Here is a 57,671-nt window from a genome sequence, read left to right as displayed (position 1 = left end):
TAATCAGCTGTTTCATCTAGGCACCCCCGCTTCTGCAACAGGCTCCGCCACAGCTTCTGCCGTGTTATGACGATTTTTCTTAAGGGTCAGAAAGTAATAACCAACCACGAGCAGAATGGTGAACAGGAAGATCATTGTCGACAACGCATTGATCGATAGCGACACCCCTTGCCGGGCTCTAGAGTATATCTCAACCGATAACGTCGAATAACCGTTGCCTGTTACGAAGAACGTAACCGCAAAATCATCCAGTGAATACGTAAGCGCCATAAAAAATCCGCTGAAGATCCCTGGTTTAATAATCGGCAAAATTACTTTTGTCAGCACATCCTTACGGCTTGCCCCAAGATCACGGGCTGCATCCGTCAATGTAGGGCTCATTTCCTGTAGATGCGGCAAAATCATCAATACGGCAATCGGTACGCTGAATGCAACGTGTGAGAGCAGAACAGACGCGAAGCCCAGCTTGATGCCAGCAATGGTGAACAGGATAAGGAACGAAGCACCAATAATGACATCCGGACTGACGATCAGCACGTTATTCAGAGACAGCAAGGTGTTCTTAGCGCGGCGATTCTGCACACTTTTAATGGCCAGCGCACCAATAATAGCGATAAGGGTCGCAATAGCCGAGGATAGCAGCGCGATCACAAGCGTATTGATTACGATGATGATCAGGCGCTTATCTTGGACTACCTCACGGTAGTAATCCAGCGTAAAGCCCTCGAACTTATGCATCGTCCCCCCACTGTTGAACGAATAGTACATTAAATAGAAGATAGGTGCATACAGAACAATGAACACCAGAACTAGGTAGAGGTTAGAGAATCCATTTTTATTTCTCATTCCGCGCCCCTTTCCGCGATCCGCCTGTGATAATCATAAACAGCGCCATAATGGCAATCAGAAACACTGCAACTGTAGAACCCATGCCCCAGTCCTGAGTGACCAGGAAATGCTGCTCAATTGCGGTGCCCAGCGTAATGACCCTGTTGCCTGCAATCAGACGGGTGATCATAAATAGGGACAGCGCAGGTATGAATACTGCCATACAGCCTGAGCGTACTCCCGAAATGGTCAGCGGAAAAATAACACGTCTAAACGTGGTCCAGCCCGAAGCCCCCAAATCACGTGCCGCATCCAGCAAGGATAAATTCAAATCCTCCAAAGCGCTGTATATCGGCAGGATCATAAACGGAATAAAAATATAGACAGATACAAATACAAAGCTGAAGCCCGTAAACAGAATTTGCTGTTCTCCGATTCCAAGCAGATCAAAGAAATTATTGATCGGACCAAATGTACCGAATATCCCTATAAAAGCGTAGGTTTTTAGCAGCAAATTAATCCATGTCGGCAAAATAATCAGCAATAACCACAGCTGCTTATGTTTGGTTCTCGTCAGCAGATAAGCCGCCGGATAGGCAACCAGCAAAGAGAATGCTGTAATCAGAAACGCGTACCAGAACGAGGTCAGCGTCATTTTTAAATATACAGGGGTGAAGAAACTGACGTAATTATCCAGAGTAATATGGCCATCCAAATCAAATAACGAATAGTAGATGACAAGCACTACTGGTGCAATTACAAACAATGCGATCCAGAGGTAATAAGGGATGAGATAGTACGATTTGCCCTTATTCTTCATGACTCTCCACCTCGCCATAAGCTTCCAGACGTCTGTCGAATTCTTCCTCCGTTTCACCGAAACGCATAACATGAATCGCTTCCGGATCAAAATAAAGGCCAATTTCACTGCCTACAGTCGCCTTACGCGTAGAATGCACAAGCCATTCATGCCCGGATTCATCATAACAGCTGATTTCATAATGTACGCCCCGGAACAGCTGGGAATCAACCCGCACACGTAGTTTACCCTGTTCCAGCGTAGAAATTTCCAAATCCTCAGGACGAATAACAATCTCTACAGATTCATTCGGTTTCAGCCCGGCATCGAAACATTCGAAGCGGCGGCCGTTAAACTCCACCAGATAATCCTCGATCATAACTCCCGGCACAATGTTCGATTCGCCAATAAAATCCGCCACAAAACGGTTAATCGGCTCATCATAAATATCGTTAGGGGTGCCGCTTTGCTCGATTTTTCCTTTATTCATGACAAAAATCCAGTCGGACATCGCGAGTGCCTCTTCCTGGTCATGCGTTACAAAAATAAAGGTAATGCCTAACCGCTGCTGCATTTCCCGCAGTATGTACTGCATCTCCGTGCGCAGCTTGAGATCTAGCGCCGATAGAGGCTCGTCCAGCAATAGAACCTGTGGCTCATTCACAATCGCCCGGGCAATAGCAACCCGCTGGCGCTGACCGCCGGACATTTCGTTAATCGCACGCTGCTCATAACCCACAAGGTTAACGAAGCTTAGCGCTTCCTGTACCTTCTTTGTGATAACGTCCTTCTTAAGCTTCTTAATACGCAGTCCGAAAGCCACATTCTCGAATACGTTCAGGTGTGGGAACAATGCGTAATCCTGAAATACCGTATTGACCTGCCGCTCATTGGCGGGAATGTGGTTAATTACTTTTCCATTTAAATAGATAGAACCGCTCGTTGGCTCAGCGAACCCGGCGATCAATCGAAGAATAGTCGTTTTACCACAGCCAGATGGACCAAGTAGTGTATAGAATTGGCCGCGCTCTATCTCAAAGCTGACTCCTTTTAACACCGGATCTTCGTCGTCATATTGCTTAGTAACTTCTTCAAATGAAATGATGGTACCTTCCTGAATAGCTATAGCTAACAACCTCCCTTACCTTAGTAATACAATACTATTTTACCCGCATCTTGCGGAGAACAATCGAAATGGGCATGCTCAGTGCTAATAAGCGACAATTTCCCCTCTCCTTCGACGCTCCAATAGATATAGCATATTAGATTGTACCATTATATGCGATAGCTTACATTGTTAAATGCTAAGCATAAACTTAACAAGTTTGTAAAAAGTCCAGTCTTCCCTGCCCTTTTTGAGGTGCTATAATGAAAACGAACTGAAAAGCCAGTGTGGTTTTCTTATTTTTGCGAAAGAAGATGAATGATAATGAACGAGGGGTTATTAGACCGCCTTGAAAAATATGGATTCTCGCTTTACATGATACGAATTACGCTTGCCGCATCACTATCCTGGGTAGCCGTACACAGTTTATATGGTGACCAATATTTATACTTTGCACCGCTTGCAGCCATTCTTATTACTCAAGCCAGTGTGAAGGCTTCACTTGAAAAAGGAATCTACCGCCTGATCGGCATTATTATCGGCGGAATCGTCAGCCTGATTGTAGGCCAATTCTTCGATGTAGGTGCATTTTCCATTCTGCTAATTCTGCTCATCGGGATCGGAATTGCCACGGCCTGTCGGATGAATATCCAAGCGGTTTCGCAGGTTGGGGTGACCTCGGTTCTGGCCCTTACCTTTTATCATAATGATTACGTGCTGTGGAGAGTCGCCGAAACCTTTATTGGTGTGCTCATTGCCTTGATCATCAATATGATTATCGTTCCACCAAACAGGTTCGTCAAGGTAAAAGCATTGGCACTCGATGGAAGCCTTCTACTTTCGGATGCTTTAAAAGGTCTCGTAGGCTTAAGAAGAGATTCATCTAAGGATGATAATATGCTGGAGCAAGCAGGTAAACTGCTGTCTGCCAGCAATCAACAACAGAAGGAAATGTTCTATACCATTGCTCACTATCAGTGTCGTGGTGATCTAAAGGGACTAATACAAGCCACGGCACATCTAAAGACCATTCATTCCTATGTTAAAGAAATTGCCGACGATATTTGCTTGCTGCCAGCACATCATGCCAATTCTGACTGGATGCTGGAAGTGCTGGAGGCAACAGCCGATTGTATAGCTGTTTATGGTACCAAGACCTTATCCAAGGCTGAATGCCAACGTTCACTCACAGATTGTCTGCATCGTGCCCGCGACTTGCAGGCGGCCAGCTTCTCTGAACTGCAAGGACGGTGCTCACTGTCATCCGTTCGTGATCTAGGAGCGCTCTTCAGTCACTTAAACCGGGTACTCGAAGAAGTGGAACGTGCTAGTTCTGCTACTTACGTAGTTGCAGCTCGGCCTTCAACAGCTGAAATCACACGCGCTATACGCTTAATTAAAAAAGGACTCTCCCAGAAGCTCTAAGCTTGGGAGTGTCCTTTTTTTATGTTCAATCCTAATAGACAGAATGCCCTTTTGCACGATTGGTTACTATAACCAACAAATTTAACTAGACTGATTGTTTGGCGGCTCGCCCTATCTTCACATTTACCAGAACGATACTGCTAACAATCAGTAATAATCCGATCACAAGATTTATGGTAATCTGCTCTTTCAAAAAAACTACGCTGGTTGCTATCGAGATCAGGGGGATCAAGAAGGTGAATGAACCTACTTTTCCTGCTTCTCCTTCGTTAATCAGCTTGAAATAAATTAGCCAACCCAGAGCAATAACAAAGATTGCGATAAACAAGGTATCCATAATAAAGGTTCCACTCCAGGTGATATCCGACCATTTCTCCGTAGCTGATCCCGAAAGTAGCAGAATAATGCCACCAATCGTGATTTGCATAGCCGTCATCCACAGCATATCCACACGTACAGCATTCCGTTTCATATATATTGTTCCTAATGCCCAGCTTAAGGCACTGGCTAAAGCCAACACAATTCCCCATATGGAGATACTCCCGTTAATTCCGCCGATACTAAGAGAGGCTACCCCGAGAAAACCAAGCAGCAAACCAGCCATTTTAAGCCCGTACATGCTCTCACCTAACCACAGCCAAGAAAAAACACCTAGCAATACAGGCTGCAAAAATACAATCGATGAGAACAATCCCGCCGGAACATACTGCAAGCCAATCGTCTGAAACCCATAATAGAACACAATACTAAGGACCGCCGAGATCAGATAGATCGGCCAGAGCTGCTTGAAGCGAAGCTCCTTCACCTTAGGCAGTGCAATTAGAATCAGAATAATACCGCCTACGACGGTTCGAATACCTGCAAATAATAAAGGTGGAGCATAGTCTAAGGCGATTTTGGATATAGGCCAATTAATGCCCCATACAATCACCAAAAAAATAAGAAGGATCATACTTTTCTTCTGCTGATTCATTTGTTCACTTCCTTGGTGTAGATTCATCACAAATGATACAATAAACAAGAGCATAAATGAAATGAATAATAATCATAAGGGGCATATCATATTTGTTATGAACAATACTCAAATTCGTTTATTCGTCAAAATTGCCGAAAGCGGCAGCTTTACTAAAGCTGGTGTAGAACTGAATATGACCCAGCCTGCGGTCAGCCGGGCGATCTCGTCCCTCGAAGCCGAATTAGACGTGAAGCTCTTGCTTCGAGACCGGCGTAATGGCCTGATGCTTACGGATATCGGCAAACGTATTCTTGTTATTTTCCGTGAAATTCTAATGGGCTTTGATAAGGTCAATCAGGAGATTTACGCGGAGAGAGGTCTTGAAAAAGGAAGTATCCGCATTGGAGCTTTCCCTGTGGCATCGGCTCATTTTCTACCGAAGATTATTAGCTCTATCACTAAAAGATATCCAAACATTACAATTAGCTTACAGGAGGGTTCTATCGCTGAAGTCAGAGAATGGTTGGATTCAAAAGAAATTGATGTTGGCTTATTGCTCGCTCCCAGTGCAGAATTCGAAACCATTCCATTATATAGAGAGAAATTGTTTGCCGTTTTTAAAGATGACCACCCCCTGCAAAAGCGATCCATTGTATGTGTGCAGGAATTAGCGAACGAGCCCATGTTGATTTGCAAAGCAGGATATGAACCGCCTGTAGTAGAGCTATTTCACAGAAGTAATAGCCATCTGAATGTAAAATATGTGGTTAATAACTTTGCAACAGCTCTTAATATGGTTCAGGAGGGACTGGCGATCGGCGTGATGTCTGAGCTGTCCTTGTTATCTCTGCCTCCAAATGTGGTTACCCGTGAGCTGCAGCCGGATGCTTATAGAGATATCCAAATTGCGGTCAGCTCGCTTGCCGACACTTCAATTGCTGTAAAGCTCTTCATTGAGACAGCGCTGGATCTTTTCGCTCAAAATAAATGGATAAATGAATAGATGATAAGGAGTGCTGAGGATGAACTTTAAAAGACTAGGAAATAGCGGGTTACAGGTATCCGCATTAGGACTGGGAACGAACGCTTTCGGCAAACGTGCGGATCAAGAGACCTCCATTCAGATTGTACATGCTGCGCTTGATCATGGAATTAATTTCATAGACACTGCTAATATTTACGCTGGCTCAGAATCCGAGCGAATCCTCGGTCTGGCCTTGGAAGGTAGGAGACATGAGGCTGTTCTCGCAACTAAAGCAGGTTTAGTTAAAAATGAGGGTCCCAACGGCAGCGGCTCCTCCCGTCGCCATTTGCTGCAGGAGCTTGAAGATAGCCTTCGCCGCCTTAAGACAGACTATATCGATCTATACCAGATTCATACCTTTGATCCCTATACGCCGCTTGAAGAAACCTTACGAACCTTGGACGATATGGTATCCTCGGGCAAAATCCGTTATATCGGGGCCTCCAACTATACAGCATGGCAATTAATGAAGGCGATTGGGATTAGTGAAGCACGCAACTTCACCAAGTACATTTCAATTCAGTGCAGCTACTCCTTAGCAGACCGGACACCGGAGAATGAGCTTCTTTCGCTCTGCCTGGATCAAGGTGTAGGGATCATTCCTTACTTTCCACTAGCTGGCGGAATTCTCACCGGCAAATATAATACAAGCGATTCAGCGCCATCAGGGTCCAGAGCAGATACTGATCCTAATTTCAAAAGATTCCTTGATGATGACCGGATCAAGCTCGGAAGCCAAGTGAGCCAAATTGCTGAGGAAATGGAAACCTCAACTACTGCGCTCTCCTTAGCTTGGCTTATGAATCGGCCTGCCGTCTCGACGGTTATTGTCGGGGCTACACGTGTGGAACAGCTGGAACAAAATTTGCTTAGTACCTCGCTTGTACTTAATGAAGAAACTGCGGCCAAGCTGGATGAAGCCAGTGATTCCTTCCGTTATGGCGAGCCGTTCGCTTTTTACCGACTCCCATAGAGTCGTATGCTCTAACTTCTTACAAGGATGGAGGAAAGATTAATGACAACCTATACAGCTGACAGCATTCAAGGAATGCTTGAAGAGCATAAGGATTTCTTTAATAGCGGCGTAACTAAGGAGGTTTCTTTTCGTCTCCAGCAGCTGCTCAAGCTTAAGAATATTATTAAACAATACGAAGGACGTATCATCACTGCACTACAACAGGATTTAGGAAAAGGTGAGTTCGAAGCCTATGCCACAGAAATCGGCTTTACGCTGGACAGTATCGGCTATATGATGAAACATCTTAAGCGTTGGGCGAAGCCTAAAAAGGTTCGATCCCCGCTGCACTTATTTCCTGCAAAAAGTTATATTTTAAGTGAGCCTTACGGCACAACACTCATTATTGGCCCGTTTAATTATCCATTTCAGTTGCTAATTGAGCCCCTGATCGGCGCCATTGCCGCTGGTAACTGCGCTGTCCTCAAGCCATCTGAGAGCACACCTGCCATCTCGTCCGTGGTTGAGCAGCTTATTCAGGAGACCTTCGAACCACAGTATATCCGCGTAATTCAGGGGGAAAAAGAGACCACTAATTTGCTGATCCACGCCAAGTTTGATTATATTTTCTTTACGGGCAGTGTGCCTGTCGGCAAAATCGTAATGGAAGCAGCGGCGAAAAATCTAGTGCCTGTAACCTTGGAGCTTGGCGGGAAAAGTCCGGTTATTGTTGATAAGACCGCTAATCTTGATGCTGCAGCGAAACGGATTGTCTGGGGCAAGCTGCTGAACGCGGGCCAAACCTGTATCGCACCGGATTATCTATGGGTCCACAAGGATATTGCCAAAGAATTGATCACCAAAATCAAACATCACATCACTGAGTTCTACGGTCAGGATGCACAGCCTAATACAGATTACGGCCGGATCGTGAATGATCGCCAGCTGCAAAGACTTGCCGACCTCATTGCGCGTGATCAGAGCAAGGTGATTATGGGCGGCACCATCGTGCCAGAAGAACGTTATATTGAGCCTACTTTAATCTATCCTGCCTCTTGGACGGATGCTGCTATGGAAGATGAGATCTTCGGTCCGATTCTCCCAATATTGGAATATCAGCAATTGGATGAGGCCATTCAGAGCATTAATGAACATCCAAAGCCACTGGCACTATACCTATTTACGGAGGATAAGAGTGTAGAACAAGAGGTGCTGTCCCGGGTCTCATTCGGGGGAGGCTGTATCAATGATACGATCTCACATGTGGCGAGCACTTATCTTCCGTTTGGTGGAGTAGGAAACTCCGGAATGGGGGGTTATCACGGGAAGTATAGCTTTGAGGTCTTCTCCCATCGTAAAAGCATCGTCAAGCGAGGCACACGGATCGACCTCGGAATCGTGTATCCTCCTTATGGCAATAAAGTGAAGCTGGTTCGAAAAGTAATGAAATAAACAAAGCAGCAACCCTCCCATGATCGGGAGGGTTGCTGCTTATCAGGTTAACTACGCAAATAGCTCTAACAATTTCTCTACACTTAGCTCTGCGGTGGAAGCCAGACATAGATCCGCTTTCTCGGTCACGAGCGCCACTCCAGCTCCCACTGACTTCATACCAGCAGCATTAATTGCGGCTATTCCCTCCTCGGTATCCTCAATCGCCACACAGCAGTCCGGGGATATGCCCAGCATCTCCGCAACCTGCAAGTGAATCTCTGGATCTGGCTTGCTTCTACGCAAGTTTCCAGGGTCAGCCACCGCCTGAAACCAATGCCCGATCTGCAAGCGTTCGAGAATCAGAAGCGCATTCTCATTCACTGAAGCCAGTCCGATAGCGATTCCTCTTTGCTGCAAATCGGACAACACACTGTGGATACCCGGGTACAGCTCAGCAGGCGTCATTTGCTGAACCAGCTGTCTATACTTCTCGTTCTTTTTGTTGCAGAGCATTCCCTTTACCGGTTGCGGCAAATTCAGTCCACTACTCTCCAGAATGACTTCTAAAGATTCCATTCGACTTAGGCCCTTGAGACTCTTATGTTTCTCTCGATCAAAAGAAAGCGCAAGCTCATCCGCCAGATCCTTCCAAGCCTCATAATGATACTCTCCAGTGTCAGTAATTATCCCGTCCAGCTCGAAAATAACAGCTTCAAGCTGCTTCACATTCGAAAGCCTCAGCGGCTTCTGCGCAGACAACTGTATAAGGTTTCCCTTATGCATAATCTCAAGCTCTTCGCCCTCCAGCAGCGTATAGATCACTTCTGTATCACTCACAAAAATATCCAATAGCTGTCCAGCGCATGTTATTTTAAACCGATAGCTCTCCCACTGCGCTGGCACACTAGGATTAAATGATAACATCCCGCCGCATAAGCGCATGCCACCAAAACCATTCACAATCGACAGCCAGGAGCCTGCCATAGCAGCAGTATGCAGTCCATCCTTCACGTTGCGGTTGATGTCATCCAAGTCCATCCGTACCGTGCGGTCAAAATAGGAATAGGCTCCCTTCAAATCACCAATCTCAGCAGATATTATACTGTGGATGCACGGTGACAATGAAGAATCATGCGTCGTCAGCGGCTCATAATAATTATAATTCCGGATCTTATCCGCCAAGCTGAATTGGTCACCCAGCAGAAACATTGCCATTACCAAGTCCGCCTGTTTCAACACCTGATGACGGTAAATTACCAGCGGATGGTAGTTGAGCAGCAGCGGATATTTATCGGCTGGTGTATGCTCGAAATCCCATTTTTTCTTGGAGAGAAACGTGTCGTCTTGAGCATAAATGCCAAGCCCCTCATCAAAGGGGATAAACATTTTGTCCGCCGCTTCCAGCCACACTAATGTCTCATGCTCAGTCAGACCGATTTTTTGCTTCAGACGTTCAAAATGCTCAGGATACTGCTTAGACAATATCCCTGCCATCTCGTGTGCATAATAAAGCTGATCCTGGACCATAAAGTTGGTGTATGCATTATTGTTGACGATAGCTGTATATTCATCAGGACCGGTTACTGCATCAATACAAAAGGCACCGCCCCTAGCCGGATTAAAGTACCCCAAGTCCAACCAAAAGCGGGAAGTTTCGAATAAAATTTCCGCTCCCTTCGTAACCAAAAAATCATAATCTCCGGTAGCCAGTACATACTGCTTGATGGCATACGCAATATCCGCATTAATATGCATTTGCGCCGTGCCTGCCGGGAAATATGCAGAGTTCTCTGCCCCGTCTATAGTCCGCCAAGGAAACAAGGCTCCCTTCTGCGACATTACCGCTGCACGCTCCCGTGCTTTGTCTAACGTCGCATAACGAAATTCGAGCAGCTTTCGGCTAATCTCCGGCTGTGTGAACGTAAAGAAGGGCAGCATATACATCTCGGTATCCCAGAAATAGTGCCCTTCGTATCCTTCACCCGTTAATCCCTTGGCTCCAATATTCGTAACCCCATCACGGCCTACGGATTGAAGCAGTTGAAAAGCATTAAAGCGAATGCCCTGCTGAAGCGCAAGATCACCATGAATCTCCACATCCGTATGTGCCCAGTATCGATCCAGATAAGCCTGCTGTTCCTGAGCAAGCACTTCAAACCCGCTATGGTCTGCTAAGTGTAATATTTCAGTACTTCTACTGAGTAGTTCGTCTTCCGGATAATCTTTAGAGGTATGGTAAGAGATATATTTGGTTAGTGAGACGCTTTCCCCACGCTCCACCGGGACGACAAACTGCATGGATAATTTCTGCCCCTCATGCTGCACGGTCCTTTTATCCTCTGATCTTGAATCGAGCTTATGACTTACCCCTGTTAATAAGGCAAACTGGGTATGCCGCGTCCGCTGCTTCATCCATAAGAAGGACTGTCCCGGTTCATGACCGGTATCCTCCAGGAGCAGACTGGGCTCCTTGCCTCCCGAGCCCAATCTGGGATCATCCGTTACCTTAGGTTTTTGGATCTTGCCGTCGATGGATGAAGTGAAGGTAAGCACTCCGCTGAAATTCAGCGCTTTAACCTCATAATCTATCGCCGCAAGATGTTTGTGCTGCAAAGTCACCATCCGCCGGATATGAAGCTGTACCCGGTGACCAGCTGGAGATTCCCATTCTACCTGCCGATGCAGAACCCCGCTCCGCATATCCAGCTTTCGTTCATAATGGTGCACTTGCCCACTGTTTAACTGAAAGGTCTGCCCTTCAATACTCAGTTCAATAATCTTGGCATCTGTTACGTTCAGCATCGCTTGATTGCGGGATGGATATCCGTAGGCTCCTTCTGGATACACAATGGGCTCCGAATCAAAAAAACCATTCAAATAATTACCGGTTACAGACGAGCCTGAGCTGCCGTGGTAACCTTCTTCGAAATTACCGCGCATGCCAATATATCCATTGCCAAGAGCAAAAATACTCTCGCTTCTTTGATTGTTCTCTTCGCTATAAGCTTCCTCATCAAGACTCCACTCCCGGTAAGGATATACCGCCGCCGGATGTACGTATGGTTTCATCTTCATCTCTCTAAGCTCCCCCTGATCACAGTTTCATTCGGGTTCTAAATCATTAACCTTTCACCGACCCACCCATAAGCCCTCTGACGAAATACTTTTGCAGCAGGAAAAAAATAGCGAGCGGCATCAGCATGGAGATAAATGCAGCCGAAGTAAGTAAATGCCAATCGTTGCCTCGTGAGCCTACTAAATCGGCAATTTTCATCGACATGACTTGCACAGACGGTTGATTGCCGATAAAAATCAATGAGACTAAATAGTCATTCCACACCCATAGGAATTGGAAGATCCCGATAGAAGCCAGTGCTGGCACTGATAGAGGCAGAATTAGCCTACTGAATATAGTGAAATGACTTGCCCCATCCATGAAAGCCGATTCGAACAAATCCTTCGGCAATTGACTGATGAAGTTGTACATAAAGTACGTAACCAGCGGTAATCCAAAAGCCGTATGCGCCAGCCAAATTCCCAGATAACTTCCGTTTAGCCCAAGTGCGGTATAATCCTTAAGCACTGGAATAAGCGCAACCTGTATTGGAATGACGAGCATTGCAATGATGATGACAAAAAGGATTTTGCGCCCAGGAAACCGCAGCCAGGCAAAAGCATATGCAGCAAAAGAAGCGATCAACACCGGAATAACTGTTGCTGGAACTGCAATCGTTAGCGTATTCCAGAAGGCCTGTGACAATCCGGAGCCTTTTTGCACTGTTTCACTGCCATCAGCCTGTTTCAGCTTGTATTCCTTACCGGAAAGCACATTATTATAGTTATCCAGCGTGAGATCCGGTGTCATCTTCCAACCTTGAATCTGTTCATTCACGGTACGCGCTCTACGATTCTCCCACATAAGCCGGCTGCCATCTGCCTTCACGCCAGCCTTCAGCTCATCATCTGTATAAGTTTTACCGTTCACCTCAATTGGCTCCCGAAGATCCACGTCCTTGGATAGCTGAATCGTCTCTCCAGCCTTCCACTCCTGATGGGGAAAAGCTTTCCACCATCCAGTCTGCAGAATATCAGCAGCCGGACGGAAGGAGGAAATAAATAGCCCAAGAGTCGGAAGCAGCCAAATAAAACAGATCACACCCAGCACGATATTTACAACCGTTTTGCTGCCTTTTCTCTTCTTTTTGCCAGCCATTAGAATCCCCCCTGCTTACGGAACTGACGTAGATTGATTATGATTACAGGCAGCACCGCGATCAGTAGAACAATAGCCAAAGTGGAGCCGTAGCCGAAATTACGGTACATAAAGAATTGCCGGTAGAACTGTGTAGCAACAACCTCTGTATCGTATTGACCTCCTGTCATCACCATGACGACGTCAAATATTTTCAACGTAAAGACGATAATGGTCGTTGTCACTGTCAGAATGGTTGATGAAATATATGGAATCATGATTCCAAAGAAAATCTTCACCTCATTTGCTCCATCCACTCGTGCAGCTTCCAAAATGTCGTCAGGAACCCCTTTGATTGCTGCCGAGAAAATCACCATTGCAAATCCAGTCTGCATCCAGATCAAAATGATAATGAGGAAAAAGTTATTCCACGGCTGAAGCATACTCGTCCAGGCTTGGGGTTCTCCCCCAAAATAAGTAACGATTGCGTTCAACAGCCCGATTTGTTCGTCGCCCGGTTGATAGTAATATACGAATTTCCAAATGACTCCTGCCGCTACAAAGGAAATCGCCATCGGCATGAAGATGATCGATTTGGCAATTTTCTCATAGCTGCTGCGATCGGCAAGAATAGCAATTAAGAGCCCGAAAGCTACACAGGCTAGCGTACCGACGAATACCCAAAGTAAATTGTTACGCAATGCCGTTGCCATCAGATGATCGCTAAAGATCGCTGCATAATTGCTCAGGCCCACAAATTTTTCTGAAGAAGCATTAAAAAAGCTCAAATATAATGTTCGTAGTGCAGGCAGAACCAGTAACCAGCCCAGAATAATCACTGCCGGACCAATAAAGATATAAGGCAGCACCTTTCGCCGGATATGATCAGGGTACTGCTCAACCGCCCAAGTCAGCGTATAGTAAATCAGATAAACACCTAGAACTCCCCAGAGGACAGCCAGAACCGCTGTTAGCAGCGGATTTAATGTGGAATCCCGGAAGAATAAAAAGATTGCGCCGTTAACAACAATATTCGCTAACAACACTACTAGGGACAACATTACCGCCTTCAGGCTGACGGTTGGCCTAGCTTGTGGTTGTGTTGGCATTTGTGGCTGTGGCTGTGATTGTGCACCCATATTAGCTCCAGCTCCTCCTATAAGTTTTGCGGAGCAAAACTCTTATCATAAGCATCGAACTCACTAGTTAGAAAACAAAAAGAGGGGCAGACAATCCTCTTTTCCTACTGCCCCTCTTTTTACTGTGCGCTTTAAATATTAGGTTAGTTGTTCCAGCCGGACTGGATTTGTTCCAAGGCTTGATCCAGTGTCGCTGTACCGCTCACATAGTCGGTCATCCCTTTCCAGAAGGTGCCTGCACCCACTTTACCTGGCATCAAGTCAGAGCCATCAAAACGCAGTGTGGAAGCATCTTGAACCAACTTCGCCATCCGACGATCGGATTCAGAGGTATACCAATCAAGGGAAGCGTCATTCATAGGAGCAATTACACCGCCAGATTGTACCCAGCTCTTAATCGACTCTCCAGTGGTGAAGAATTCCATGACTGCACGAACCTCTGGACGATCGTTGAACATAGCGTAAATATCACCTGCAACCAGCACTGGTTTACCATATTGTGCATCAATTGGCGGCAAGTAGAACCAATCATAATCCTGATCAACCTTTGCCGTTTCAGGGAAGAAGCTTGTAATAAAGTTACCGAGCATATTAAACCAGGCTTTAGGCGGATCAGTGAACATTGGCGCTGGGGCATCCCCGAAGGATGTTGTCACAATCGACTTAGCACCACCGTAAACATAATCCTTGTTAAGCCATATTTTAGACATGATTTCAACAGCATTTTTTACTTCTGGTGAAGTAAATGGCAGTTCACCTTTTACCCACTTATCGTAGTTCTCAGGCGTAGTCGTCCGAAGCATTATATTTTCGACCCAGTCTGTTGCTGGCCAACCCGTTGCAGCACCACTCTCAATGCCAATAGCCCAGGCAGGATCGCCATCCTTGGCAATTTGTTCAGTCAGTGCCATCAGCTCATCCCAAGTCTCAGGAACCTTGTAACCTGCATCATCAAATTGTTTCTTTGGATACCATACCAAGCTCTTTACATTACTGCGGTTCCAAATCCCCGCCATGATCTTCCCATCTTTTCCGTCCATCGTAGACATATCGAGCCAGCTCTTGTTGTAATTAGCCGTCAATTTGTCTTGATCCAGCACGCTGGTCAAATCGATAACCTTGCCCGTCTTAGCAATCGATGCCAGCAGTCCCGGCTGCGGGAAGTCAGCGATATCAGGAGCATTTCCGCCGTCCACCCGAATATTTATTGTTGCTTCGAACTCCTTGGAGCCCTCGTATTGAATATCGATCCCTGTCTTCTCTTCAAATTCTTTAATGCTGCTCTCAAATTTCACTTGGTCAGCATCTACGAAGGGTCCAAACATGGTTACTTTAGTCCCTTTATATTCACCTTTCATCGCTAAATCTAACGGGGAACCCGAAGGTTCAGCACTAGGTGCATTTGTCGCTTTCTCGGTGTTATCTGCTGTTGGGCTGACTGTTGCCGCCGGTGGATCTGTAGGCGCCGCATTATTGTTGCCTCCGCCGCATGCGCTCAGCGTCATTGTGAAGGATAAACACAGTACTAAAGCCAACGACTTTTTACGTCCTGAGATCTTCTTCATCTTTTGTACATCCCCTTTAATGGTTATAGAGATAACATCTTATTCAATCATCCGGGCACCCTGGCATGTATTAGCAGCTTGTAGCAGATCACCTCCTTGCAAAGCTTTTCAGAAGACAGGTAAATATCCTAAAATCAAACTCCATCACAAATGTAATTTAATAATAGCGCTTACATTTTTTATATTATCATAATTAGTAACCGTTTCCAATCGGAAAATGAGATGTTTTTCATAAGAATTCATACTATTTTCTAACCTAACATTTAAATTTTAATTAAGACCGATACATGGCTCTGAAAAGCTTTTCAGAAGAAGGTCACAAAAATAAAGAGCCTTTATTTTTCCCGCGTGGATTCCCGCACAATCAGCTTATGCTCCATCTTTTCATTCAATACCTGGACACCACCTGTTGTGAGCAATTCATGCAGCATCTCCGCCGCACGATACCCTAACTCATAAATCGGCTGTGCAATCGTGGTCAGCTTTGGAATGAACATACTCGACATCCGCAAATTATCAAATCCAATCACAGATACCTGACCCGGAACTAGAATATTACGATCCTTCAGATAAGAAATCGTCCCCATTGCAAATTCGTCAGCAACACAGAAAACGGCGGTCAGCTCGGGATAATCAGTAAACAACTCATGCGCAGCTTGATAAGCGTGTTCGAACCGGTGATTGGCATATTTGCTCTTCACAATATTCTGCTGTAGTCCAAACTCTGTTAACGCTCTTACAAAACCCTCATAACGAGGCGGGCCGGATACGGAGTTATCATGGTTAAAACCAATCATGCCAATGTCCTTATGCCCTAAATCAATCAGAAACTTTACTGCATCGTAAGCCGCCTGTTCATCATCCACCTCCACAGATGGAATGTCGTATTCATCAGAATGCGAGGATACCAACACAAAAGGAATTCTACAACCGACTAATTTGTCATGTGTCTCAGGATAAAGGACATCACTGGCGAATACGATCCCATCCACCTGCTTCTCATGAAAGTTATCGATGTAAGACAACATCCGTTCTTTGTCGCGGTCCGTATTGCAGATCATTAAACTGTATCCAAGCTTGATGCATGCATCCTGCATTCCCCGAATAACCCCTGCGAAGTACAGGTTCTCAATATCCGGAATCAGCAGACCCAGTGTAAACGACTTCTTGTAGATCAGGCCGCGTGCAAACGCATTTGGTTGATATTGCAAACGTTCTACAGCCTCCATCACTCGATTCCGTTTGCTCTCTACGACCGTATTCGGTGCATTCATAACCCGCGATACGGTGCTGATCGACACCTCCGCCATTCTGGCAACATCTCTTATGGTTGGCTTCATAACGATAACTTCCTTTTTTTCAGGTAACTTTTCGATGTGATTATAGCAAGCCTGTTAAGAAATAACAACAGATTTTTTAAAGCGCTTACATTTTATTTTTAAAGACATACTTATTCCTTATCTAATCATTACAAAGTGCGTATACTTACTTAAAGTGTGTATATAGTTTTATTACATGGTATACTAGGCGAGTAGCATTATTCGCAGCTACAAATACTGCTCTAGACTATCTGAGCGTTTATTATAGGAGGGATTACAATGAAACAACAGCGCGATTTTCGATTCTCCGTACTGGACTTAGCCTCTATTGTGGAGGGTGGCACAGCGGCAGACTCTTTTCATAACTCTTTAGCTTTAGCTCAACATGCTGAGGCATGGGGCTATCACCGGTATTGGTTTGCTGAGCATCACAACATGATTGGTGTTGCCAGTTCTGCTACCTCACTCTTAATTGGCCACATTGCTGGCGGCACAAAAAGCATACGCGTAGGCTCTGGAGGCATCATGTTGTCCAACCACGCACCACTTGTCATTGCGGAACAATTCGGGACCCTCGAATCCCTATATCCAGGACGGATTGATTTAGGACTGGGCAGAGCCCCAGGATCGGATCAACCGGCTTCCCGTGCGCTACGCCGTGGTCTCGGAAGCGACGGCAGTGACTTTCCCGAGCAGTTAAGTGAGCTCAGAGCCTACTTCGATCCTGCAGGTGCAGGATCACGACCGGCTGGGGTTCGTGCTGTTCCTGGTGAAGGCTTGAATATCCCCATCTGGCTGCTGGGCTCCAGCGGTTTTAGTGCTCAGCTGGCAGGGAAGCTAGGTTTACCTTTTGCTTTCGCCAGCCATTTCGCACCAGAGTATTTACTACAGGCTTTACACATCTATCATAGTAATTTCCGTCCTTCAGCAGCACTCGACAAGCCATATGTGATGGTCGGAGTTGGCATTACAGCAGCCGATACTGTGAATGAGGCAAGACGGCTGGCTACCTCGCAGCAGCAGCAATTCCTTAATATCATCCGCGGACGTACAGGGAAGTTACAACCACCGGTTGATAGTATGGAGGGGCTATGGACGATGCAAGAAAAAGCAGCCATGCTTGAAAAACAGCGTTACTCTTTCGCTGGTGATAAAGCAGCAGTTAAAGAACGGCTTCAAGAAATCCTGCAAGAGACACAGGCCGATGAATTAATTGTTTCTGGTGGAATTTATGATCCTAACGCTCGTCTACGCTCTTATGAGATTGTAGCCGAAGCTATGAAGGAAATCTAATTTATCATCATAATTAAGGCAAGACGATAGGTCTGGTATCGGGGTTTGAGCCCTATTCCAGATGTATGTCTTGCCTTTTTATTTTGCATTCATAATCGTTCTCAATAAAACACAATTAAAACACTGAATTATATAAAAATAAAGAGTTAAATAGAGAAAACTGGTGTAAATCCATTACTATAATTGATATTTGATTAAATATGATGAATTTTCTTCAAATATCCCATTTTTGTTTAGATATTATTTTGATTATACTTTAGTTATTCGCTATAACGAACGAATTGACGGTAATCTCTACCCTCTCCTTCCGCTTTCACGGAGATTCCTGCATGCGCACAAGAAAGTGGTTCTGTGAGATACTACTTATTTCGACAATGTTTGATGAAAAATCCGATTAGAACAGAAGAATTTGCCGGAAGCCCGCAAATGATGTCCAAAAAAAATTAATATGGGGTTCAGGAGAAAGGAGCGAGTAAAGTGAAGAAGAAATATCGCTCGGCTTTCATAGCTGCTTATATCCTGACTATTCTAGCAGGAGTCATCTGGCATGCTGGCGGAGTTAGTGCGCAAGATACCATTAAGCTTACGGTGAATTCGCATACGACGAGCACAGCCACCATGAACAATATGCAGCCTGGTGATGAAACGAACTCAGAATACACAATTATTAACGCAGGTAGTGAGGGCTTTAATTACTATGTGGACTTCAAATTCATCTCTGGAGACGCAGAATTATACGATATTCTCCAAATGACACTCGAAAAAGAGGGAGTAATCATCTATTCAGGGGTGATGAGCGAGGCTGCCGGAAGAGTTGCCATCGGTTCACTTGCCGGGGGGGAACAAAGTGTAATTCAAATGGATGTAATTTTCCCGTGGGAAGCAGGGAACGAATATCAAGGGAAAACCACCACTGTAGCCTTTGAGTTCTCCGCTTCTGGAGGACCGGAGCCATCCGCTCAACCTAGTCCTTCACCGACAGCGACGGCCACAGCTCAGCCTACACCGGAGCCATCACCGACAGCGACTGCTACACCTACTGTAGTGCCAACTACGACACCTACTGCCACGGCTACAGCTACACCTGAAGCTTCGCCGACCGCAACAGCTTCACCAACCACGACACCTACAGATCAGCCGACGACTACCGCTTCACCAACTGCGGCACCTACGAATACACCAACGACTACTTGGCCAACGGCAACAGCAGCAGCCACACCAGGGCAATCAACGACTCCAACACCAACACCATCACCAACACCTACAGCTTCACCAGTAGTAGATGAAATTAGTGTTACTGAAGCGCCGATCCCACTGGGTGGAGGCGATAATGACCCGACAGCATCACCAAGTGCTGGCAGCCAAACTACCAGCGCAACACCGCAGCCAAGCAATGAAATCGCCTTGCCTGATGATGAGCTTCCACTGGGAGCACCAGAGGTTGGCAACAAGCTTCCAAATACCGCTGAGCCTTGGTATAACTTGATTCTTGCCAGCTTAGCCATTGCGGTACTCAGCGTGATTATCATGCGCAGATTGAAATCGAAGAAATAACCACATTTTGCAGCATAAGTCTGGAGGTGAGAGAGTATGAAGAAGCGTAATGGTGCCTTGCTAGCCGTGAAGCTAATCTTCATACTCTCTTTAGTTGTGTTGATTTACTCGGTTGTACAAGTGGTCAAAGCACCGATCGAAGCTAAACAGGCTTTAAATGATTGGGCAAAAAAGAGGGAGGAAGCTGTCGCCCGCCCCCGTTCTGCCGAAGAAATCCCTCTTCCCATGGCAATGGTCAGTTCAGCCAAGGAACAGCCATCCCCCGCTCATTCCTATACAGAAGGTGAAATCATAGGAGAGATTCGTTTCCCCAAATTAAACAAAAAGATCGCAGTGCTAGAAGGTACGGAAAGCTCCGAGCTAAAAAAGGGAGCCGGACATTACAAAGGCAGCGCAGCTATCGGTGCCACCGGCAACAGTGTGCTCGCAGGCCACCGCGATACAGTGTTCCGTAACCTGAGAGAACTCGTCGCTGGAGATCTTATCGAGCTGGAAAGTACGGATGGGACTTTTACCTATGAAGTAACAGGCAGCACAATTGTTGACGGGGACGAACGCGGTGCTATAAAGCCAAGTGATAAGGCCATCCTCACATTGATTACCTGTTATCCTTTTTCATATGTGGGATCTGCACCGGACCGTTATTTACTTTCAGCGAAGTTAGTGAAACAAGAAATATTGCCGCATTAAACCTAAATATTACCTCAATCTTCTTCCTCAGGGATGAGACCTTATATGGAAAGTGATACTATATATATACAATAGTAAAGAGGAGATGACCCAAGGTGAAGAAAGAGGTTGTAGAACGGTTTATTTCGTATGCACAAATGGATACCCAATCGAATGAAGATAATGAGACTTGCCCTTCCACTCCGGGACAGATGGTTCTGGCTCACAAGCTGGTTAAAGAGCTTAAGGAAATCGGCATGGAGGAAGTCCAGGTGGACGAGCATGGCTATGTTATGGCGTCACTCCCTACGAATACGGACAAGGATGTTCCGACCATTGGTTTTTTAGCCCATTTGGATACGGCGACTGATTTTACCGGAACGAATGTGAAGCCACAGATTATCGAGAACTATGATGGTCAAGATATTCTTTTGAATAAAGAGCTGAATGTTGTATTGTCCACAGCGAGCTTTCCGGAGCTGGCGGAATACAAAGGCCACACCTTAATTACAACCGATGGCACAACCCTGCTTGGCGCAGATAATAAAGCCGGTATTGCTGAGATTATGACCGCCATGCATTACCTCATTCAACATCCAGAAATCAAACACGGCAAGATTAGAGTTGCCTTCACACCAGACGAAGAAATCGGCCGCGGGCCTCATAAATTTGACGTAGCCGCTTTTAATGCTTCCTATGCTTACACTGTAGACGGAGGTCCACTCGGAGAATTAGAGTATGAAAGCTTTAATGCTGCGTCTGCCAAAATCTCAGTCTACGGCGTTAATGTTCACCCTGGTACTGCAAAAGGAAAGATGATTCATTCCGCCAAAATCGCCATGGCACTTCATCTCAGACTCCCTGCTGAGGAAGCGCCCGAATATACAGACGGTTATGATGGCTTTTATCACCTAAGCTCTATAGAAGGCACACCTGAATTCAGCAAGCTGCAATATATCATCCGCGACTTCGACCGTGAGAAATTCGAGGCACGTAAAGCTTATCTCTCAGCTGTCGTAGAAGAATTCAAAAGCATCCATGGCGAAGAGAACATCGTGCTTGAAATGAAGGACCAATATTACAATATGCGTGAAAAAATCGAGCCTGTGCGTCATATCGTCGATATTGCCCATGAGGCGATGGAGAACCTTAACATCACACCAATCATCCGCCCGATTCGCGGAGGCACAGATGGCTCGCAGCTATCCTACATGGGCTTGCCGACACCTAATATTTTCACCGGAGGCGAGAATTTCCATGGCAAATTTGAATACGCCTCTGCGGACAATATGGTAAAAGCGGTAAATGTTATCGTGGAGATTGCTAAGCTATTCGAACAGAAAGCCTAAAGCATTATCCGCATCACTCCTTTAAAACACCAAAAAATCCCTGTAGAGGCCGCTCCAGACCTCTCAGGGATTATTAATGTTCATAGACTATTCGATTAGCATCTTTCTTCCGGCGGCGTGTCCTTCCAGATCACGTTTTCTCCGTAATTTTTACCCCAATCATACATCAATCGAAGGACGGGAAGCAGACTTTGGCCATATGAAGTCAGGGAATACTCTACTTTTGGCGGAACCTCAGCGTACACTTTTCTTAGAACCAGCTGGTCCTCTTCGAGCTCGCGAAGCTGATTGGTCAACATTTTTTGCGTGATATGAGGAATTAGCTTCTTCAGCTCGCTGAATCGCTTTGTCCCTTCAAGCCCTAGATGCCAGAGGATAATCAGCTTCCATTTCCCTCCGATCACCGCAAGCGTCAATTCCTTCTCACAGTTAATTTCCTTCAAGTTTATACGATCTTTAATCTCGGTTGCCATACCTAAAGCGCCTCCTCTCTCCTGTTATCATACTAACACAAAAACGAATAACCTCCTTATAGGAAGGCATTCGTTTCTGTACGTTCACTCTAAATTAGCATGCTTGCCGAACATTTGCTGATTCGTCTGCCCCGTCTTCTCCATCATTCGCAGAATAATAGCATCATAAAAGACCAACATCGTCTGTTCGAATAAAGAAGCCATCGGCTGGATCGTGCTGTAGCTTCCACTGGCCGGATCTTTTGGAGATCCCGGCAGCTTCACTGTGTAGCCCGCTAAACGTCCAACCGTCGAATCCGGCGCAATGGTAACGGCAACAACTTCTGCACCCACCCCTTTGGCTTTCTCAGCCATAGAGATCAACCCTTTCGTCTCACCGGAACCGGAACCGAGGACTAACACATCCCCCTGTTCAATCCCCGGAGTCACCGTTTCGCCTACAACATAAGCCTCTTTACCAACATGCATTAACCGCATAGCAAAGGCCCGTCCCATCAATCCAGATCTGCCCGCTCCAGCCACGAAGATCTTGTTGGACTGAAGCAGCAGCTCAGCCATTCGTTCAGTCTCTTCTTCATCAAGCTGAGATATGGAGCGCTGGAGCTCCTCTATAATGTGCTGTGCGTATTTCATTGTATCCATTGTAATCTTAAGCCTGACTAACTAGACGTTTCATTTCTGCTGCGGCAGCCTTTTGATCCGCTTCACCTGTGATGCCTCCGCCAACGATGACAAGATCAGGGTTCGCAGCGATCACTTCTGGAAGTGTGCTTAGCTTGATCCCTCCAGCAATAGCTGTTTTAGCCTGCTTAACCACACTCTTAATCGCATTTAAATCTGCAAAAGAATTTTTACCTTCCGCTTGATGGTCATATCCAGAGTGTACACAGATATAGTCTACGCCAAGTGCGTCTACTTCAGCCGCTCTTGTTTTGATATCCTTCACATTGATCAGATCAACTAGAATCTCTTTATTGGTTTTCTTTGCTTCCTCCACTGCACCTCTAATGGTAGAATCATCAGAAACACCAAGTACAGTAACGATATCCGCGCCCGCTTCCACGGCCTTCATCACTTCATATCCACCTGCGTCCATGATTTTCAAATCTGCCAACACAGTCAAAGCAGGAAAAGCCTCTTTGATTGCCTTCACTGCATGCAAACCTTCATTTATAACGATAGGTGTTCCAATTTCAACGATATCTATAAATTCGGCAACTTTTGAGACAACCTCTTTCGCTCCCGCAATGTCCACTAAATCCAACGCTAATTGTAATTTCATATTTATTTGCACTCCTCATTAATATATTTTAGTAAGTCATGTACAAATTGTAGTTCCTTACATCCCTCTAGGGAAGTAGGCACTTTATTGTGATGTAGTTACCTGGAGGATACTAATGTGCGGTTAGAGGGCTCTTTTCGACCTAAATTAAAAACGTTTTGTCATTTTTCTGTAAAAATACTGCATTTCCATGAAAGCTGTGCTAACATTACAGTTTGTTTATGGAATTTTAGGAAGTACATCATAATATAAGAAGGTGCACAATGAAGCAAAATAATCACCAGGAATTCAACCTGGTCAAACTGACCTGGCCGATTTTCCTCGAGCTATTCCTCTTTATGCTCATGGGCAGTGTGGATACTTTTATGATCAGTTCAGTGTCGGACGATGCCGTGTCTGGTGTCGGCGCAGCGAATCAGATCATTGCGATAGCAATTTTAGTCCTCAGTGTAATTGGTAACGGCGCAGCTATTGTGGTCTCCCAATATCTCGGTTCCAAAAAACCTCTGGAAGCCGCTCAAGTGACCGGCAATGCCATTACCCTAAACCTGTTAGTCGGCATTCTCCTAAGTACGTTTTTGCTGATATTCGGAGGGACGTTACTGACTGCGCTGAATGTAAAAGGGGATATCCTCATTTACGCCAAAGCCTACATGAATATTGTTGGGGGCGGTATTTTTCTGCAAGCATTAATTAATGCTCTGGCGACTACTATCCGTACTCACGGTTTCACCAAACAGACGATGGTCGTATCCTTGCTGATGAATATCATTCACGTGGTGGGCAACTACCTGCTCATTTATGGTCATTTCGGACTTCCGGCGTTAGGTGTGGAGGGTGCGGCTATCTCAACAGTGATGAGTCGCTTTATCTGCCTGATCCTTTTCTTCCTGCTGCTCTACAGAGTGATGGAGGTAAGGGTGAAAGTAACCTATTACATTCATCTTTCTAAAAAATACGTGCTGCAAATTCTCAAAATCGGCATCCCGTCCGCTTTTGAATCGATCACTTATCAATCGTGCCAGCTTGTATTCACACTGTATATTACTTATTTAGGCGCTGAAGCTATGGCTACTCGCCAGTACGCGCTCAATATTTCTAATTATATTTATTTATTCAGTGTAGCTGTCTCTATGGGAACTTCCATCGTTGTAGGACATCTCGTGGGAGCTAGACGCCCTGATGAAGCCTATAAGCGTGTATTCACCAGTGTAAAGTGGGCGTTGCTGGTTACCGTAATAATAGATGCTGTGGTGATTTTCTTCCGGGTACCACTATTCGGGCTTTTCACAGACAATGAGAACATCATTAGGATGGGGGCGCAGGTCATATTGCTTAGCTTCTTCCTGGAAACCGGGCGCACAACCAATCTGGTTATCATTAACTCCTTACGCGCCTCGGGCGATGCCAAATTCCCTGTATATATGGGACTGATCTCCATGGTCTGCATGAGCTTACCTCTTGGTTATTTCCTGGTGTTCCAACTTGATCTCGGGTTAGCCGGCGTGTGGATTGCTACTGCGGTCGATGAGTGGGTGAGAGCCGTCATTATGTATTTCCGCTGGAAGAGCCGAGCTTGGGAGAAACATGGACTTATTGAACACGAAGCTCCAGAACACTGTACGCCTTCCGCTACTCCTGCAGCTGTAAATTAACATGTATATACAGAGGGTTCTTTAAGGTCATATCAGATCTTAAGGAACCTTCTTTTTATTTACGCCAACATTACCTAAAATTTGAGAACGAATGAACCATTCTACGTTACAATAGATAGAACATAATTAACAAAGCTAAAGGAGAGAGCTTCATGCCGGAGGAAACCGGAATCCATGAGTTACTGACGCTCAAAACGATTGCAGAGACTTTAAACAGTTCCAATGAGCTGAGACCCATGCTCGACACAGTCATGGGCAAGCTACTTGAGTTAACCGGAAATACTGCAGGCTGGATCTTCCTGAGCGAAGAATACATGGAATATGAGTGTGCCGCTGATCGAGGTCTGCCACCTGCACTACAGCGCGACAATAAACAACCAATGCAGTGCGGAAGCTGCTGGTGCCTAAGCCGCCTATGGGACGGTCGGCTTGAGCATGCCGTTAACATTCTAAGCTGCAAGCGGCTGAGTAATGCCAGGCAGTATAACTGGGGCGATACGCTGGGCATCACCCACCACGCTACCGTCCCGCTGCATTCAGGTGAGCGTTACTTGGGACTTATGAATGTGGCCGCACCAGGCAAAGCACATTACGCCGACAGCGAGCTGGCTCTGCTGCAATCCGTGGCTTTGCAAATTGGCAGTGCTATTGAACGGATGCAGTTATATAGCACCGAGCAGCGCCGCGCGAATCTGTACGCCAAATTAGGCGAATTCAGCGCAGCTTTAAATCTAACCGCCAACCAATGTATCTCGCCCAGTATTCTGATCGAGAAAAGCGCCGCCCTGATTGGCGACTATTTCGATTGGCCCTTTGCAGCGATTATCGGGCAGCATGAGGAACAATTCGAAGTCCATGCTGCCTATGCGGCTAATATAACGCCGGGAATAGCTCGCTTCGAGCTCTCGGATTCTTTTAAAGCACGTCTAGGAGATATCGCAAAAGGACAACGCTTTGCGACATTAACCCCTGATGAAGAGCAGGAAATTACGAAGTTCTGCTGTTCTGAACAACCTGTCGCGGAGCGTGTTGTGATGCTCGCTGTGCCCTTTCGGCAGATTGCCGCACAAGGTGCAGGAATTCTACTGATCACCTCACCCAAAGCACTAGCTTCCGCAACTGCGGATGGAGAGGTGCTTGAGGCTGTCGCTGAGCATATTTCCGCTACATTGGAAAGTGCTCAGCTTGGAGAGAAACGCCGCGAAATTGCGCGTCTTGACGAGCGGAATCGTCTGGCCCGTGACCTGCACGACTCCGTGAACCAGATCCTCTTCTCCCTCTCAATGACCGCCAAAGGCGTGGAAAGCATGCTGAAGCAGGAGCAGATCTCCCATCCTGCTACTGAGGCTGTCCGCGATATTCAAGCTTTATCCCAGTCAGCACTCAAAGAAATGCGTGCATTAATTATGCAGCTTCGGCCTGCCGGACTAGAAGCCGGTTTATTGACTGCGCTGCAGGCTCATGGCCAGCAGCTAGGGCTGCTGATACAGACGCAACGGAGCGGTGTTCACGAGCTTCCCCGCAACGTGGAGGAAGGGCTGTGGCGCATTGGCCAAGAAGCGCTCAATAATGTACGAAAGCATTCCGGAACCTCTAAAGCAGAGGTATCTCTGCATCTCAATGCAGCCGAGGTGGTACTGAGCGTTGCCGACCAAGGTAAAGGCGGGGCCAAACGGCGTTCTAACACAGACACTAATGAATCTCTTGGTCTGCATATTATGAAGGAAAGAGCAGAAGCTCTCTCTGGCCGTATTCATATCCACAGTATGGAAAATCAGGGCACAACGGTTGAAGCAACCATACCTCTGCCCATCCAATCTACATGAAGTCGGGTGATCATAAATGACGATAAACTTATTATTAGTAGACGACCATGCAATGGTACGCCGTGGGCTGCAAGTATTTCTCTCCACACAACCCGATATCAAGGTTATTGGAGAGGCCTCCAACGGCCGCGAGGCACTGGAAAGAACAGCTGAATTGAACCCGGATGTCATATTAATGGATTTGCATATGCCCATTATGGATGGCATTGAGACCGCTCAAGCACTGCGGATCTCCCACCCGCAGGTCAAAGTCATTGTATTGACCTCCTTTTCGGATCAGGATCATGTACTCCCGGCTATCCGCGTAGGAATCAAAGGCTATTTGCTTAAAGATATAGAACCAGAAGCGCTGGTAGTTGCGGTCCGCAAGGTACATAACGGGCAAGTGGAGCTACATTCCGAGGCTGCCAGCCAACTGATGAATCTAATGGCAACTTCTACGCTAGAGCAATTGGAGCTTAATACTTCCGATCCGAACGGCCCAAACACAACACCTGCTGCGATCAGCGGATTAGAGCTTCTTACCCCACGCGAGCAAGAAGTATTAGACCTGATTGCGCTCGGTATGAGTAACAAAGAGATTGCCAGCAAGCTGGTCATCACCGAAAAAACCGTTAAGACCCATGTCAGCCACGTTCTCGGAAAGCTAAACTTAGCGGATCGGACTCAGGCTGCCATTTTCGCATTGAAAGGCGGCTATAACGCCTAGAATCAAAACGCCTCTACAACTTTAGTCTTAGACGCTCAGCACAATGGCTGAGCGTTTTTATTATGTATGTTCATTCCATGTGCTGATGTTAACAGAGGCCGATTCAACTATCATTGGTTTATAGCAATTGACCTCACATAGGAGTGGATACAGATGAAAGTGATGATCCTGACAGGCAGTAATCGAAAAGAAGCAACCAGCACGAGGCTGGCAGAACATGCTGCCCATTTCATTAGTCAGCATGGGGAAAAGGTTACCGTGTTTGATCTCTACAAACGCCCACTTCCCTTTTATTCACCAGACGAGATTTACACAGAGCATGAACATTTAAACGAGCTTAAACAAGAGATGTTAGCAGCGGATGCAGTAATCTTGGTTACTCCGGAATATCACGGCTCGGTAAGTGGCGTATTAAAAAATGCGATTGATCATCTAGGCCAGGCGCATTTCAGCGGTAAAGTTGTGTTATCCGCCAGTTCAGCCGGGGGAGCGGTAGGGATAAGCTCATTACTTCAATTGCAAGCCATCGTACGTAACCTGCACGGCATTAATACACCAGACTGGATCTCCATCGGCGGACTGCAACGCAAGCGGTTCGAGGTCGGGTACGACGGATACGAGGGTGGACAAGAAATCGAAGATCGCATTCACCTAGTATTAGAAGCATTCCTGAATTTAGCCCGCAAAATCGACAGATCGGCAGGTGCTATCCAATGATCAAAGGACTATATGAAGCACATTTACCAGTAAGCAATCTTGAAGTATCCATCGAATTTTATGAGAAATTAGGTCTGAAAATGGCTTGGCGGGATGAAGAAACTGTATTCTTCTGGATCGAGGAAGGTCGGAGCTGGATTGGCCTTTGGGAGGGCCAGGAGGTTCAAACCCCATACCACCCGTCCTTGCGGCATATTGCCTTCCGTGTCACTTACGAGGACTTGAAGCAATCACTGCAATGGCTGGAATCGATTGGGGTAGAGGCTATTCCGTTCCGCAACCGGACTTCTGTTGAGCCTTTTATCCGGGCTTATCAAGGAAATGCTTCTGTCTACTTCAACGACCCTGACGGCAACAGCTTGGAATTTATGTGCCACGTAGAGGTTCCTGAACATCTGAAGCCTATTTCAGAGAACATAACCTTAACGGAATGGGAGAAATTACTGCACAGTTAATAAAATAATCAAACAAAAAAACAGCTGCTCCCGTCCAAGGGTCCAGCTGTTTGAGTATATTAGCTTCTTCGATCACTTAATCGAAATGCCCTTTTTCATGGCCTTCATGTCTGCATTCGTATTCACAAGCGTTGGCAGTATCTTCATACTTCTAGTCATGGGAGAGTTGCATTGCCAGCAGGTAGGTACATATTGAAAGGCGAAATTATCGCGCATCCAACCTGTGCAACCTTCCTTGGTACAGGACCAAATTGCTGTGTCTTCTTGCGGAAGTTCCTCCAGTGCTTTTTTACGAAAATACATAAGTACCCCTCCTTGGATCGAATCGAGACGATATCGCTACCCTATTAGGGGCAGATTCATAATATGAAAATAAAAAAAGCTGCCCTCAACTTGTGTTAAGGGCAGCCTGATTTTTAAACTACAGTTTTACAACGTTTTCGGCTTGTGGTCCACGAGCGCCTTGAGTTACGTTGAACTCAACGCGTTGGCCTTCGTCCAAAGATTTAAATCCGTCGCCTGTGATTGCGGAGAAGTGTACGAATACGTCGCTTCCACCTTCAACCTCGATAAAACCGAATCCTTTGTCTGCGTTAAACCATTTCACTGTACCTGTTTGCATGATATTACCTCCAATATTTTATTTAACACATGTCCTTTTATTCCTACGTAGTGTACGAACAAATAAAAATTCACACATTGGAAAAGGACTCATACGCACAAATGATAACCTTTTACAATATGTGAATTAAGGGTTAAATTTATGATTGATTTCATTGTACCACACTAAATCACTAAAAGCAATGCGTATGCCTATTTAATTTTCACTCCGGCTCTTATTGCCTGTAAACAGCAGCAGCCGAGCCGGGCGCTTAACCATGTTAATCGATTGTTAATCGATATAACCTGCCAACCCTTTATCCATCAAGTAATCCATTTCTGCATCAAGAATGGTCTCTACTGTGATTTCATCCAGCTTCACATCACGTTGGGCAGTTACATAGTCGACCAGATCATCGCTGTCGATGTCTACCTCACCCTTGGCGTTCGCCTTGGCCTTATTGATAAAGGTCTGTTCATGCTTCAATACTAAGCGGATGATTTGCGGATCCACTTTGGTTTTGGCAGATAATACATTTACTAGCTCCTGCTCATTTACTTTGTCACTCATTTTTTAAATTTCATCTCCTTACAATTATTACACAATCATTGTAGCATATTTCGCGCTTTAACGCGTCATTACGCGAAGTATACCGCGGTTTATTCACACTTTTCTTATCATCCCGGCGTCTATAACGTTCCACTTGAAGTAAGTTATTTAATAAAAACAGTTGTGAGGAACATTGACTTGTGCCAAAATATAAAAAAAGTGTTGGACCAAATGAATACTAGAAAAGGCGGTTGAATTCATGAGCTCTGTATCTACCCAGCAATTAGACACAAACAGCAACAAGGCACATCGTTATATCGAAGACGTATACGCACAGGTTGTTGCGCGTAATCCTTTTGAGCCCGAATTTCATCAGGCCGTAAAGGAAATCCTTGAATCTTTGCTTCCAATCCTCGCTGCTGAACCTAAGTATCAGGAAAATGCCATTCTGGAAAGATTGGTTGAGCCAGAACGTTTGATTATGTTCCGTGTTCCTTGGACAGACGATCAAGGTAAGGTCAGAGTTAACCGTGGATATCGTGTACAGTTCAGCAGTGCAATTGGACCTTACAAAGGTGGACTTCGTTTTCACCCATCCGTTAATGCTAGTATTATCAAATTCCTTGGTTTCGAGCAAATCTTCAAAAATGCTCTTACCGGCCAACACATCGGCGGAGGTAAAGGCGGATCCGACTTTGATCCTAAAGGTAAATCCGAAGGCGAAATCATGCGTTTTGCACAAAGCTTCATGACTGAATTGCAAAATTACATCGGTCCTGACCAAGACGTTCCTGCAGGAGATATCGGTGTAGGTGGTCGTGAGATTGGCTACATGTACGGACAATACAAGCGGATCCGCGGAGGATATCCGGCTGGCGTATTGACTGGTAAAGGTATTGGTTACGGCGGAAGTCAGGCTCGGACAGAGGCCACTGGTTACGGTACAGTTTATTTCGTAAACGAGATGCTGAAAGCAAAAGGCCTTTCTTTTGAAGGAAGCCGCGTTGTTGTTTCCGGTTCTGGTAACGTAGCGATCTATGCGATCGAAAAAGCTGTACAGCTAGGCGCTAAAGTCGTAGCTTGTAGTGATTCCGCGGGATATATCTATGACGAAAATGGGATTAACCTCGAAACTGTCCGCCGCCTGAAAGAAGTCGAAAGAAAACGGATTAGTGAATATGTGAATGAACATCCTAACGCTGTATATACTGAAGATTCCACGCAAATTTGGACCATTCCTTGTGATATCGCCCTTCCGAGTGCTACTCAGAATGAGATTGATGAAGCCATGGCATTGAAACTGATTGAGAATGGTGTAAAAGCAGTAGGCGAAGGTGCCAATATGCCATCCACCCTTGAAGCTATTCATCAGTTCCAACAAGCTGGCGTACTATTCGCACCTGCTAAAGCTGCTAATGCTGGCGGCGTAGCTGTATCTGCGCTTGAAATGGCACAAAACAGCATGCGGTTGTCCTGGAGCTTTGAAGAAGTAGATACGAAGCTGCATGAAATCATGGTTTCCATCTACGAACAATCTGTAAATGCATCCGAGCAATATGGACAGTCCGGCAACCTTGTTGCAGGAGCGAACATCGCTGGATTCAAAAAAGTGGCCGACGCTATGCTGGCTGAAGGTGTAATCTAGATAAATTACCGGCGCTCTAGTCACGGACGCCCGACATACAAAAGTCCCTGTAACCGGTCAGCAAGAATCCGGTTACGGGGACTTTTTGTGTGTCTAAGCGTTCCATCCGGGGATCTTCCGCAAATCCCCGTCCCATATCGATTGAGTACTCTCCACAGTCGTATTGGGGGGTGAAGAAGCCGTACGAATGTAACAAGAATCTATTCCTATCGTTAGTGCCCCTGCAATATCCGTACGGGGATCATTCCCGATCATGATGGCCGAACGCAAATCCGCTCCATAATGCTCAACTAAATAACGATAAAATAGAGGGTCTGGCTTACTCACTCCTGCTTCGGAGGAAATGGCAATGCCATCGAATAAAGGAAGAATACCCAGCATCGTTAATTCTGCTTCTATAAAGGTTTTCTGGCCATTGGAGAGCAAAAATACCTTTTTGCCACGTTCTCTTAATGTTTGCAGAATTTCAACCACACCCTCATAAAGTGAGATATGGATCATCGATAATGTCCGCAGCCATCTAACCGTTTCATGTAACCACGCTTGATCCGGTTCTCCACCCAATTGACGGGCCACAGAACGAAACACATCCTCCATTACGAAATCTGGATACTGACAATTCCGCGCGGCTTCGGTGAGCTGTAAATCCCTCTCCCGCAGAAATTGTGCCTGTAGCTCACTTCCTGTTATGGACATCCCCTGATATCCGAAATGGAGCGATAACCGATCCCATACCTCCGGTTTCTCCTCATCTGTCTGAATATCGATTAATGTGCCATACAGGTCGAAAATATAAGTCTCGTACATCCACCGTCTTCCTTCCTATTATTCTCGTTGTGTTTTATCCCTTAGTGCCATTATCGGCGGTTGTCTGGCCCTCCTCCATCCGGTTTGACACCTTTTGATAGAGATAGGAGATGCCGAGCAAGCAGATGCCAAAGCTGGCATAGGCTATGATTTTGCTGCCAGTGTTCAGCAGACCCAAATCATAAAGCAGCAGCTTGCCCGTTGCCAGCAGTGTTAATCCAAGGCCGAAGCGCCGGATGTATACATACCTTTTGCGGAAGCCATACATGATAAACAGAACGGCTAATAGTAGATAAATGAGACTAAAAATTAAACCTGCATCACTCAATTGCAATTGCACTCCTAAGAAAGCGGTGATAATGCCGAGTAGATAAATCGCCATGAAAACAGGATAGATCTCCATACTCTTAAACTGGCGATTCAGCGCTGCAATCAGCAGATCACGTCCGCTAAACCAAACAAAGATATTAAAGATAATCAGCACGGCCAGTGCGATATAATCAGCTGCTGTATTTTGCGCCAAATTATTTTGCAGACTTGGCAGACCTACTGTAATAACTATACAAATGACGTAGCCAATCCCAAACAGAAGTCTCACAAAATATTTAACAATCGTGTCATACAGCACCTTCACCTTTGGCAGCACGTAAGCCAGAACCAAGGTCCATACAGCGGACAGCAGCAAATTATAGAAGGTTCTATGCGCAAAGTCCTCCGGTACAACCAGATGATACAATCTTCCCAATTCATACAAGCCGTAGATCCAGAAATTTAATAACGCCGCATATTTAAACCACAACGCTAAGGTGATTTCATAAGGTTCGCTGCGCTGAAGAGCATCCTTACGGTTATGCTGAACAGCATACAACACCGCGACAATCAGCATGCCTGCTGTGATAAAGACATATTTTAGCGGGAAGTAAACATCTCTAAAATTCGTCCATTGATAGTCTGCAACCCACTGCGTCGGTACATTTAGACAGAAGAATACTACAAGGCAGAGCATCATAATGCCCCAGCCCGCCCTTTCCATCCCCTTAAAGCGGTTCAGATTTCCATACAGCGTAAGAACGACGCCCTCAATCAGCCAACCGATGGACCACCAAGCCGCTCCAAATTGAAATGGAATCATCAATATCCCGAAGGTCAGTGAAGTGGCGTAGAACAGCAGCATGCTTTCTTTTTCCTGTGGCATCAGCTTCTCAAGCCCTCGACCCAGACCAAGATACAGCAGGCAGAAAAGCAACGCCAGTGCACCATTGTAATCCTTCAGTCCTGCATCCATAAATAAAATATACAAGGTGAGACAGCTAATAAACGTATTACATCCTAAGAGAGAGAAATCCCACCAGGACAGCTTGGAACGATATTTGAACGGATACCACAAGGTAATTCCCAGATACATCGCAAAAGTCAAAACAGCATAACACATATTAATTCCGTTGCTATCCGACAAAGCTATTAATATAAGCATGGAGGGTGTATTAAATAAGTAGCTGATATAATTTACAACGTTCCAGCGTTTGCGGAAAGAAATCAATAAGATAAATAAATTCAATAGAAACAAGTAACCCATAGCCACATAAACCGCGTTGCCCGAAAGTCCAAACGCCCCCAGATAAGAGTATAAGGGCAGATACCCTCCGATTAAGCCCAGCGCACAAATACTCCGTGATTCATACCTTAAAGACAGGAGTACCGCAGTTAAAGTAACGAGTACAGACAAGGATAACCCTACATATATACCAATAATATCAAGCAGAAAATAGCTATAAAAAATAGAGCCATACAGCACCGAAATGCCGCCGCCAAGCAGCCCTAAAGCGAAGGTGCCTTTTCCTTTGCGGTATAACCACTCCCCGCCTCCCAGCATCAATAAGCCCAGTAGAAAAAAAGCGCTTCCCTTCATATAACCTGTGAACCAGTTGGAATAGGTATACCGGAAGCCTGCCCCCACCGCCAAAATCAACAGCAGAATACCCAGCTTATTAATCCAGCTTAGTCCAATCTTCATTTCGATCTGATTTTGTTTTCTTCGGCGCTTAAGCACCTCTTCAGTGATCTCTTCCGAGGCAAAATCATGTAATCCATTATCCATGCCTGAGTTAAGGCGAAGTTCCGCTTCCCTCAGTCTCTGCCGCTGTGCCAGCACGCGCTCATTTAATTCTGCCGCCAACGCCCCGAGTCGACTGGATATCTCTGCTTGTTCCTCACCTAACTGCCTGGAGGCTTTGTGGTACAGCTGCTGAATATGACGTTTCGTCTCCACTTCAAAAACCGTCAGCCGATCCGTATGAGCGTGGCTTCTAGAGGCAAAATAAGTCTGCAGCTTCTGCCTCGACACTTTAAGAATGCCCAGCTTCTCATCTAAAATTTGTTCCGTTAGCGCAACTCTTAGCTCAGTATTCTCTTCTTGAAGCTTACCTACCTGAGTCTTTAGCTCGACCAAAGCAAGCTTATGCTTCTCATATTGCTTCTTCAAGTATTCATTCTCGTTGACCAGATCGTGACTTTCATATTCCGCAATCAGAGCCTCATATTCCTTAATAAGCCCGTCCTGCTGTACCTTCATGAATCTCAGTCGATCTTTGAATGACTCCATAGCGCCTCCTTATGTGAGCGATTGTTAATACTTACATATTACTACATATAGCTGGGGGGTCTTATGCTTTTTTTATATTTGCAGTGAATGAAGATTACGATCGGGATGCAAAAAAACTGCAACATTTTGGAGGGGTGTCCCGTCAGAATAATAACAACACTAACAAAAGATTTTAAAAGGAGCTCACAACCATGAACAACATTTTAAAAACAAGTACAGTTCTTTTAACTTTGTCCCTAGCCCTATCTACAGGAGCAGCTTATGCTGCACCCACCACAACTTCTGCTAAAAATGAGGCTACACAAACCTCCGCTAGCGTTAATCAAAAGACGTTTGCGATTGAAATCAACGGATCGACCATTAAAGAAACAGGCTTCCAAAGCACAAGCGGCAAAGAACCGATGGTGCCACTACGTTCGATTACTGAAGCCCTTGGATTTGAATTAACCTGGAATGCACAGAATAAATCCGTTGAACTTATCAATGGCGCTGTATTCACTACAGTGAAGGCTGGAGAAGACCGTTATAGCATCAACAAAATGTATACAACACTTGGAACTGCACCACAATTGGTTGACTCCACTTTGTATGTCCCAGCTTCCTTTTTAAGCGAAGTAATTCATCAAAACATGACTGTGAAGGGAGATTCCATTGTGATCAACACAAATGCCGCCGAGCAGCACATGACTAAGACTGGTGTGATTACAGCTGTCTATGATGGTGGTAAATACCAATCCGTTCAAATCCAAGGTGTAGGTACGGATGGAATCGTATTAAATGTAGGGGAAGATACGGTTATTGAGATGGCAGACGGCACTAAAATAGCACTCAAAGATCTCCATATCGGGATGACTGTAAAAGCAGAACACTCCATGGTCATGACTATGAGTCTTCCGCCACAAACACCAACTTACAAGATCACTGTTCTGGACAAGCAGAAACAAGATGATCTTCTAGGTACTGCTGGTACTATTGAAGAAGTTCAAAAAGACGATAAGGGAAATATCAGCATCACTGTTAAAGGCAGTGGCCTGAGCGAATTGTCACAAAAAGAAGTAGTGCTGCGCATTAGCGAAGATACAGTACTCATTAACAAAGACGGCGAAGCTGTTAAAAGCAGCGAGCTTGTTAAAGGTACAAAGGTTATCGGATTCTACAGCCCGGTGCTGACTAGAAGCCTGCCACCCATCGGCACAGCTGTCAAAGTTGTAGTTGATTCTGTGCAACAATAAGAGAGACACTGGAATCTTATTAAAAGGATTCCAATGAGACATTAAAACAGCGATCCTTCCATTATGAGAGGATCGCTGTTTTGCGTTTGAGACAATAGGTTGGCTGACTCGCTTCAGCCGATTTGAGGTAAATGAAAGCCGGCTTAACGCCTAGGCACACTTTTGCTCGCCTTGCTGCAGAGTTTTAGATGATCATAATCGCGAAACTCAAGGACCCAGCTGACGTTATTTGCGATCTTTCCGCCTTCAGAGCAAATTTTCGGACTCCAGCGCCACTATTCATTAAAAAGAAGGGCATATTCGGTGTTTTGCATACCAATAGCGTCAGTGGGGTCCGTTAGAATTACAAATGTGGTAAAAAGCAACGTTAACAGTCAGCTGTGTCCGATAGCAGATTATAGTTACTTCGTTCGCGCAACTTCACTCGAGTTGTCCGAAGTTGGAGGTCTAGTTCAAGGTCAACAAAACAGGGGTGCCCCAGCAGCCATTGTCATGACTGCTAGGACACCCCGTGATTGTTCCCTTCCATATATCTATTTCATGAATCGCTAGCTAGAATCAATTGCATCAACGCTAATAAACGTTCCAGGTTAATCGGCTTGCTGAGATAATCTGTTGCCCCTGCCTGAAGGATTTTAGCCTTATCTTCCTTCATCGCTTTTGCAGTCAGTGCAATGATGGGAATATCCTTCTTTGCAGGCATTTGTCTGATCCGGTTGATTGCCTCATACCCGTTCATCACTGGCATCATAATATCCATAAGAACGATGTCTATAGAAGCTGCTTGCACCAGTTCATATAGGCCGCTCTCTCCGTTAGTAGCTGTAGTTACATGCAGCCCGCGCTTTCTTAGGGTATTTGATAAAGCGAACAAATTCCGTTCATCATCATCCACGATAAGTACATGCTTTTGATTCAGAGAAGTGAAGTCAGTACGTGTATCCGCAGCCGTTGTAGCGGCAAGGACCACTCCACTTCCCATCTCTTGAATAACAGTCGCATGATCAGCCACCTCCACAAGGCTTGGAGCCTCAAGCTGCAAAGGCAAATACACTGTAAAGACACTGCCCGCACCCTCTTGGCTCTCCAGCGTAATTCTACCACCAAGTAATGTAGCCAGCTCTCTGGATATGGATAAACCAAGCCCAGTTCCCCCATATTGACGTTCTGTATTTCCATTCGCCTGTTGAAACGCTTCGAAGATAATGGACTGTTTGTCTTCTGAAATCCCAATTCCAGTATCTTTGATGGCGAAGGCAATAAATACCCCAGTACCCAAATCTGCCAAATCCAGCAGCTCGCCCTTAGTTGCTAAACGGATTTCCAGAGTGACTGCACCTTCTGCTGTAAACTTAAACGCATTGGACAACAAATTTATAATAATTTGCCGTACTCTTTGAGCATCTGAATAAAATAGCGGGGGCAAGTCCTCTCCGAGCTGTATTTGCAAAGGAATCTCTTTTTTGCGGGAAAGCTGACTGAAGTTCTGGATCATTGCCTCTGGAATCTCCGATATATTTATCGCTTCAATTTCAATATTCAGCTTTCCTGCCTCAACCTTGGACAAATCCAGAATGTCGTTAATCAACGCCAGCAGATCTTGTCCCGAAGAATGAATGGCTTTTGAGAATTCAATATCCTCTTCGCTTAAAGCTCCCAACTGATTCTCCATAAGAAATTCGGAGAGCAGCAGAATGCCGTTCAGCGGAGTTCGCAGTTCATGAGACATATTAGCCAGAAACTCCGATTTATATTGTGAGCTTTGCTGCAATAACTCTGTGTATTCACTAAGCTCCATTTGAGCTCTTTCCGCCTCCAATGACTTTTGTTCCGCCAGCAGATTCTTATCCTCCAGCTTTCTATTTGTTGCATGCAGTGACTCCGTCTGGATCTGCAGCTCCTCAGACTGAGTCTGTAGTTCCTCGGTGTATACTTGAAGCTCTTCGTTAAGACGTTGAGATTGCTCCAGCAGTTGATCGATTCTCATACTGCTAATCGTACTGTTAATGGCAGATCCAAACGCATTCGAAATAGATTTCAAGAACTTGATCTGGAATTCCGTAAGTGGAGCAAAGGCGGCGATTTCCACCACAGCAACTACTTCACCTGAAAAAGAAATCGGCAGCAGCAGCAGCGACTTCGGTGAAGAGACGCCCAGCCCGGACTCAATACTGATATAATCCTCCGGCAGATCCTGTATTTGCATCACACGCGCCTCTTTAGCACATTGTCCAACTAGTCCTTCACCAATATAGAAGGTTTGTAAATCCGAGAAATTGCTGTTCCCGGCAAAAGTAGAGACTCTTTTTAAAAAGTCCTGGTCATGCTCTTGTGACCGAACATATAAGGCACCGTATGGATACTCTATTACCTCTGCCGTTTTACACAGAAAAATGTCCCCGAGCTGCGAGACTCGAGTAATCCCCTGATACTTGGCCATCAGGTCGTTTGCTTTCTCCTGAATCCATATCCGCTCTTCTTGCGTGTCTATCAGATGATTCGTAGCTACGCTCAGATCTCTGATCTCATCATTCGTTGTGATCTCTATCCTTGTCTTCATATCTTCGTCAGAATCCAAACCTGCAATCGTATGGGTAACTTTACGGACTGTACTAACGATAGAGCGTGAATTGACCCACGAAGCGACCATCGCGGTAACCGCTATAATTGCCCAAGCAATATAAAGAAGCTCTAGCAATAATTTATTCTTGTCTGCTTGTCTAGCTATCAGGCTGTTAGTGTTCTCCTTCATCGTCTCGCGGTAAGTGCTGATCTGATTACGAATCCGGTCCATTTGATCTTTGCCGTCGTCGGAATTGAAGTATCTTAGGAGCTCGGCGTCCTGTCCCTCTTTTTTCAACTGGATTACATAATTTCCGGATTGTTCGATCCATTGCTTAATTTTACTTTCAATACCCAACAGGCGCTGTAGCTGTAAAGAATCATTAGCAGTCAGCACGTAAAGCTTATCATAATTAGCTTCCCATTCAGCCTTACCCAAATTGTAGGGCTCCAGATACTTGTTATCGCCGGTGATGACATATCCACGTTGTCCGGTTTCCATATCTAAAATATTCTTCTCAATTAGATTAGCTAAATTAGTAATCTCTCGATCCTGATGAGAGATGAAGCTGGTTTCCCGCTGTAGAGCATTGATTCTGCCATGCATGACAAAAACAAATCCTAATAGACAGATCACGATTAAAACTGTAATTGACAGTATTTTATACTGCAAAGTGAATCGGCGTTTGTTCACAACTGGCCTCCGTCCTGTCTTCTAACTATAAACCCCTTTCTATTCTACATCATTGCAAAAGATTACTTGAATAAGGCTTCATTATTCTTCTATGTAAATTTTGACTGCTGCTAATTTAAACAATTTCCGCAGGGTTGAAACATTTGTTTTTCCCGGAATAAAAAAACCCACAAGTGCCTTTCACCTTGAAGGGTTACCTAAATATCTAACCTAGCAAATACAAGTTTTCTTCTTCACACCAAGCTTCCCAGCCTGTTCAACCTTAGCAATATAATCAACAGCCATGGGTACTTTACAAGCGGTTTGTCCCATGTTCACCTGGACCTTACCTATACCTGCTGCGATCCCTGCTGCCTCCTCATGCAGTTCTGTGATACTGCTGCCCACCATAATTACGAAAGTATTCATCGTATAACGGACACGATTCCGCTCCTGATGAATAGTAGCGCCTACTTGTTGTAACAACTCCCTGATTTCAGCGATGTCCAGCTTATCATCCGGTGTAATTGAAATGTAATTTGCATAAGTGCTCCAGCCGCAAACGGCTATTAGTTCATCCGAGGAACGAATCCACTCTCTCGCAAGTTCCAATCCATATGGACTCTCTGCGGCGAGAGGGGATACTATATATTCCACTACCGCATGCCAACGGGCCGCCGAAGCCCAGCTTTGAAGCTCTTCCTTCGTCATACTCTTAGGATTGACCGTTAGTCCAGCCAAATACATTGCATCGTAATTACCTGTCTGATACAAAGCTCTTGCCAGACTCTGATTTTTTTTCACATCCTTAACCAGCTTCTTCATATCCCCTACCTTTACTCCAAATAAAGGTTCCACTGCGCCATGTCGTAAGAAGGTACGTTTCGTCTGCTCTGTACCCATCTCCTCAAGCTTGCTCATCACTCCATCAACAGTCAGATTCATTAGACCACTCCCTCTTCTTCGATGTTCTTATCCCTTAACAGTTTCTCTTATGATTGGTTCACGACCTAACGTAACTCTGTTCTTCCCTGTATTCTTAGAGTGATATAACGCTTCATCCGCTTCCCGATATAAATCTTCGAAAGTCACCTCTCTACGCTCCGTAAAAGAGATTCCGATACTTGCGGTAAGATGAATGCTATCCTGTTCATTCAAGATTATCGTGTAATCACTCATCATTGTACGAAAATCCTCTGCTTCTTTTAAGGCTGCACGTTTATCTTCAGCGAAAAAGCATACGGCAAATTCCTCGCCACCTACTCTTCCAGCAATACCTTTATTCTGGTATACCTGAAGTATTTTATTCGAGAAATCAACTAACGCCTGATCGCCCGCTAAATGACCATAAGTATCATTAATTAATTTAAAATCATCAATGTCAAATAACAGCAGAGCCAATCCTAATCCATCCGGTATCGTTTGATTCTGGACCCTTTGCATGAAATGCCTGCGATTATAAAGCCCCGTCAAATCATCAACCGTTGCCTGATAGACCAGTTCACGCTCATATCGCTTTTTCTCACTATGATCACTAAACACAATAAGCATACCTTTATTCTCTGTTGTCGCATGTTCCGTAGCAATTAAAGAAACCCCATAACAGAGCTCCCCTGCGCCAGAACAAACTACCTCAAATTGTCCTTCCGTCCTCTGACTGTAATGAGCTGCAATGTCTTTGTGAGACTTCATAAAAAGATCAATGTTTTTTCCCATCCAGTTATCATTCGTTATTCCGGTAATGTCGTATAAAATAGCATTCGCCGCATCGTTTATGCCAATGATATTATCATAACGGTCAGTCAGAACTACGCCATCTTTCATGTGCTCTAGAATTTTGTTTTTGGTTAGAGGGAAGATGGTTAATTTGGAGCTAACAAAAAGTGCGAAATAAGCCGCTATAATTGCAGGCAAATAAGTAAACGCCGTAAAACCTGTAATGGTAATCTTCAAGAGGGGAAGTAAAAAGACGGAAATAACCGGAACCAGCAAACCCGCCAACAGCAGGATATTAGTCCGCAAATAAACTCTCGGGGTATTCAGTAGGGAAACTGCCAGCAAGCAGACTGCATATAGCCCAAAAAGCTGATCATACGCAATAAAAGCCATACTAAGGAGCGTAGGCTTTACAGCAATTCCACTAACACCCGCGACCGTCAGGACGGACACTTCACTGCGCATCAGATGATGATAGCTATCCGTAAAAATAAGAAGTACATCCATAACAATAGGGATAGAGAAGATGGCAAGCTTCACGGGCAGGCGCCCTGTGGAAGGAGATACGTATTCTTTTACCACAGCATAAGTAAAGAGCGCACTAAAAAAAAGCGGAGCCTGCTGCACATTCTTCCACCACAGCTTAGACTGAAAAGAGGGTGACATAATCTCTCCCGCCGTTGCAACAAATATAAGGCTGACTAACAGCATTAAGATCCACAAATAGCGTCTCCCTGCTAACTTACGGTGCCGATAGGAGCTGACGCCCATGTACAGACTTAGAACACTGCCCATTAATAAGTAATACGGATATCCCTGAATCCATGGCATGCCATATTTCTCCTATTTTTCAAGTCGCTCCTATCATTATAGCCTAATCCTTGATACAAATGAATCAACAATAACAGCACATCTTATGCCTTAAATTTCACCCGGTTGGAGAACATATATTTTCTGGCTAAATCCTTAAATGTTATTTTATCTTGTGCCGATTCAAAGAAACGTTTAGGGATAATCAGCGCTCTCTGTGTGGACACAAAAAACACAAACAAGTTCGTAGTTTCACCTATCTTATGTATCTCTTCCCACTTCACTTGTCCACTGCCCGCTTCGGAAAGATAAGATATGCCTTCATCTGAAATCGTATAATTTTGCGGTTGCTGAATTAGGTTATCTGTTTTGAACGCCTTTTTCGATTTTTTGATCAAGCTTGCCTTGGTCATATACCATAAGACAGCGGCAAGAATTATAGCAGTCACAGCCAGGATTGAGATGCTTTGAGTACTGTAATCCTTAGTAATTAATAACAAAATCATAAAGTAAGCGACTACGCTGAAAGAGTTAAGTATAATCCGGCTATTCAAGCTGAACCATAAGTTAAACTCCTGAACGTCCTCACTCTTTAGGACTGTATCTACTTTTATTACATTTTCCATCACTGATCGCTCCCTCGACGCCATGTATATTTTTAAATTCATCTCATTTTAACATGCCTGAACACAAAAAAGGGACATCCCCGAAGCGATTGCTTCTACATGGGTTGTCCCTCTTCAATCCGTAAGGATTCTTATTTCTTTTGTGCAAGACGTTGTTTGAACTTGTCAACACGGCCGCCTTGTTCTGTATCTCTTTGTTTACCAGTGTAAAATGGGTGGGATGCGGAACTTGCGTCCACACGGAGCACTGGGTAAGTGTTGCCGTCTTCCCATTCCATAGTTTCATTGGATGATTTAGTAGATGCACTCAAGAATTTGAAGCCTACGCTTGCATCCAAGAAAATCACTTGGTTGTACTTAGGATGTATGCCTTCTCTCATTCTGATCGTCCTCCTTCTGAATAAATTCGTGGAGCCTTTATGGTAAATTATCCAAATGATCTGTAGGTTTATATATAGTATAACCTAATAAACGTAGGAAAATTCGTAAATCTTACGATTTAGACCACCGCTCCATCATACGCTTATTTAGAGCACAAAGCAACTAATATTGAAATTACTAATATTTCCATTACCTTTCAAAGCCTACCCATAACGCCGGAGGTTAGAGTGATTTCACCATTCCTCCATCGACTAAAAGAGATTGTCCCGTAACATAAGTATTCGCAAAAGAGCCTAAAAAAACAGCAGCCTTGCCGAATTCTTCGGGCGTGCCCAATCTTCCTAGTGGGATCTGCAGCAGCGCTTCCTCTTGGATCTGCTCCATAGGGATCCCCTCTGCTTGTGCACGTTTGCCGTCTAGTTGAAGAATCCGGTCGGTTGCAATACGCCCTGGTGCGATCGTATTAATTAAAATGCGATCCGCAGCCAGCTCAGTAGCCAAGCTCTTGGTCAAGGCATACACGCCAGCGCGAAAAACATTGGAAAGAATCAACCCCTCAATAGGCTGCTTGATAGAAATCGAGCTTATATTAACGATTCGCCCTGCCCCAGAAGAGCGCAGATGCGGCAGTGATTCACGGATCAAACGAATGGTGCTCATCAGTGTGAGCTCAAACCCCTGGTTCCAATCCGCGTCTTCCATATCAGCGAAACCTCCGCCATGAGGCCCCCCCGCATTGGTCACTACAACATCTAGCCCACCGTTTTGGGATACAACCGTTTGAATAGCATGTACGATATCCTCTGGGACAGTCACATCCATCTGAACAATGTTCACCTGCTGTCCTGTGGCTGCCTGAATCTCTTTCTGTGCGTCTACAAGCTGCTCCATACTCCTGCTGGCGATCATTACCTTCGCCCCCTCACGGGCATACTCCAGCGCAGTTGCGAGTCCTAACCCTTTACTTGCTGCGGCTACAAAAACTGATTTCCCACGAAGTCCCAAGTCCATCATTAATGCCTCCTTCTTAATTAAACTCCCAACAGCTAAGACTTAAATTGCCATACTGATAACTTCGGTGCAGCAGCTTCGCTTCTTTCCCTTTATCGCCAGCTCCCATAGCTATTATCAGAGGGATAAAGTGCTCATTAGTCGGCACTGCATCAACGCCATAGGGAGCAAGCTCCTGATAGTTAAATAGCGACTCTGTATCCCAAGCTTCCACCCTGTGCTGCAGCCAATCATCGAATGTCTCCGCCCATTTCTCGACATTCTCCATTCCCCACTTCACGCTACGCAAATTATGAACGGTTCCACCGCTGCCAATAATCATAATATCCTGCTCACGCAGCTCAGATAAAGCTTTACCCATTAAATATTGCTGTTCATTGGACAGCTCTCGATTAACTGACAAAGACACGACAGGAATATCTGCATTCGGATAGATTAATTTAAGAATAGCCCAAGCTCCGTGATCTAGTCCACGCTCTGTATTTAATTTGCTGACAATTCCATTCTTGTGGAACAGAGACATAATTTGCTGTGCAACCTCATTGTCCCCTTTGGCAGGATAAGTCATTTGATACATCTCATCTGGGAAGCCATAGAAATCATAGATGGTGTCGAAAGTCTTCATAACTCCAACCGACTGTGTGTGTTCTTCAAAATGTGCAGAAAATAGAACAATCGCTTTAGGTTTGACATTGCTCTCAGCGAGCTCGCCCAGAAATTTCGTATATGCATTGTTATCAAGTACCAGAGAAGGAGCACCATGGGCAATAAAGTAAGAAGGTATCATAGTTTATCACTCCCTAAGTTCTGCAGTAACCAAGCGATCAGGTCCTGCTGATTCTGCGGTAATACACCATGATCCGAAGGATACGTATTAAAGGTTAATAATGGGGTTAGACCTTCGAAATAAGCGGCTGTTTCTGTCCCCACTGAAATTGGAAATACAGAATCATATTCACCATGCGAGATGAAGACCGATACCTCCTGCACACTCTTCAGCTCATAATCCGTCTTCACAAATCCTGGAACATAACCGTTCAGCGCCACAATTCCCCGAAGCGAATTGCCGATTGTAAGAGCGAGTGTCATGGACAAAATGGCTCCTTGACTGAAGCCAAGCAGATAACGGTAATTAGCATCTATAGGATATTTGTCGGTGGCGTATTCGATAAACTGCTGCAATTGCAATACAGCCTGATCAAACTGCTCACGGATGGGATGACCTAGACTTTTGAGATCATAATATTGAAATCCTGCCCCTAAAATCATATTTCCCCGAATCCCGATAATAATAAACTCTTCAGACAAGGACTCCACAAGCCCGAACATATTCTTCTCATTGGAACCTTTGCCATGCAAGGTGAAGATAACCGGATAAACCCGATTCTCATCGTAGCCGGAAGGTAGACTGACATCATATATATAAGGTGCTTTCATACTAAACACTCCTTCAAAATATTTGTAATACAAAAATAATATTTGTAAGGATAATATTATAAACCTCTGGCTAGTATGTCAATTAATAATTTGTTAATATAAAAATATATTTGCTATTACTAATATCAAAAGGGGCTTTACTAATGAATATAGGTTCAAACATTCGTACAATCCGTAAAAGAAAACATATAACGATTGCCCAAATCTGTGAAACTACTGGCCTGTCACAGGGTTTTATGAGCCAGGTTGAGACTAATAAGACCTCTCCCTCGATCGCAACCCTTAGCCTGATTGCGGATGCGCTGAACGTTCCGTTGGCTTATTTGCTGTTAAAAAAGGAAGAGCGGATGCAGGTGGTACGATCCGAGGATCGGCAAATCACCAGTAGCGGAAGTGATCGACTGCAAGTTGAGCATTTAAGCTCGGCAGGTGGTGTACGAATGGTGCTTGTCCATTTCCCTCCGGGTACTTCTACGGGTGAAACTCCGCAGGCGCACGAAGGCAAAGAGGTCCATTTAGTAATAAAAGGTGAGGTTTATGCAGAGCAAGGTGAAGATTTCGGGAAGTTCCAAGCGGGGGATTCCTTTAGCTGGAATGCCTGTGTGCCCCATCTGGTCATAAATAAAGGCGATGAGCCGGCAAGCGTGCTCATCGCCATCCATACAGAGGCTGATAGTGAAATCATTGATTTTTAAGCTGGCCTACACGTCGTACTCCAGCTGTTTTTTGGCCTGAACAATGAAATCCAGCGGATTCTCAATCGTGCCGGCTTGGTATTCGACCGCCCCAATCTTAAGACCCAGGCTGACCTTGTATTTTCTGGAAAAATTATTGTCATTCAACTCCTGAAGCTTGAGCTTAATCCGCTCGATCACTATCTTCGCCCCATCGCTGTCCGTGAACAGCAGCAGGCCCCATGTTGCTTCATCCTTATCTAGCAGATACAGTGCATCATTGGTACGAATACTCGCCTGGCTAAGCTGAGACACGTCATAGATAGCTTCTGCCAGCTGATCTTCAGGAATGATCCGTCTGATCTCTTTCCAATACTTCACCTTCACCACTAGCAGGGTGAGCGGAATCTGATAGCGGGTCGAAATGCTTGTAAATAATGTAGCATCCGTCTGAAAAGAAATACTGTTCCGCAAATTTGTGTTTTCATCGACGATAGCCATATTGGCAGTCTTTTTGCGTAGCTGCTCATTCTCCACCTGCAAATCACGGCTGCTTAAAGTGAATACCCATAGAACGACCGTTAATAGCGGAGTCATAATTAGCCAGAAATAAGTATTCAGGCTAATCGTTTCCCCTAGCGTTATCGTCTGGTACATCGTGTAGAATCCGTAAGCAAAGATAAACACCAGATTCAAGACCAGCCCGGCAGTGACGGTTGTAAAATACGTAACAATGGCCAGAATGAAAGCCACCGTTAAAATGATAATATTCTGTAGGTAATCATCCGGTGCCCCGGCAATGAAGACGATACAGAGGAACGATAACACCAGGAATGATAAGAGAGCGATGTCCGACACTAAGCTGCGATTACGTCTCACGCTTATCACCACGTTTCTTCATGTGTTTGCGAAGCAGCAGGATCAGCGATAGAACTACCAGTGTCAGCACCAGTAAAATCACGATGATAAAACTGAGTACATCCGACCGTTCCATTATTTTCTGGACCACAGAGTCCTCGGCTGCTCCAGTGATTGTTTTGAAGCGGTGTGCGCTGACATTACCGTCTTTATCAACGATTGCGCCATCGCCAAACACCTTCCACTTGTCCCGCTCTGTAGCGAGCAGCTTCGATCCTAAGTAATACTCTTCCGAGCTGACTCCCGTAACCGCAAGCAATGCACGTCCCGCCTCAAATGGCGAATCAATCAGCTGCAGAGTTCCGATTCGTGCGCCGTATTGCTCTTCAATACTCATTTTCTCATTGGAGCGAATTGTGGTTCCATCTCCGTTATATTGAAAATAAAGCTTAGCATTCTGATCACGGATCACCTTATTATTCTTATAAGCACCAATAGCGATGATATTATTATTTTTCAAATGATCGGCGCTGACAGTATCGGTATAGAACTGGATATTCCCTATATTTCCGCTGGCATATTTACCAAGCAGATTAAAGATATTCGATACACTTAAATAGGCGTAATCATCCATTTGTTCGGGCAGTACAACCGCCACATGATTATAGATCCCATCGCGGATGAACGGATATGGATAGTTATTAAATAAGAGATCCGTGCGATCCTTCGTATTCAGCTGCATTACAGAATCTTTACTGATATAAGCCCACGGCATTTGATCCCGATCGATAATACATCTGGCTCCTTCGATCTCCAAATCAAAAGCCACAGTCACCGAGAAATTTCCGGAGATATTCAAGTTCTGAGGCACCGAGAGATTAAGAATATCGCCATTCGCCAGTTCCTTGGTCAGCTTCTTACTGCCAATCGGAGTATTATTGATGCTCACGGTAACCAATGAACGAGTAAAATCCAAGTTCTGTGCATAACGGAAATCCAGGCTGATTTTACCGGAATCGGCAATCGAGCGGTTCGCTGGCAATGAAATAAAATACGTCTGCTCCTGATGATGTGCCCCGGTCAGTTTATCACCTGTTTCAGTGAACGCGATGTTAGAGCTAATCGAAAGCGCAGGTGCTGACACTTCTGTAGCATCCGTTACTGTTTTCAGATCACTACTGATCTGCCCGATCAGCTCTGGATTAGCAATCAAACGACCCGCTTTAATCAGCAAGTTCTCATCCTTCGAGGTTACAACCAAGGTGGGCTGGGTATCCTTATTCACTAGCTGGAGCAGCGCGTGCGTACCCAAATCTTCAGTGGAGCTTAGCTGAGCTTTCAGCCCGCTTGGTACTCTGTCATACATAGCTACCAGTACAACGGCGGCCTTATTCTGCACAGTGTCTGCCCGGTAGGGAAGCAAGGGAATAGTCTTATCATTTAACGTAATCCCCTTAACAAACCCGGAGAGAGCATAAGTGGCTGCTTCCATTTCTGCCGCTGTGCTTTTGTCCGGTACAGTCAGAATACTCTGATTCTTCGTTAAGGTATCTATCCCGGCGAATCGCTCGCTGAAGTCACTGATCCCTCCACTCAAGGGCTTTGCGGTATAAATCACGTTAACACTGGACGTATTGAACAGATGCAGCCAATTATCCGACGTTTCATCGACCGAACAAAAGAGGTCATCTTGACGATCTGTCTTCAAATAGCCCTGAATGCCCAGTGTATTCGTCCCTTTTTTCAGAAACCCCTTGGGTGCCGCAAGGTTCAACAGCTGTTCGCCGTTGTCTTGTAGTGACGGACGAAACGTATAGAACGGGCTGCCGTTTAGCGTTAAGGTAACACTAGAAATCTGCTCTTCGGTAATTTGTGAAATTTGAAAATGCAGTTTGATCTTTACTTGATCCACATTCCAATAATCCAGAACCTCAAAATATTGCTGCTGGGCACTCGAACCTGTTAAGGACGAGTCCGTTCCCGTAAATGAGGTTGTATAAGTCGACTTATGATCCTGCGGCAACGTCTCTGCGGCAGCTGGATGGATTGGAATTAACAAAAGGGAGAGGCAGGTTAACAGTATAACCAGCTGTTTTTTTATCTTCATGTTCTGTTTCTCCTGTGATTACATTTTTCTCATATGACTTTTTGGTGCCTCGTTAGTAGCGCTCTGTCTTGTACCATTTGGCTTCTCTTTTGAAGATGAGGTCTTTCAGGTATAGATATAACCCGTTAGCCGCGACAACCATCCACAGCTGGCAATAAGACACATACATCAACATCACAATCCCTAGATTGGACAAGCTCATCTCGCCCTTTTCTGTCGTTAGCGTGATGAAGGTCCCCACAACGAAAAGAATAATAGCGAGCAGCCATAAGAAATTACTAAGACCTGCAATAGTAGTATGCACATAACCCAAAGCATGCAGGATCAGCAGCACATCGGAGGTGATTAACGACAGCAGCAGCAAGAAGTAAATGGATAGAAAATAAAGAATATCGAACCGGACCTTTGCGGCCGATTTATTGAACAGCAGCGGAATATTTTTGACAATGACATAAATATTGCCCTTCGCCCAGCGGGTTCGCTGCTTGAACCAGACCTTTAGGGTCTGGGGTTCCTGCTCCCACGTGACGGATTTCGGCTGGAACTTGATTTGGTAACCCATCATATAAATCCGGAAGCTGATTTCTGTATCCTCGGCTATCGCTTTGACATCCCAGCCACCGATGCTTTCCACAATTGACCTGCGCATAATGAAATTGGTTCCCGGAATAGTGCAAAGCTTGAACAGCTTCCAGCGTCCCGCTTGAGCCATCCATTGAAAGGATAAGGTCTCAATATTAATGAACCGGGTCAGTAAACTTGCATCACGATTACGGGTCCGGAACTTCCCGATCACTGCACCGAGGCTGGAATCATGCATGATCTCAGCAACCAGATAACGCAAAGCTGTTTTCTCCGGAGTATTGTCGGCATCATAAATGGCGATTAGCTCCCCTTTACAGCTGGTAAAGCCTATATTCAAGGCATTGGATTTACCTTTGCCTCCTGTAACTGCATCCGTATTAATGACTACCAGCTGACGCCCCGGATTTCGGGATTGTATTCCCGCCAGCAGCTCGGCACTGTTATCAGAGGAATTATCATTAATTACAATAATCTCATACCGATCTTGCGGATAATCCAGCGCGAGCAGAGATTCAACCGTCTTACAAATCACTACCCCCTCATTGTGAGCGGGAACCATAATTGAAACAAAAGGATATTCACCCTCTATCTCTGGTATATCCTCATTTTCGGATTTAATGTAATATAGATAGCCCGCGATAATGAGGGTCACATTCACCAGCAGCAGAGACCAAATACAGATCACCGCAATCACCATCAGCACGTCTGAAATCGTCATAGGGTCCTCCAAATCACGATTAGTTGTCTCATTTCAAAAACTTTCTGCGATATAACCGGTATCCGATCATCAACAATCCGCCAAACAGCAGCAGAGAAATCATGATCACAACAATAAAAAATTGATTCTGAATATTAAAAAGCCGGGTGAAGCTCTTTTGCTGCTCCTCTGTGTAGCGATAATCGCTATCCACTGTTTCCGGTGTATAGTCCAGGCTTAGAGGTTGTCCATTAATAGAAATCATTCCATCTAATGAGGAGATTGTGTTCTGATCAGTAACCACCTGATGCTCTGCTTGCTTATAATCGGCAAAAGAAACCCAATTCCGCTCCAGACTTTGCAGCATTTCTTCAAGCTGACGCTCATCCTCGGGCATGTCGACGGTGATTACAGTATCCAGCGGCAATTGCGGGATCACTTTATTGGATGTATGCAAAGCCTGAAGAAATTCCAGCGGAACGCTATATAAAGAGGATGGAAAGGATTTAGAGGTGTCGCTCTGCTCCATATAATCAATCTGTTCATCCGGATATAACACCACGGAATCAAAAAAGCTCATCCCCGCTTCTGAATACTCTTTGTCATACGACCAATGCATTTCCGCCCCGGCTCCAAGCGGCCCAAGCCCATTTTCGGCCAACAGATTGATGAAATCATTCATCTTTCCTTTAAGCGTATGGTCACTGGAGCTTATCGTTGGCATCACCACTGGGGCATTGACCAGAATGCTTCCATTGCTGGATTGCACACTTTTCATGGCCACTAAATAGCGCTGCATGGCCGGATAATCGGTATTGCTGAACACAGGCCGCACACTTGCAAGAAACGGAATCCCCAGTTGATATAGCCGCTCACCCGTTTCTGCCAGCAATCGCAGATCAGAGAAAGGATAGATTTCTTTGATCGCAAGGTACATTTTAGGAGCAGCAGTGATATGGAGCCAATCCTTCAGAACATACGCCATCCCCAGCGTACTGACATTCCCTTGTTCAAAATATGGGGCATATGTATCATTCCCCTTACTCACAGCGTACGGTGCTTGCAGACCCTCCTCCGCAAAAGAGAGTTGCCCGAAGGATTTGACCGCCTGACTCGCTACAATATAAGGCATATCCTGCACCTTAGCTTGAATTCCGGAGAACTGTCCAATTTCGAGCTCAGCACTCCCGTCATAGATCACATCAGTGGTTAGCTGTAACGCCTTCGTTAGACTAGCGGGTGGGTTGTACCCAATATGCAAGTACTGCCCCTGATAATGCTCCCAATCCTCTATATAGGATTTATTCGTGATCGAAATATCCGCTTCGTTACGGACCATGATCACTCTGGAGTAATTTTTCAGCATCCCCTGCTCGTATTGATCTAGGCTTCGAAGTGTAACCCTTGTCGAGTAAGCCGCCAGCAGACGTTGAAGTTCAGTCACATTTCCATCCTTAGCGGTCCCCTTGGCAAGGCTGTCATAGAGCAGTAAGACTTGTTGTGGTGATACAGCAGATTGAACAGGAGTGGCGGGAAGCAATAGGATGGTTAAGCTCAGGGTCAGCAGCAATATACAGTATAAGATCCCTCTGCGCTTCAAACACTCACATCCTTTTGAGGCTTTGTATATGGACTAGAAGTGGTGGGACTTTCGTTAACCGGCTTTTTGCGATTTTTCGAGAATCTGCGTCCGATCACACTAGATACTGTCAGAAAGGTCACCAAATCAAAAGATAAAGTGAACAAGAATTCATGCTTGGAAATGTCGGCATCACCGGCACCAATAATCGATACAAAAATGCCTGAAAGACCAATGCCTATCGTAGCGACAATCAATACCATCCGCTGCAATCCTCTAAAATTGCGTGCCTTGATGGCTGTTACGAGGGAAGGCATATACAGACCAATGACAAGCACTGTCCAAAGGAAGATAAAACCTATCGTTCGTGGTGCCAAAGCCTTTTTCAGCTGACTATATCCAGTAAAAAAGTGACTTTGTGCTCGAAATTCCTTCCCAACGGATTGCTCATAATTGCCCATCGCCGCTGGTTTAATCGAGAATGCACTTTGAGCAGCAACATTAAGAATCGAGTTAAGCTGATCCGGATTCGATATATAGTATTTAAGGATCGAAACAAATCCGTAACGACTGTAAAAGTTCTCTTGGAGGATTGGTGAATTCACATCAATAGTTCCGTACTTCTCGTAATAAATGCTATTCTTCAAGATGGCATATTGTTCATCAATATCGAATGACTTCAGTGCCTTCTCCGGATCGGTGGAATCCTTCAGCACCCCTCGGGTCATGGCATGGAACTGGTTAATATTCACGAACTCATCCGAGATATTCAAATAGGTGAACACACCTGCGAACAGGATCAAGGCAAGGGAAACTAGGGTCAGAATACGAAAGATCTTTTCCCTGCGAATCCAAAGGATTGAACACCCCAGAACCGCAATGATTATACCCACTGGTGCATTTTGTTGTTTGGAAGTTGTCAGGATGATCGTACTGATCAAGAACAGGGCCAGCAGCACATAGTCATTGTATCTTTTTTGATATAACAACAACCAAGCTGCGAACATAGTAATCATCGTGATCATCACGACGCTCTCGCCGTAAAAGGAGTTGAAATAAGCGGTATACCCGGTATCTCCAAATATAAAAATAGCAATACCAGCAGTGACCCAGCCCTGCTTGCGGGTCATCCCCCATGTAATTGCCTCTATTAATAAGTAGATCGCCGCAACATATAAAATCGTATAAATGACTGCTTGAAACCGGATATCGAAAACCTCGCTGCTAAAAAACAGCTTATTAAGTCCAATGGCCAGCTGGATAAATAGGGACTGTGAAGAAAATAATGTCGCGCCATTCTCATTAAAATACTGAAAGATTCCATATTGCTTTACAAAATAACCAAAGTATTGCTCGTCATAATCCGGCAGATTGAAATAAATTCCGTTACTATAGATGCTGCGAAAAAAATCACCATTATCCGCCATTCCGACATACGGGGCGGTAAATAAGGCTATGATGGTTATAAGCAACACTCCAACAGCAGTGATAAAAGCCGGGGACAATGGCAAAGGTAGGTTAGCGAGTGTCATCCCCTGCCTCAGAGGTGATTTCACCGTGTTGTTTATCATGCAGATTCACCTTCGTTACTATAGGTTTAAATTAATAGACATAGGCCAATGATGCCATCAGATTGTCAAAGGAATAGGCTTGGCCACTAGCTACATCGCCGAAGCCTCCATACAGTGAGCTGCTGGCATCGGTTATTCTGAACTCGTTCATTCTTTTAATGCTTTTGCGATAGAGTGCATCGTCTCCGATCTCGGCACCAATCATAGCCGTAATGGCGTAAATGGCTGTTGAGCGAATATCGTTAAGCGGCTTTCCCTCACGCGAATATTGTCCATATAATTTGCCAGCATCGACCTGCTGCTTGATAAAATCAATGCTGGAGGATTTCTGCAGGTCTACCTCTGCCAAAGCCAGAATGGACAGTAGCGATTCTACGGTATTGATATTCTCCGAACTATAGGTTCCACTCTCATAATTAAACCTTGTTTCATAGAAGGGAAACTCATCTGATAAATACCCATCTTTCAGTATAACGCTCATATTATTCAACAAAAAGTCACGAGATTCTCCAGAAACCGACAATTTTCGCATTGTACCTAAATCAATATAACATAAAGTAACGAATGTGTTGGTTTTTTTGTAATTTTCATCATAGAAGTCATACATATATCCATTTTTTACATTATGGTTATAAAACCTCTCACCATACTTAGCCGCTTCTTCTGAATAGTGTTTATCTCTAAACGTATCCCCAGCTTCATAAAGCGCACGAATGATACGTAAGTCATCAACGGCAGCATTCACAGGATATAATTTCTGATGTTTAGGGCTATATCGGTAGCTAAAACCGCCCTTCATATCAAAGGTTTGCTTAGCCAGCGCCCATTCTTCTGCAAATCGCTCATTCTCACCACTCCGTACGGCTGCCAGCATCCTCAGAGAGGCAGATTCACTTAGTATCTCATGGCCGCTTGCTGCTTCCCCGGATTGCTCTGTTTCAATTAAATTCGTATAAACACCGGACGAGCCGGTAAGCTTCATAACAATAAATTGCTCTAAAGCATCCCACTCCTGTGAATGGTCCCCCACATCATTATTAGCCGAACCCGTAGAATTCGGTGGCTCTGTTGTATGAACATTCGCGGAGGGCGAGGATGTTGATGCCGGTGTTGCTGTTTGCTCGCATGCTGTTAATGCTGTAAAACCTGTAAGTACCACTACAACAACAGCTATCTCTTTCCTCAAAAAATCACCTCCCTAAGGATCTGCTTATATTGCCTAGTATTATCTATAAAGGTAATATACATCACATACTTAATCCAAATGTTAAATTTATGAAACTATTAGATGAAAAAAAGAGGGATCCACACGCCTTCTGACGAGCGGATCCCCCTTTTTCTGTCATCTACTTACTTCATTCCATACGTTCCCAAAAACGATGGGCAGTAATGGCCGCAACGAAGCTAGCCGCAAAAACTTCCCCACCATCGCCTATTACGACGCCCGGACTGCTTCTATGTTCATCTGTTGCAAGCAGCTCAGCAAGTATTGTGGTCATCGCGATAGGTTTAAAATGTGCATAGGCTTGGTTGAGGAATAACGCTGCATCTTTATGGAATTTCTTGCGTTCCGCATTTCCACCAGCCGCATAAATCGCATCGAAGAGCACCGAATCTGTAGTGGACAAGGTATGGATGATTTCAAGCTCTGTGCCGTTTGAGCCTTTAATAAATCCAAGCTTATCACTGATTAGCTCCGGTTGAATCCCAGCTCCCATAAGCGTGTCCAATACAGGCATTACCGCAGCCTCATCAAAACCATCTCCGATAATCACGCCTACTTTACGCGTGTTGGGATGTTTTTTCGTATTAGCCTGACTTAGGGCAGGGGAAGCTTGAGTGACCTCGGAACCGCCAACTTCTGGAGCTGCTACTCCAATGGCTTCTGCCACAGGTACAGCAAGCTCGGAGGTAATGTTAGCGAGCATATTTACGACCTGCTGTCGGACCGACTTACTCTTAACCTTTCCAAGCTCAAAAGAATAAGCTTCGATAATATGCAATTGTTCCGGAGGGCTCATACTATTCCAGAATAACTTGGCTTGTGAAAAATGATCCTCAAAGCTTTTACTCCGGCTCCGTACCTTACGGCCTTCAACCTTTTCTTGATAATGCACATAACCGCCTTCAGCCTCTGGGACAGCTCTCGGCGTATTTTGGGCCAGCGAATTATTATGATAACTCACACTGCCCTGATTAATCGTCTGCCGCCCATATCCGTCACGCTGGTTGTTATGAAAAGGACACACCGGTCTATTAATCGGCAATTCATGAAAGTTAGGACCCCCAAGCCGAATCAGCTGGGTATCCGTATAAGAGAATAGTCTGCCCTGAAGCAGCGGGTCATTGGTGAAATCAATACCTGGCACTACATGTCCAGGGTGGAAAGCCACCTGCTCCGTTTCGGCAAAAACATTATCCACGTTGCGGTTCAAGGTCATTTTCCCAACGATCTGCACGGGCACGTCTTCCTCTGGCCATAGCTTTGTAGGGTCCAGCACATCGAAATCAAACTTGAATTCGTCTTCTTCACTAAGAAGCTGAATGCCCAGCTCGTATTCCGGAAAATTGCCGGCTTCAATCGATTCCCATAAATCACGGCGGTGAAAGTCAGGGTCCGCTCCTGATATTTTCTGTGCTTCGTCCCACACCAAAGAGTGTACACCAAGCACTGGTTTCCAATGGAATTTAACAAAATGCGCTTTCCCCTGTTCATTGATCAGACGGAAGGTGTGCACTCCAAACCCTTCCATCATCCGGAAGCTTCGCGGAATGGCGCGGTCAGACATCAGCCACATCGCCATATGGGCCGATTCCTGGTTATTGGCGATGAAATCCCAGAAGGTATCATGGGCTGATGCCGCCTGAGGCATTTCATTATGCGGCTCCGGCTTAAGCGCATGCACTAGATCAGGGAATTTAATCGCATCCTGTATAAAAAAGACCGGCATATTATTGCCTACCAAATCATAGTTGCCTTCTTCGGTATAAAATTTGGTCGAGAAGCCCCGGGCATCCCGCACAGTTTCGGCTGACCCCCGTGATCCTGCTACCGTTGAGAACCGGACAAACACCGGGGTCTTCACGGACGGATCTTGAAGGAATTTCGCCTTCGTATATTCTTTCAACGATTTATATACTTCAAACTCCCCGTGGGCGGCAAAACCGCGTGCATGCACGATCCGCTCAGGAATCCGCTCGTGATCGAAATGGGTCATTTTTTCCCGAAAATGAAAATCCTCCAGCAAGGTTGGCCCCCGGTCACCGGCTTTTAGGGAGAACTCATCCTCGGATACTTTCAATCCCTGATTGGTTGTTAAAGCGTGACCTTCGTCCTTACTGCGAAACTGTTCCAGTTGCTCATTTTTGCTATTTCCGTTCACTTTTTGCTGTTCACTCATTAACAATGGCTCCTTCCGAAAGGTAGAGTAACGATAATATTCATCTCTTACCCTTAAGGAAGGAACTGCAAACAAAAAGAAGCGGAATTCCGAGAAGCCATTCTCCCGAAAATCCGCTTTACGCGCTTATCTCTGACCTAACCTTTAATTCTCCGGTACGTCTCTTCATCCGAAACAATATATAATCTAGCCTCTTTAGGAATAGGCTGGTCCAGCTTGCGATTGATGCTAAGGTCACTACGATCCGAGAGTAAAGTTGCACCTTGAAGGAGCAATTCCTGAAACGCCTGCCCATAGGTCTTCCATGCACTATTCACTGGAATCTCATAAATATCATCCCCATACTGGCGGCTCAGCAGCTGCGTAATCACCTCTGAATTCCCCTCTTGCAGAGCGGATCGAACAGCCAATCTAGAAATGGCATCATGCGACAGAACGAATTCATTGACCTGAACATGCCTGAAATTCTGTATATTCTTCTCCTGCATAATTTCTACGGTAGTATGTACTTGTGGCGCTATGCGCTCAATGCTGGAGGCGATAAGCAGAGACTTCCCGTCAATTAGCGAAGCTTCATCAATCCGTGTGTCTCCGAACACAATGGCTGCCCTGGCTTCGTGTATGTTAGCTTTTAGGAGAATCTCATCACTGGAAGCATCACCGCTTACAAAGTGGACCTGTTCCATATGCTCCAGCGGATGCCGTCCTATCTCATCAATGATGACGATATGACATTTAGGTGAATAGCATAATACCTCATCTACCGCAGCTTGCGCTTTCTTACTCCAATTGATTAATATCACATGATCCTTTCCCCGGAAGCTC

50 protein-coding genes (2 of these 50 only partly in view) are annotated in these 57,671 nt (G+C 45.2%); 16 read left to right on the top strand and 34 right to left on the bottom strand.

The genetic code is table 11. From position 1 onward, the window contains the following. The 4 genes in view from MHH60_RS07850 to MHH60_RS07835 are tightly spaced (each overlapping or abutting the next) and all read right to left on the bottom strand, a layout consistent with a single transcriptional unit that may run on beyond the window. A protein-coding gene (locus tag MHH60_RS07850) for an ABC transporter substrate-binding protein (protein WP_076132686.1) crosses the window boundary here: on the bottom strand, positions 1-16 show its 5' end (the start). Its footprint begins 1,058 nt before the window's first position; only the first 16 of its 1,074 coding nucleotides appear in the window; it begins with the start codon at positions 14-16; the stop codon falls past the left edge of the window. Continuing rightward, the gene (locus MHH60_RS07845) at positions 13-846 is read right to left on the bottom strand and encodes an ABC transporter permease (RefSeq protein ID WP_076099717.1); all 834 of its coding nucleotides are present in this window, start codon (positions 844-846) and stop codon (positions 13-15) included. The genes MHH60_RS07850 and MHH60_RS07845 overlap by 4 nt, the downstream gene beginning before the upstream one ends. Next, positions 836-1,648: an ABC transporter permease gene (locus MHH60_RS07840; protein ID WP_036682096.1), complete on the bottom strand. Its 813-nt coding sequence runs from the start codon at positions 1,646-1,648 to the stop codon at positions 836-838. Before MHH60_RS07840 ends, MHH60_RS07845 begins: the two co-directional genes overlap by 11 nt. Further along, positions 1,638-2,747, bottom strand: a complete 1,110-nt coding sequence (locus MHH60_RS07835; RefSeq protein WP_076132935.1) for an ABC transporter ATP-binding protein — start codon at positions 2,745-2,747, stop codon at positions 1,638-1,640. Before MHH60_RS07835 ends, MHH60_RS07840 begins: the two co-directional genes overlap by 11 nt. Before the next feature lie 309 nt (positions 2,748-3,056). Here MHH60_RS07835 and MHH60_RS07830 point away from each other — a divergent pair, with 309 nt between their 5' ends. Continuing rightward, positions 3,057-4,157 (top strand): FUSC family protein, encoded by a 1,101-nt coding sequence (locus MHH60_RS07830; protein WP_076132688.1) that lies wholly within the window; start codon positions 3,057-3,059, stop codon positions 4,155-4,157. An 85-nt stretch (positions 4,158-4,242) separates the two neighbouring features. On the opposite strand, the gene MHH60_RS07825 is transcribed toward MHH60_RS07830, so the two are convergent. After that, on the bottom strand, positions 4,243-5,130 hold the full coding sequence (locus MHH60_RS07825) for a DMT family transporter (RefSeq protein WP_076132690.1): 888 nt from the start codon (positions 5,128-5,130) through the stop codon (positions 4,243-4,245). A 61-nt stretch (positions 5,131-5,191) separates the two neighbouring features. On the opposite strand from MHH60_RS07825, the gene MHH60_RS07820 reads away from it, so the two are divergent. The 3 genes from MHH60_RS07820 to MHH60_RS07810 are packed head-to-tail and all read left to right on the top strand — an operon-like array spanning position 5,192 to position 8,543. Beyond that, positions 5,192-6,115 (top strand): LysR family transcriptional regulator, encoded by a 924-nt coding sequence (locus tag MHH60_RS07820; protein ID WP_305953755.1) that lies wholly within the window; start codon positions 5,192-5,194, stop codon positions 6,113-6,115. Between the two features lie 19 nt (positions 6,116-6,134). Then, positions 6,135-7,109 carry an aldo/keto reductase gene (locus MHH60_RS07815; RefSeq protein WP_076132692.1) on the top strand — a complete coding sequence of 325 codons (975 nt, stop codon included), beginning with the start codon at positions 6,135-6,137 and terminating at the stop codon, positions 7,107-7,109. Positions 7,110-7,151: 42 nt separating this feature from the next. After that, positions 7,152-8,543, top strand: a complete 1,392-nt coding sequence (locus MHH60_RS07810; RefSeq protein ID WP_076132694.1) for an aldehyde dehydrogenase — start codon at positions 7,152-7,154, stop codon at positions 8,541-8,543. Positions 8,544-8,594: 51 nt separating this feature from the next. Here MHH60_RS07810 and pgmB read toward each other — a convergent pair whose 3' ends face one another. The 5 genes from pgmB to MHH60_RS07785 all read right to left on the bottom strand — a co-directional run bounded on the left by pgmB (position 8,595) and on the right by MHH60_RS07785 (position 16,761). Then, positions 8,595-11,600: a beta-phosphoglucomutase gene (gene pgmB, locus MHH60_RS07805; RefSeq protein WP_081388805.1), complete on the bottom strand. Its 3,006-nt coding sequence runs from the start codon at positions 11,598-11,600 to the stop codon at positions 8,595-8,597. Between the two features lie 46 nt (positions 11,601-11,646). Beyond that, positions 11,647-12,738, bottom strand: coding sequence for a carbohydrate ABC transporter permease (locus MHH60_RS07800; protein ID WP_036682107.1), 1,092 nt, complete (start codon positions 12,736-12,738; stop codon positions 11,647-11,649). Next, a complete protein-coding gene (locus MHH60_RS07795; protein ID WP_232061475.1) occupies positions 12,738-13,856 on the bottom strand; it encodes a carbohydrate ABC transporter permease in 1,119 nt (372 codons plus the stop codon). Before MHH60_RS07795 ends, MHH60_RS07800 begins: the two co-directional genes overlap by 1 nt. A gap of 143 nt (positions 13,857-13,999) precedes the next feature. Next, on the bottom strand, positions 14,000-15,421 hold the full coding sequence (locus tag MHH60_RS07790; protein WP_038574978.1) for an ABC transporter substrate-binding protein: 1,422 nt from the start codon (positions 15,419-15,421) through the stop codon (positions 14,000-14,002). Positions 15,422-15,756: 335 nt separating this feature from the next. Continuing rightward, on the bottom strand, positions 15,757-16,761 hold the full coding sequence (locus MHH60_RS07785; protein WP_036682112.1) for a LacI family DNA-binding transcriptional regulator: 1,005 nt from the start codon (positions 16,759-16,761) through the stop codon (positions 15,757-15,759). A 258-nt stretch (positions 16,762-17,019) separates the two neighbouring features. Between MHH60_RS07785 and MHH60_RS07780 the strand changes: the two genes are divergently transcribed. From MHH60_RS07780 to pepT, 4 genes are all read left to right on the top strand, one after another. Further along, entirely contained in the window at positions 17,020-18,033 is a 1,014-nt protein-coding gene (locus MHH60_RS07780) for an LLM class flavin-dependent oxidoreductase (RefSeq protein WP_076132696.1), read from the top strand. Between the two features lie 477 nt (positions 18,034-18,510). Next, positions 18,511-19,587 carry a hypothetical protein gene (locus MHH60_RS07775; protein ID WP_076132698.1) on the top strand — a complete coding sequence of 359 codons (1,077 nt, stop codon included), beginning with the start codon at positions 18,511-18,513 and terminating at the stop codon, positions 19,585-19,587. Between the two features lie 36 nt (positions 19,588-19,623). After that, entirely contained in the window at positions 19,624-20,277 is a 654-nt protein-coding gene (locus tag MHH60_RS07770) for a class D sortase (RefSeq protein ID WP_081388806.1), read from the top strand. Between the two features lie 95 nt (positions 20,278-20,372). Beyond that, a complete protein-coding gene (pepT, locus tag MHH60_RS07765; protein ID WP_076132700.1) occupies positions 20,373-21,605 on the top strand; it encodes a peptidase T in 1,233 nt (410 codons plus the stop codon). Positions 21,606-21,700: 95 nt separating this feature from the next. Here pepT and MHH60_RS07760 read toward each other — a convergent pair whose 3' ends face one another. From MHH60_RS07760 to hxlA, 3 genes are all read right to left on the bottom strand, one after another. Continuing rightward, a complete protein-coding gene (locus tag MHH60_RS07760; protein WP_036682121.1) occupies positions 21,701-22,078 on the bottom strand; it encodes a winged helix-turn-helix transcriptional regulator in 378 nt (125 codons plus the stop codon). Positions 22,079-22,162: 84 nt separating this feature from the next. Next, on the bottom strand, positions 22,163-22,720 hold the full coding sequence (gene hxlB, locus MHH60_RS07755; RefSeq protein ID WP_076132702.1) for a 6-phospho-3-hexuloisomerase: 558 nt from the start codon (positions 22,718-22,720) through the stop codon (positions 22,163-22,165). Between the two features lie 7 nt (positions 22,721-22,727). Next, positions 22,728-23,360: a 3-hexulose-6-phosphate synthase gene (hxlA, locus tag MHH60_RS07750; RefSeq protein ID WP_038573749.1), complete on the bottom strand. Its 633-nt coding sequence runs from the start codon at positions 23,358-23,360 to the stop codon at positions 22,728-22,730. Positions 23,361-23,623: 263 nt separating this feature from the next. Here hxlA and MHH60_RS07745 point away from each other — a divergent pair, with 263 nt between their 5' ends. From MHH60_RS07745 to MHH60_RS07725, 5 genes are all read left to right on the top strand, one after another. Then, entirely contained in the window at positions 23,624-25,015 is a 1,392-nt protein-coding gene (locus MHH60_RS07745; protein WP_038573751.1) for an MATE family efflux transporter, read from the top strand. Between the two features lie 152 nt (positions 25,016-25,167). Next, positions 25,168-26,841, top strand: coding sequence for a GAF domain-containing sensor histidine kinase (locus MHH60_RS07740; RefSeq protein WP_076132704.1), 1,674 nt, complete (start codon positions 25,168-25,170; stop codon positions 26,839-26,841). Positions 26,842-26,857: 16 nt separating this feature from the next. Further along, positions 26,858-27,550, top strand: coding sequence for a response regulator (locus MHH60_RS07735; RefSeq protein ID WP_076132706.1), 693 nt, complete (start codon positions 26,858-26,860; stop codon positions 27,548-27,550). A gap of 153 nt (positions 27,551-27,703) precedes the next feature. Next, on the top strand, positions 27,704-28,267 hold the full coding sequence (locus MHH60_RS07730; protein WP_076132708.1) for an NADPH-dependent FMN reductase: 564 nt from the start codon (positions 27,704-27,706) through the stop codon (positions 28,265-28,267). Continuing rightward, complete coding sequence (locus tag MHH60_RS07725) at positions 28,264-28,722, top strand: VOC family protein (protein ID WP_076132710.1); 459 nt, start codon at positions 28,264-28,266, stop codon at positions 28,720-28,722. Before MHH60_RS07730 ends, MHH60_RS07725 begins: the two co-directional genes overlap by 4 nt. 72 nt (positions 28,723-28,794) lie before the next feature. Here the strand turns inward: MHH60_RS07725 and MHH60_RS07720 are convergent, their stop codons facing one another. The 3 genes from MHH60_RS07720 to MHH60_RS07710 all read right to left on the bottom strand — a co-directional run bounded on the left by MHH60_RS07720 (position 28,795) and on the right by MHH60_RS07710 (position 29,893). Next, complete coding sequence (locus tag MHH60_RS07720; RefSeq protein WP_036682139.1) at positions 28,795-29,025, bottom strand: cold-shock protein; 231 nt, start codon at positions 29,023-29,025, stop codon at positions 28,795-28,797. Positions 29,026-29,143: 118 nt separating this feature from the next. Then, positions 29,144-29,344 (bottom strand): cold-shock protein, encoded by a 201-nt coding sequence (locus MHH60_RS07715; RefSeq protein ID WP_019914790.1) that lies wholly within the window; start codon positions 29,342-29,344, stop codon positions 29,144-29,146. A gap of 270 nt (positions 29,345-29,614) precedes the next feature. Further along, a complete protein-coding gene (locus MHH60_RS07710; RefSeq protein ID WP_038573758.1) occupies positions 29,615-29,893 on the bottom strand; it encodes a hypothetical protein in 279 nt (92 codons plus the stop codon). Between the two features lie 238 nt (positions 29,894-30,131). Between MHH60_RS07710 and gdhA the strand changes: the two genes are divergently transcribed. Then, on the top strand, positions 30,132-31,517 hold the full coding sequence (gdhA, locus tag MHH60_RS07705; RefSeq protein WP_036682144.1) for an NADP-specific glutamate dehydrogenase: 1,386 nt from the start codon (positions 30,132-30,134) through the stop codon (positions 31,515-31,517). A gap of 93 nt (positions 31,518-31,610) precedes the next feature. Here the strand turns inward: gdhA and MHH60_RS07700 are convergent, their stop codons facing one another. Further along, positions 31,611-32,324: an HAD family hydrolase gene (locus MHH60_RS07700; protein WP_076132712.1), complete on the bottom strand. Its 714-nt coding sequence runs from the start codon at positions 32,322-32,324 to the stop codon at positions 31,611-31,613. Positions 32,325-32,358: 34 nt separating this feature from the next. Beyond that, complete coding sequence (locus MHH60_RS07695) at positions 32,359-34,926, bottom strand: DUF2339 domain-containing protein (protein ID WP_076132714.1); 2,568 nt, start codon at positions 34,924-34,926, stop codon at positions 32,359-32,361. 191 nt (positions 34,927-35,117) lie between these two features. Here MHH60_RS07695 and MHH60_RS07690 point away from each other — a divergent pair, with 191 nt between their 5' ends. Continuing rightward, a complete protein-coding gene (locus MHH60_RS07690; protein ID WP_076105072.1) occupies positions 35,118-36,158 on the top strand; it encodes a stalk domain-containing protein in 1,041 nt (346 codons plus the stop codon). A 538-nt stretch (positions 36,159-36,696) separates the two neighbouring features. On the opposite strand, the gene MHH60_RS07685 is transcribed toward MHH60_RS07690, so the two are convergent. The 8 genes from MHH60_RS07685 to MHH60_RS07650 form a co-directional block, all read right to left on the bottom strand. Next, complete coding sequence (locus MHH60_RS07685) at positions 36,697-39,414, bottom strand: CHASE3 domain-containing protein (RefSeq protein ID WP_081388807.1); 2,718 nt, start codon at positions 39,412-39,414, stop codon at positions 36,697-36,699. Between the two features lie 210 nt (positions 39,415-39,624). After that, entirely contained in the window at positions 39,625-40,332 is a 708-nt protein-coding gene (locus tag MHH60_RS07680; RefSeq protein ID WP_076132943.1) for a DNA alkylation repair protein, read from the bottom strand. A 33-nt stretch (positions 40,333-40,365) separates the two neighbouring features. Beyond that, entirely contained in the window at positions 40,366-41,940 is a 1,575-nt protein-coding gene (locus MHH60_RS07675) for a histidine kinase N-terminal 7TM domain-containing diguanylate cyclase (protein WP_076132715.1), read from the bottom strand. A gap of 83 nt (positions 41,941-42,023) precedes the next feature. After that, positions 42,024-42,545, bottom strand: coding sequence for a YcxB family protein (locus tag MHH60_RS07670; RefSeq protein ID WP_076105074.1), 522 nt, complete (start codon positions 42,543-42,545; stop codon positions 42,024-42,026). 131 nt (positions 42,546-42,676) lie between these two features. Beyond that, on the bottom strand, positions 42,677-42,925 hold the full coding sequence (locus MHH60_RS07665; protein WP_036682161.1) for a type B 50S ribosomal protein L31: 249 nt from the start codon (positions 42,923-42,925) through the stop codon (positions 42,677-42,679). A gap of 223 nt (positions 42,926-43,148) precedes the next feature. Continuing rightward, a complete protein-coding gene (locus MHH60_RS07660) occupies positions 43,149-43,937 on the bottom strand; it encodes an SDR family oxidoreductase (RefSeq protein ID WP_076132717.1) in 789 nt (262 codons plus the stop codon). Between the two features lie 16 nt (positions 43,938-43,953). Continuing rightward, positions 43,954-44,724, bottom strand: coding sequence for a DODA-type extradiol aromatic ring-opening family dioxygenase (locus tag MHH60_RS07655; RefSeq protein ID WP_076132719.1), 771 nt, complete (start codon positions 44,722-44,724; stop codon positions 43,954-43,956). After that, entirely contained in the window at positions 44,721-45,374 is a 654-nt protein-coding gene (locus tag MHH60_RS07650) for an alpha/beta hydrolase (RefSeq protein ID WP_076132721.1), read from the bottom strand. Before MHH60_RS07650 ends, MHH60_RS07655 begins: the two co-directional genes overlap by 4 nt. 143 nt (positions 45,375-45,517) lie before the next feature. Here MHH60_RS07650 and MHH60_RS07645 point away from each other — a divergent pair, with 143 nt between their 5' ends. After that, positions 45,518-46,069, top strand: a complete 552-nt coding sequence (locus MHH60_RS07645) for a helix-turn-helix domain-containing protein (protein ID WP_076132723.1) — start codon at positions 45,518-45,520, stop codon at positions 46,067-46,069. A 6-nt stretch (positions 46,070-46,075) separates the two neighbouring features. Here the strand turns inward: MHH60_RS07645 and MHH60_RS07640 are convergent, their stop codons facing one another. The 8 genes from MHH60_RS07640 to MHH60_RS07605 form a co-directional block, all read right to left on the bottom strand. Next, the gene (locus MHH60_RS07640) at positions 46,076-46,927 is read right to left on the bottom strand and encodes a diguanylate cyclase domain-containing protein (protein ID WP_036682174.1); all 852 of its coding nucleotides are present in this window, start codon (positions 46,925-46,927) and stop codon (positions 46,076-46,078) included. Next, a complete protein-coding gene (locus tag MHH60_RS07635) occupies positions 46,917-49,013 on the bottom strand; it encodes a cellulose biosynthesis cyclic di-GMP-binding regulatory protein BcsB (protein ID WP_081388809.1) in 2,097 nt (698 codons plus the stop codon). The genes MHH60_RS07640 and MHH60_RS07635 overlap by 11 nt, the downstream gene beginning before the upstream one ends. A 52-nt stretch (positions 49,014-49,065) precedes the next feature. After that, positions 49,066-50,316 carry a glycosyltransferase family 2 protein gene (locus MHH60_RS07630; protein ID WP_036682179.1) on the bottom strand — a complete coding sequence of 417 codons (1,251 nt, stop codon included), beginning with the start codon at positions 50,314-50,316 and terminating at the stop codon, positions 49,066-49,068. A gap of 28 nt (positions 50,317-50,344) precedes the next feature. Next, positions 50,345-51,895: a hypothetical protein gene (locus MHH60_RS07625; RefSeq protein ID WP_076132725.1), complete on the bottom strand. Its 1,551-nt coding sequence runs from the start codon at positions 51,893-51,895 to the stop codon at positions 50,345-50,347. Next, a complete protein-coding gene (wsfD, locus tag MHH60_RS07620) occupies positions 51,892-53,445 on the bottom strand; it encodes a glycan biosynthesis hexose transferase WsfD (RefSeq protein WP_076132727.1) in 1,554 nt (517 codons plus the stop codon). The genes MHH60_RS07625 and wsfD overlap by 4 nt, the downstream gene beginning before the upstream one ends. A gap of 31 nt (positions 53,446-53,476) precedes the next feature. Beyond that, positions 53,477-54,631, bottom strand: a complete 1,155-nt coding sequence (locus MHH60_RS07615) for a glycosyl hydrolase family 8 (RefSeq protein WP_081388810.1) — start codon at positions 54,629-54,631, stop codon at positions 53,477-53,479. Positions 54,632-54,800: 169 nt separating this feature from the next. Then, positions 54,801-56,846: a catalase gene (locus MHH60_RS07610; RefSeq protein ID WP_076132729.1), complete on the bottom strand. Its 2,046-nt coding sequence runs from the start codon at positions 56,844-56,846 to the stop codon at positions 54,801-54,803. A gap of 137 nt (positions 56,847-56,983) precedes the next feature. Then, on the bottom strand, positions 56,984-57,671 hold the 3' portion of the coding sequence (locus MHH60_RS07605) for a potassium channel protein (RefSeq protein WP_341161126.1). 296 nt of this gene lie beyond the right edge of the window; only the last 688 of its 984 coding nucleotides appear in the window; its start codon lies off the right edge, out of view; its stop codon occupies positions 56,984-56,986.

This window comes from Paenibacillus sp. FSL H7-0716 (genome assembly GCF_038002705.1).
Lineage (GTDB): Bacteria > Bacillota > Bacilli > Paenibacillales > Paenibacillaceae > Paenibacillus_AQ > Paenibacillus_AQ odorifer.
Note: the sequence above shows the minus strand (reverse complement) of the source record. Positions and strands in the feature narration are given on the sequence as shown.

Bases quoted from the DNA above. Each gene is read 5' to 3' on its own strand.
- MHH60_RS07845 (WP_076099717.1), bottom strand. From the start codon at position 846: ATGAGAAATAAAAATGGATTCTCTAACCTCTACCTAGTTCTGGTGTTC.
- MHH60_RS07840 (WP_036682096.1), bottom strand. From the start codon at position 1,648: ATGAAGAATAAGGGCAAATCGTACTATCTCATCCCTTATTACCTCTGG.
- MHH60_RS07830 (WP_076132688.1), top strand. From the start codon at position 3,057: ATGAACGAGGGGTTATTAGACCGCCTTGAAAAATATGGATTCTCGCTT.
- MHH60_RS07825 (WP_076132690.1), bottom strand. From the start codon at position 5,130: ATGAATCAGCAGAAGAAAAGTATGATCCTTCTTATTTTTTTGGTGATT.
- MHH60_RS07820 (WP_305953755.1), top strand. From the start codon at position 5,192: ATGAATAATAATCATAAGGGGCATATCATATTTGTTATGAACAATACT.
- MHH60_RS07815 (WP_076132692.1), top strand. From the start codon at position 6,135: ATGAACTTTAAAAGACTAGGAAATAGCGGGTTACAGGTATCCGCATTA.
- MHH60_RS07810 (WP_076132694.1), top strand. From the start codon at position 7,152: ATGACAACCTATACAGCTGACAGCATTCAAGGAATGCTTGAAGAGCAT.
- pgmB (WP_081388805.1), bottom strand. From the start codon at position 11,600: ATGAAGATGAAACCATACGTACATCCGGCGGCGGTATATCCTTACCGG.
- MHH60_RS07800 (WP_036682107.1), bottom strand. From the start codon at position 12,738: ATGGCTGGCAAAAAGAAGAGAAAAGGCAGCAAAACGGTTGTAAATATC.
- MHH60_RS07795 (WP_232061475.1), bottom strand. From the start codon at position 13,856: ATGGGTGCACAATCACAGCCACAGCCACAAATGCCAACACAACCACAA.
- MHH60_RS07790 (WP_038574978.1), bottom strand. From the start codon at position 15,421: ATGAAGAAGATCTCAGGACGTAAAAAGTCGTTGGCTTTAGTACTGTGT.
- MHH60_RS07785 (WP_036682112.1), bottom strand. From the start codon at position 16,761: ATGAAGCCAACCATAAGAGATGTTGCCAGAATGGCGGAGGTGTCGATC.
- MHH60_RS07780 (WP_076132696.1), top strand. From the start codon at position 17,020: ATGAAACAACAGCGCGATTTTCGATTCTCCGTACTGGACTTAGCCTCT.
- MHH60_RS07770 (WP_081388806.1), top strand. From the start codon at position 19,624: ATGAAGAAGCGTAATGGTGCCTTGCTAGCCGTGAAGCTAATCTTCATA.
- MHH60_RS07760 (WP_036682121.1), bottom strand. From the start codon at position 22,078: ATGGCAACCGAGATTAAAGATCGTATAAACTTGAAGGAAATTAACTGT.
- hxlB (WP_076132702.1), bottom strand. From the start codon at position 22,720: ATGGATACAATGAAATACGCACAGCACATTATAGAGGAGCTCCAGCGC.
- hxlA (WP_038573749.1), bottom strand. From the start codon at position 23,360: ATGAAATTACAATTAGCGTTGGATTTAGTGGACATTGCGGGAGCGAAA.
- MHH60_RS07745 (WP_038573751.1), top strand. From the start codon at position 23,624: ATGAAGCAAAATAATCACCAGGAATTCAACCTGGTCAAACTGACCTGG.
- MHH60_RS07740 (WP_076132704.1), top strand. From the start codon at position 25,168: ATGCCGGAGGAAACCGGAATCCATGAGTTACTGACGCTCAAAACGATT.
- MHH60_RS07735 (WP_076132706.1), top strand. From the start codon at position 26,858: ATGACGATAAACTTATTATTAGTAGACGACCATGCAATGGTACGCCGT.
- MHH60_RS07730 (WP_076132708.1), top strand. From the start codon at position 27,704: ATGAAAGTGATGATCCTGACAGGCAGTAATCGAAAAGAAGCAACCAGC.
- MHH60_RS07725 (WP_076132710.1), top strand. From the start codon at position 28,264: ATGATCAAAGGACTATATGAAGCACATTTACCAGTAAGCAATCTTGAA.
- MHH60_RS07720 (WP_036682139.1), bottom strand. From the start codon at position 29,025: ATGTATTTTCGTAAAAAAGCACTGGAGGAACTTCCGCAAGAAGACACA.
- MHH60_RS07715 (WP_019914790.1), bottom strand. From the start codon at position 29,344: ATGCAAACAGGTACAGTGAAATGGTTTAACGCAGACAAAGGATTCGGT.
- MHH60_RS07710 (WP_038573758.1), bottom strand. From the start codon at position 29,893: ATGAGTGACAAAGTAAATGAGCAGGAGCTAGTAAATGTATTATCTGCC.
- gdhA (WP_036682144.1), top strand. From the start codon at position 30,132: ATGAGCTCTGTATCTACCCAGCAATTAGACACAAACAGCAACAAGGCA.
- MHH60_RS07700 (WP_076132712.1), bottom strand. From the start codon at position 32,324: ATGTACGAGACTTATATTTTCGACCTGTATGGCACATTAATCGATATT.
- MHH60_RS07695 (WP_076132714.1), bottom strand. From the start codon at position 34,926: ATGGAGTCATTCAAAGATCGACTGAGATTCATGAAGGTACAGCAGGAC.
- MHH60_RS07690 (WP_076105072.1), top strand. From the start codon at position 35,118: ATGAACAACATTTTAAAAACAAGTACAGTTCTTTTAACTTTGTCCCTA.
- MHH60_RS07675 (WP_076132715.1), bottom strand. From the start codon at position 41,940: ATGCCATGGATTCAGGGATATCCGTATTACTTATTAATGGGCAGTGTT.
- MHH60_RS07670 (WP_076105074.1), bottom strand. From the start codon at position 42,545: ATGGAAAATGTAATAAAAGTAGATACAGTCCTAAAGAGTGAGGACGTT.
- MHH60_RS07665 (WP_036682161.1), bottom strand. From the start codon at position 42,925: ATGAGAGAAGGCATACATCCTAAGTACAACCAAGTGATTTTCTTGGAT.
- MHH60_RS07660 (WP_076132717.1), bottom strand. From the start codon at position 43,937: ATGGACTTGGGACTTCGTGGGAAATCAGTTTTTGTAGCCGCAGCAAGT.
- MHH60_RS07655 (WP_076132719.1), bottom strand. From the start codon at position 44,724: ATGATACCTTCTTACTTTATTGCCCATGGTGCTCCTTCTCTGGTACTT.
- MHH60_RS07650 (WP_076132721.1), bottom strand. From the start codon at position 45,374: ATGAAAGCACCTTATATATATGATGTCAGTCTACCTTCCGGCTACGAT.
- MHH60_RS07645 (WP_076132723.1), top strand. From the start codon at position 45,518: ATGAATATAGGTTCAAACATTCGTACAATCCGTAAAAGAAAACATATA.
- MHH60_RS07635 (WP_081388809.1), bottom strand. From the start codon at position 49,013: ATGAAGATAAAAAAACAGCTGGTTATACTGTTAACCTGCCTCTCCCTT.
- MHH60_RS07630 (WP_036682179.1), bottom strand. From the start codon at position 50,316: ATGACGATTTCAGACGTGCTGATGGTGATTGCGGTGATCTGTATTTGG.
- wsfD (WP_076132727.1), bottom strand. From the start codon at position 53,445: ATGATAAACAACACGGTGAAATCACCTCTGAGGCAGGGGATGACACTC.
- MHH60_RS07610 (WP_076132729.1), bottom strand. From the start codon at position 56,846: ATGAGTGAACAGCAAAAAGTGAACGGAAATAGCAAAAATGAGCAACTG.